At 68.9% G+C, this 55807-nt stretch carries 54 protein-coding genes and 4 pseudogenes (1 of these 58 cut by a window edge); 32 read left to right on the top strand and 26 right to left on the bottom strand.

Annotated elements, in window-relative coordinates; translation table 11 throughout:
- Window positions 1-27: 27 nt before the first annotated feature.
- Window positions 28-564: a zinc-binding dehydrogenase gene (locus AB0I77_RS46250; protein WP_363289031.1), complete on the bottom strand. Its 537-nt coding sequence runs from the start codon at window positions 562-564 to the stop codon at window positions 28-30.
- 143 nt (window positions 565-707) lie between these two features.
- Here AB0I77_RS46250 and AB0I77_RS46255 point away from each other — a divergent pair.
- Window positions 708-797: pseudogene (locus tag AB0I77_RS46255) on the top strand (TetR family transcriptional regulator); the annotation flags it as partial.
- A gap of 100 nt (window positions 798-897) precedes the next feature.
- Here AB0I77_RS46255 and AB0I77_RS46260 read toward each other — a convergent pair.
- The 4 genes from AB0I77_RS46260 to AB0I77_RS46275 all read right to left on the bottom strand — a co-directional run bounded on the left by AB0I77_RS46260 (window position 898) and on the right by AB0I77_RS46275 (window position 4048).
- Window positions 898-2175 carry a cytochrome P450 gene (locus AB0I77_RS46260; protein WP_363288947.1) on the bottom strand — a complete coding sequence of 426 codons (1278 nt, stop codon included), beginning with the start codon at window positions 2173-2175 and terminating at the stop codon, window positions 898-900.
- A 249-nt stretch (window positions 2176-2424) separates the two neighbouring features.
- A complete protein-coding gene (locus AB0I77_RS46265; RefSeq protein ID WP_363288948.1) occupies window positions 2425-3183 on the bottom strand; it encodes an aldolase/citrate lyase family protein in 759 nt (252 codons plus the stop codon).
- Window positions 3180-3587: a dioxygenase gene (locus AB0I77_RS46270; protein WP_363288949.1), complete on the bottom strand. Its 408-nt coding sequence runs from the start codon at window positions 3585-3587 to the stop codon at window positions 3180-3182. Before AB0I77_RS46270 ends, AB0I77_RS46265 begins: the two co-directional genes overlap by 4 nt.
- Window positions 3588-3706: 119 nt before the next feature.
- Window positions 3707-4048: an IclR family transcriptional regulator C-terminal domain-containing protein gene (locus AB0I77_RS46275; protein ID WP_363288950.1), complete on the bottom strand. Its 342-nt coding sequence runs from the start codon at window positions 4046-4048 to the stop codon at window positions 3707-3709.
- Between the two features lie 13 nt (window positions 4049-4061).
- Here AB0I77_RS46275 and AB0I77_RS46280 point away from each other — a divergent pair, with 13 nt between their 5' ends.
- Complete coding sequence (locus tag AB0I77_RS46280; RefSeq protein WP_363288951.1) at window positions 4062-4244, top strand: hypothetical protein; 183 nt, start codon at window positions 4062-4064, stop codon at window positions 4242-4244.
- Window positions 4245-4367: 123 nt separating this feature from the next.
- Here the strand turns inward: AB0I77_RS46280 and AB0I77_RS46285 are convergent.
- A pseudogene (locus AB0I77_RS46285) lies at window positions 4368-4604 on the bottom strand (hypothetical protein); the annotation flags it as partial.
- On the opposite strand from AB0I77_RS46285, the gene AB0I77_RS46290 reads away from it, so the two are divergent.
- The 7 genes and pseudogenes from AB0I77_RS46290 to AB0I77_RS46320 all read left to right on the top strand — a co-directional run bounded on the left by AB0I77_RS46290 (window position 4555) and on the right by AB0I77_RS46320 (window position 9510).
- On the top strand, window positions 4555-5748 hold the full coding sequence (locus AB0I77_RS46290; RefSeq protein ID WP_363288952.1) for an FAD-dependent monooxygenase: 1194 nt from the start codon (window positions 4555-4557) through the stop codon (window positions 5746-5748). The pseudogene AB0I77_RS46285 and the gene AB0I77_RS46290 overlap by 50 nt on opposite strands.
- A gap of 70 nt (window positions 5749-5818) precedes the next feature.
- Window positions 5819-5965 (top strand): annotated as a pseudogene (locus AB0I77_RS46295) (helix-turn-helix transcriptional regulator); the annotation flags it as partial.
- A gap of 37 nt (window positions 5966-6002) precedes the next feature.
- Entirely contained in the window at window positions 6003-6152 is a 150-nt protein-coding gene (locus AB0I77_RS46300; protein ID WP_363288953.1) for a hypothetical protein, read from the top strand.
- A 324-nt stretch (window positions 6153-6476) separates the two neighbouring features.
- Window positions 6477-7004 carry a DUF2255 family protein gene (locus AB0I77_RS46305; RefSeq protein ID WP_363288954.1) on the top strand — a complete coding sequence of 176 codons (528 nt, stop codon included), beginning with the start codon at window positions 6477-6479 and terminating at the stop codon, window positions 7002-7004.
- A gap of 54 nt (window positions 7005-7058) precedes the next feature.
- The gene (locus AB0I77_RS46310) at window positions 7059-8285 is read left to right on the top strand and encodes an FAD-dependent monooxygenase (RefSeq protein ID WP_363288955.1); all 1227 of its coding nucleotides are present in this window, start codon (window positions 7059-7061) and stop codon (window positions 8283-8285) included.
- A 49-nt stretch (window positions 8286-8334) separates the two neighbouring features.
- A complete protein-coding gene (locus AB0I77_RS46315) occupies window positions 8335-9036 on the top strand; it encodes a helix-turn-helix domain-containing protein (RefSeq protein ID WP_363288956.1) in 702 nt (233 codons plus the stop codon).
- 69 nt (window positions 9037-9105) lie between these two features.
- Window positions 9106-9510: a nuclear transport factor 2 family protein gene (locus tag AB0I77_RS46320; protein ID WP_363288957.1), complete on the top strand. Its 405-nt coding sequence runs from the start codon at window positions 9106-9108 to the stop codon at window positions 9508-9510.
- 31 nt (window positions 9511-9541) lie between these two features.
- Here AB0I77_RS46320 and AB0I77_RS46325 read toward each other — a convergent pair.
- Window positions 9542-9735 (bottom strand): annotated as a pseudogene (locus tag AB0I77_RS46325) (transposase); the annotation flags it as partial.
- A 340-nt stretch (window positions 9736-10075) separates the two neighbouring features.
- Between AB0I77_RS46325 and AB0I77_RS46330 the strand changes: the two are divergent.
- The 3 genes from AB0I77_RS46330 (at window position 10076) to AB0I77_RS46340 (ending at window position 14766) form a co-directional block, all read left to right on the top strand.
- Complete coding sequence (locus tag AB0I77_RS46330; protein ID WP_363288958.1) at window positions 10076-11311, top strand: glycosyltransferase family 4 protein; 1236 nt, start codon at window positions 10076-10078, stop codon at window positions 11309-11311.
- A gap of 84 nt (window positions 11312-11395) precedes the next feature.
- A complete protein-coding gene (locus tag AB0I77_RS46335; RefSeq protein ID WP_363288959.1) occupies window positions 11396-13510 on the top strand; it encodes a PIG-L family deacetylase in 2115 nt (704 codons plus the stop codon).
- Complete coding sequence (locus AB0I77_RS46340; RefSeq protein ID WP_363288960.1) at window positions 13429-14766, top strand: MFS transporter; 1338 nt, start codon at window positions 13429-13431, stop codon at window positions 14764-14766. Before AB0I77_RS46335 ends, AB0I77_RS46340 begins: the two co-directional genes overlap by 82 nt.
- A 16-nt stretch (window positions 14767-14782) precedes the next feature.
- Here AB0I77_RS46340 and AB0I77_RS46345 read toward each other — a convergent pair whose 3' ends face one another.
- Both AB0I77_RS46345 and AB0I77_RS46350 read right to left on the bottom strand, forming a co-directional pair.
- Window positions 14783-15997 (bottom strand): ATP-grasp domain-containing protein, encoded by a 1215-nt coding sequence (locus tag AB0I77_RS46345; RefSeq protein ID WP_363288961.1) that lies wholly within the window; start codon window positions 15995-15997, stop codon window positions 14783-14785.
- Window positions 15994-17094, bottom strand: coding sequence for a biotin carboxylase (locus AB0I77_RS46350; RefSeq protein ID WP_363288962.1), 1101 nt, complete (start codon window positions 17092-17094; stop codon window positions 15994-15996). Before AB0I77_RS46350 ends, AB0I77_RS46345 begins: the two co-directional genes overlap by 4 nt.
- 193 nt (window positions 17095-17287) lie before the next feature.
- On the opposite strand from AB0I77_RS46350, the gene AB0I77_RS46355 reads away from it, so the two are divergent.
- Window positions 17288-18403 (top strand): M14 family metallopeptidase, encoded by a 1116-nt coding sequence (locus AB0I77_RS46355; RefSeq protein WP_363289032.1) that lies wholly within the window; start codon window positions 17288-17290, stop codon window positions 18401-18403.
- Window positions 18404-18450: 47 nt separating this feature from the next.
- Here AB0I77_RS46355 and AB0I77_RS46360 read toward each other — a convergent pair whose 3' ends face one another.
- The 4 genes from AB0I77_RS46360 to AB0I77_RS46375 form a co-directional block, all read right to left on the bottom strand.
- Window positions 18451-19197 carry a hypothetical protein gene (locus AB0I77_RS46360; protein ID WP_363288963.1) on the bottom strand — a complete coding sequence of 249 codons (747 nt, stop codon included), beginning with the start codon at window positions 19195-19197 and terminating at the stop codon, window positions 18451-18453.
- Window positions 19194-19949, bottom strand: coding sequence for an iron-containing redox enzyme family protein (locus AB0I77_RS46365; protein ID WP_363288965.1), 756 nt, complete (start codon window positions 19947-19949; stop codon window positions 19194-19196). The genes AB0I77_RS46360 and AB0I77_RS46365 overlap by 4 nt, the downstream gene beginning before the upstream one ends.
- Window positions 19950-19971: 22 nt before the next feature.
- On the bottom strand, window positions 19972-21051 hold the full coding sequence (locus tag AB0I77_RS46370) for a hypothetical protein (RefSeq protein WP_363288966.1): 1080 nt from the start codon (window positions 21049-21051) through the stop codon (window positions 19972-19974).
- Window positions 21052-21313: 262 nt separating this feature from the next.
- Window positions 21314-22369: a hypothetical protein gene (locus tag AB0I77_RS46375; protein WP_363288967.1), complete on the bottom strand. Its 1056-nt coding sequence runs from the start codon at window positions 22367-22369 to the stop codon at window positions 21314-21316.
- Window positions 22370-22586: 217 nt separating this feature from the next.
- Here AB0I77_RS46375 and AB0I77_RS46380 point away from each other — a divergent pair, with 217 nt between their 5' ends.
- Window positions 22587-23906 (top strand): hydroxyacid-oxoacid transhydrogenase, encoded by a 1320-nt coding sequence (locus tag AB0I77_RS46380; RefSeq protein ID WP_363288968.1) that lies wholly within the window; start codon window positions 22587-22589, stop codon window positions 23904-23906.
- 25 nt (window positions 23907-23931) lie between these two features.
- On the top strand, window positions 23932-25386 hold the full coding sequence (locus AB0I77_RS46385; protein WP_363288969.1) for an aldehyde dehydrogenase family protein: 1455 nt from the start codon (window positions 23932-23934) through the stop codon (window positions 25384-25386).
- A 37-nt stretch (window positions 25387-25423) separates the two neighbouring features.
- On the opposite strand, the gene AB0I77_RS46390 is transcribed toward AB0I77_RS46385, so the two are convergent.
- A complete protein-coding gene (locus AB0I77_RS46390; RefSeq protein WP_363288970.1) occupies window positions 25424-25720 on the bottom strand; it encodes a response regulator transcription factor in 297 nt (98 codons plus the stop codon).
- 195 nt (window positions 25721-25915) lie between these two features.
- Here AB0I77_RS46390 and AB0I77_RS46395 point away from each other — a divergent pair, with 195 nt between their 5' ends.
- From AB0I77_RS46395 to AB0I77_RS46410, 4 genes are all read left to right on the top strand, one after another.
- The gene (locus AB0I77_RS46395; RefSeq protein WP_363288971.1) at window positions 25916-26128 is read left to right on the top strand and encodes a hypothetical protein; all 213 of its coding nucleotides are present in this window, start codon (window positions 25916-25918) and stop codon (window positions 26126-26128) included.
- A 77-nt stretch (window positions 26129-26205) separates the two neighbouring features.
- Window positions 26206-27438: a hypothetical protein gene (locus tag AB0I77_RS46400; protein ID WP_363288972.1), complete on the top strand. Its 1233-nt coding sequence runs from the start codon at window positions 26206-26208 to the stop codon at window positions 27436-27438.
- Between the two features lie 7 nt (window positions 27439-27445).
- Window positions 27446-29470: an FAD/NAD(P)-binding protein gene (locus tag AB0I77_RS46405; protein WP_363288973.1), complete on the top strand. Its 2025-nt coding sequence runs from the start codon at window positions 27446-27448 to the stop codon at window positions 29468-29470.
- A gap of 25 nt (window positions 29471-29495) precedes the next feature.
- The gene (locus tag AB0I77_RS46410; RefSeq protein ID WP_363288974.1) at window positions 29496-30737 is read left to right on the top strand and encodes a hypothetical protein; all 1242 of its coding nucleotides are present in this window, start codon (window positions 29496-29498) and stop codon (window positions 30735-30737) included.
- Window positions 30738-30794: 57 nt separating this feature from the next.
- On the opposite strand, the gene AB0I77_RS46415 is transcribed toward AB0I77_RS46410, so the two are convergent.
- A complete protein-coding gene (locus AB0I77_RS46415; protein ID WP_363288976.1) occupies window positions 30795-32552 on the bottom strand; it encodes a M28 family peptidase in 1758 nt (585 codons plus the stop codon).
- Here AB0I77_RS46415 and AB0I77_RS46420 point away from each other — a divergent pair.
- Entirely contained in the window at window positions 32535-33011 is a 477-nt protein-coding gene (locus AB0I77_RS46420; protein ID WP_363288977.1) for a PqqD family protein, read from the top strand. The two genes, AB0I77_RS46415 and AB0I77_RS46420, sit on opposite strands and share 18 nt — an antisense overlap.
- Before the next feature lie 24 nt (window positions 33012-33035).
- Here the strand turns inward: AB0I77_RS46420 and clpX are convergent, their stop codons facing one another.
- Complete coding sequence (gene clpX / locus AB0I77_RS46425; RefSeq protein ID WP_363288978.1) at window positions 33036-34304, bottom strand: ATP-dependent Clp protease ATP-binding subunit ClpX; 1269 nt, start codon at window positions 34302-34304, stop codon at window positions 33036-33038.
- Between the two features lie 38 nt (window positions 34305-34342).
- On the bottom strand, window positions 34343-34858 hold the full coding sequence (locus AB0I77_RS46430; protein WP_363288979.1) for a flavin reductase family protein: 516 nt from the start codon (window positions 34856-34858) through the stop codon (window positions 34343-34345).
- A 422-nt stretch (window positions 34859-35280) separates the two neighbouring features.
- Between AB0I77_RS46430 and AB0I77_RS46435 the strand changes: the two genes are divergently transcribed.
- The 5 genes from AB0I77_RS46435 to AB0I77_RS46455 are packed head-to-tail and all read left to right on the top strand — an operon-like array spanning window position 35281 to window position 40284.
- Window positions 35281-35763: a transposase gene (locus AB0I77_RS46435; RefSeq protein WP_363288980.1), complete on the top strand. Its 483-nt coding sequence runs from the start codon at window positions 35281-35283 to the stop codon at window positions 35761-35763.
- A gap of 51 nt (window positions 35764-35814) precedes the next feature.
- Complete coding sequence (locus AB0I77_RS46440; protein WP_363288981.1) at window positions 35815-36591, top strand: nucleotidyltransferase domain-containing protein; 777 nt, start codon at window positions 35815-35817, stop codon at window positions 36589-36591.
- Window positions 36592-36638: 47 nt separating this feature from the next.
- A complete protein-coding gene (locus AB0I77_RS46445; RefSeq protein WP_363288983.1) occupies window positions 36639-37589 on the top strand; it encodes a TIGR03564 family F420-dependent LLM class oxidoreductase in 951 nt (316 codons plus the stop codon).
- Window positions 37582-38691, top strand: a complete 1110-nt coding sequence (locus AB0I77_RS46450) for an acyl-CoA dehydrogenase family protein (protein ID WP_363289033.1) — start codon at window positions 37582-37584, stop codon at window positions 38689-38691. The genes AB0I77_RS46445 and AB0I77_RS46450 overlap by 8 nt, the downstream gene beginning before the upstream one ends.
- A gap of 12 nt (window positions 38692-38703) precedes the next feature.
- The gene (locus AB0I77_RS46455; protein ID WP_363288985.1) at window positions 38704-40284 is read left to right on the top strand and encodes an amino acid adenylation domain-containing protein; all 1581 of its coding nucleotides are present in this window, start codon (window positions 38704-38706) and stop codon (window positions 40282-40284) included.
- Between the two features lie 31 nt (window positions 40285-40315).
- Here the strand turns inward: AB0I77_RS46455 and AB0I77_RS46460 are convergent, their stop codons facing one another.
- Genes AB0I77_RS46460 through AB0I77_RS46470 form a run of 3 tightly spaced genes read right to left on the bottom strand, consistent with a single transcriptional unit; the run spans window position 40316 to window position 42578 of the window.
- Window positions 40316-41269, bottom strand: a complete 954-nt coding sequence (locus AB0I77_RS46460) for a hypothetical protein (protein WP_363288986.1) — start codon at window positions 41267-41269, stop codon at window positions 40316-40318.
- Window positions 41266-41754 carry a VOC family protein gene (locus tag AB0I77_RS46465; RefSeq protein WP_363288987.1) on the bottom strand — a complete coding sequence of 163 codons (489 nt, stop codon included), beginning with the start codon at window positions 41752-41754 and terminating at the stop codon, window positions 41266-41268. Before AB0I77_RS46465 ends, AB0I77_RS46460 begins: the two co-directional genes overlap by 4 nt.
- On the bottom strand, window positions 41751-42578 hold the full coding sequence (locus AB0I77_RS46470; protein WP_363288988.1) for an aspartyl/asparaginyl beta-hydroxylase domain-containing protein: 828 nt from the start codon (window positions 42576-42578) through the stop codon (window positions 41751-41753). Before AB0I77_RS46470 ends, AB0I77_RS46465 begins: the two co-directional genes overlap by 4 nt.
- Window positions 42579-42808: 230 nt before the next feature.
- Here AB0I77_RS46470 and AB0I77_RS46475 point away from each other — a divergent pair, with 230 nt between their 5' ends.
- Both AB0I77_RS46475 and AB0I77_RS46480 read left to right on the top strand, forming a co-directional pair.
- Complete coding sequence (locus AB0I77_RS46475; protein WP_363288989.1) at window positions 42809-43750, top strand: methyltransferase domain-containing protein; 942 nt, start codon at window positions 42809-42811, stop codon at window positions 43748-43750.
- Entirely contained in the window at window positions 43750-44637 is an 888-nt protein-coding gene (locus tag AB0I77_RS46480; RefSeq protein ID WP_363288990.1) for an LLM class flavin-dependent oxidoreductase, read from the top strand. The genes AB0I77_RS46475 and AB0I77_RS46480 overlap by 1 nt, the downstream gene beginning before the upstream one ends.
- Before the next feature lie 22 nt (window positions 44638-44659).
- Here the strand turns inward: AB0I77_RS46480 and AB0I77_RS46485 are convergent, their stop codons facing one another.
- From AB0I77_RS46485 to AB0I77_RS46500, 4 genes are all read right to left on the bottom strand, one after another.
- Window positions 44660-46465 (bottom strand): gamma-glutamyltransferase, encoded by a 1806-nt coding sequence (locus AB0I77_RS46485; RefSeq protein ID WP_363288991.1) that lies wholly within the window; start codon window positions 46463-46465, stop codon window positions 44660-44662.
- Between the two features lie 23 nt (window positions 46466-46488).
- Window positions 46489-46734: an acyl carrier protein gene (locus tag AB0I77_RS46490; protein WP_363288992.1), complete on the bottom strand. Its 246-nt coding sequence runs from the start codon at window positions 46732-46734 to the stop codon at window positions 46489-46491.
- Between the two features lie 68 nt (window positions 46735-46802).
- A complete protein-coding gene (locus AB0I77_RS46495) occupies window positions 46803-48371 on the bottom strand; it encodes an amino acid adenylation domain-containing protein (RefSeq protein WP_363288993.1) in 1569 nt (522 codons plus the stop codon).
- 205 nt (window positions 48372-48576) lie between these two features.
- Window positions 48577-49740, bottom strand: coding sequence for an acyl-CoA dehydrogenase family protein (locus AB0I77_RS46500; protein ID WP_363288994.1), 1164 nt, complete (start codon window positions 49738-49740; stop codon window positions 48577-48579).
- Window positions 49741-49913: 173 nt separating this feature from the next.
- Here AB0I77_RS46500 and AB0I77_RS46505 point away from each other — a divergent pair, with 173 nt between their 5' ends.
- Genes AB0I77_RS46505 through AB0I77_RS46515 form a run of 3 tightly spaced genes read left to right on the top strand, consistent with a single transcriptional unit; the run spans window position 49914 to window position 52521 of the window.
- Window positions 49914-50678, top strand: a complete 765-nt coding sequence (locus AB0I77_RS46505; RefSeq protein ID WP_363288995.1) for an SDR family NAD(P)-dependent oxidoreductase — start codon at window positions 49914-49916, stop codon at window positions 50676-50678.
- Between the two features lie 31 nt (window positions 50679-50709).
- The gene (locus AB0I77_RS46510) at window positions 50710-51099 is read left to right on the top strand and encodes a RidA family protein (protein WP_363288996.1); all 390 of its coding nucleotides are present in this window, start codon (window positions 50710-50712) and stop codon (window positions 51097-51099) included.
- Window positions 51100-51129: 30 nt separating this feature from the next.
- Window positions 51130-52521, top strand: a complete 1392-nt coding sequence (locus AB0I77_RS46515) for an LLM class flavin-dependent oxidoreductase (protein WP_363288997.1) — start codon at window positions 51130-51132, stop codon at window positions 52519-52521.
- A 32-nt stretch (window positions 52522-52553) separates the two neighbouring features.
- Here AB0I77_RS46515 and AB0I77_RS46520 read toward each other — a convergent pair whose 3' ends face one another.
- Together AB0I77_RS46520 and eno are read right to left on the bottom strand one after the other, a co-directional pair.
- Window positions 52554-53492: a hypothetical protein gene (locus AB0I77_RS46520; RefSeq protein ID WP_363288998.1), complete on the bottom strand. Its 939-nt coding sequence runs from the start codon at window positions 53490-53492 to the stop codon at window positions 52554-52556.
- Between the two features lie 136 nt (window positions 53493-53628).
- Window positions 53629-54924 (bottom strand): phosphopyruvate hydratase, encoded by a 1296-nt coding sequence (gene eno, locus AB0I77_RS46525; protein ID WP_363289000.1) that lies wholly within the window; start codon window positions 54922-54924, stop codon window positions 53629-53631.
- A 310-nt stretch (window positions 54925-55234) separates the two neighbouring features.
- On the opposite strand from eno, the gene AB0I77_RS46530 reads away from it, so the two are divergent.
- Together AB0I77_RS46530 and AB0I77_RS46535 are read left to right on the top strand one after the other, a co-directional pair.
- Window positions 55235-55447 carry a hypothetical protein gene (locus AB0I77_RS46530; protein WP_363289001.1) on the top strand — a complete coding sequence of 71 codons (213 nt, stop codon included), beginning with the start codon at window positions 55235-55237 and terminating at the stop codon, window positions 55445-55447.
- Between the two features lie 7 nt (window positions 55448-55454).
- A protein-coding gene (locus AB0I77_RS46535; RefSeq protein WP_363289002.1) for an amidase crosses the window boundary here: on the top strand, window positions 55455-55807 show its beginning. Its footprint extends 1051 nt past the window's final position; only the first 353 of its 1404 coding nucleotides appear in the window; the start codon lies at window positions 55455-55457; the stop codon falls past the right edge of the window.

Raw genomic sequence — 55807 nt, forward strand, 5'->3', positions numbered from 1 at the left:
CGCGGCATCCCGGCTCCTCTGAAGTGTTCAGCTCGTCTCAACTGAGTGTAGACAGCGAGCTGAACCGGCCTGACGCCGATGAAGGGATCTTGCCGAGAGACTGTGCGAGATGGCTGTATGGCGCAGACATGGCTGTCTCCCCTGCCTGCGATGAGCGGCAGCGGCTTCGCGGAGCGGGTGACTGCCGGCGATCAGAACGCGCAGTCGCCCTGCCTCGACAGCCTCGGTGAGCTGCAGGCGAGCGGCGGCACGGACGTCCGTGCCCGGATCGGCGCCGGGCCCGCCGCCGAGGAGCTTGATGCCGGCCTGGTCCCCGCGCCCGAAGCCCGCGATGGTGGCGATGCGGGAACGGTCCGCCACGAGTTCCACGGAGACGTCCACCGCCTCGTCGGTAACCACCAGGTCGGCCGCCGCGCGGACGCCCGCCGGTGCTGCCGCCCGCACCCGGTCGGCCAGGCCGGACCCGTACGCGATCGGGACAGCTCCCAGCTCGCGCAGCAGGTCGTGCCTGGCCGGGCTTGCCGGTTCCAGGAAGGTGGCGCCGCGCTCGACCGCCGGCTGCACCGCCGTCAAGCCGACTCCTCCGGCCGCGCCGTGGAGCAGTACCGTCTCGCCATGGGTGACATGCACACGGGTATGCCACGCGGCCGTCGGCGGGAGGCGGGAGGCGGGAGGCGGGAGGCGGACCGCAACGAAACGCCCGTCTCATGCAGGCCGCGCGAGAGGTCTTCGCCGAGCTCGGCTGGGACGCCCCCGTCTCGGAGATCGCCCGTCGAGCCGGAATCGGCATGGGCAGTCGGGCGGTCTGCTCCTCCCCCTGGTCGGGAGGCGCAAACCGGGCAGGTGTGCTGCGCGCCGACTTCACCTCTGCCGACATCCCCTTGGTGCTCGAACACCTCAGCGCACGGATCCGCCCGGCACGTCCCAAGCGAGGTCCAGCCGCTCAAGGCCGGTAATGATCACATTGGGCTGCCAGCTCAAGGTGCTCACGTCGGTTCGGCGCAGGTTCGGGAGACGGGCAGCGATCTCTCGCAGTGCGATTTTCACTTCCAGGCGGGCAAGAGGGGCACCGATGCAGAAATGCTCGCCGCGCCCGAATCCCAGGTGTTGCCCGATATCCGGTCGATCGAGCTTGAATTCAAACGGCTCGTCGAAAAAGCGATGGTCATGGTTGGCCGCAGCAAAGCACAACTGAAGCACATCGCCGGCCTGAATCGTGGCCCCGCCGAGCCTCACGTCCTCGGTGGCGACGCGGAACAACCCCCGCGACGGCCCGGCGTAGCGCAACTCCTCCTCGACCACCTTGGCGACGAGTTCCTTGTCGTCAACCAACTGCCTGGCGAGCTGCGGATGCTCGGTGAGCCGCAATGCCAGGGTGGACAGCAGGTGCCGTGTCGTCTCGTTACCGGCGATCACCAGCTGACTTACCACCGACCTGAGCTCGTCGTCGCTCAGCTGTGGGTCCTCGGCATCGCTGGCTTCCATAAGCCTACTGAGCAGATCGTCTCGCGGTTCGCGCCGACGATCGACGATCATCTGCTCCAGGTACTCCGTCCAGTCACCGATCCAGCGCCATGCTTCGTCGCGCGCGGACTCATCAAGCGACGGTAGACGCGCCGCCAGCAGCGCCCAGGACCATTTGAAGACGCGGTCCCACTCATCGAGCGGAATCCCAAGGATGTCGGAGATCACCGTAATCGGCAGCGGTGCGGAGAACGAGGCGACGAAGTCGCCGCTGCCTCGATGAACGAAACCGTCCAGCAGACTGGCTACCCTCTGCTCGATGATCGGCTCCCAGCTCGCGACCGCTCGTGGCGTGAACGCCTGGTTCGCCAGCTTTCGGATCCGGTGATGAGTCGGCGGATCGGTATTGATCAGCGCCGGATGGTCGTCCGGGGCGCCCCTGGGGGCCAACTCGGCAGAGTGAGCGGTAGGGAGCGCCTCGAGGATGACCGCGGCATTGCTGAATCGCTTGGTGTCCCGGAGAACCTCGCGGACCTCGTGATAACCAGCCACGCTCCACCGCCCCGAGTGGGTGTTGAAGAACACCGGGTCCTGATTGGCGACCGAGGCCAAAGTTGAAATCGGATCTGCCGTGGCCTCGGGCGAGAACGGGTTGTAGTCATCTCGGACAGGGCAACGTGTCGCTCCGCGCGATGTACGGGAGACTGACATGCATCCTCCTTGGCTCGGTGCTGATCGACAAGGTCGTGCGCTTTGCCTTTGGTCCTGATCGGGGCGATGGTCCGGCCTTCCCCCGTACTCAGCAGGGTCTGGCGGTTGGACGTCGCGGTGGATTCGCAGCGTCGGCAAACGCTCTCCGCAGCCCTGTTGCCGCCAGGACCGGGACAAGCATGAAGTCCGGGGTATATCACTGCCACCCGCATGTTCATTGAACGAACGACCTCTTGGATTACGGGGGCGTCATCCAACCTGCGAGGATTGGCTCGCGGAGGCGGGCGCGGCAGACGCAGCGGCCTGTTGTGTGAAGGTCCAGGCGAGGGCGAGGGCGAGGGCGTCAGCGCCGCGTGCCAGCAGGCCCGCATCGACACCGACGGCGGTGAACGTGGTCCCGAGATCGATGCACCGTCGCGCGAACGCGGGGTTGGTCGTCAGCACGCCGGCCGGTTTGCCCGCCGCGCGTACGCGGCCGATCGCGTGCTCGACCGCCTCGATGACGGTCGGGGCGTTCGGGGCGTTCGGGTCTCCGGGGTGGCCGAGGCTGGCGGCCAGGTCGCTGGGGCCGATGAAGATCCCGTCCACCCCGTCGACGGACGCGATCTGCTCGATCTGTTCCAGGGCGTGCCGCGATTCGACCTGGACGAGCACGCACAGCTCGGTGTGCGCGAGTTCGGCGTAGTCCTGGACGCGACCGAACCGGGTGGCCCCGGTCAATGCTGCCACGCCGCGGACACCGATGGGGGCGTAACGGGTGGCGTCGACTGCGGCGCGCGCCTCTTCGGCCGACTCGACTTGCGGAATCAGCAGCGACTGCGCGCCGACATCGAGGAGCCGTTTGATCACGGCAGGGTCGTTGACCGGAGGACGTACCACGGGCGCGCAGCGGTACGGGGCGACCGCCTGGAGTTGTGAGAGCACGGTCGCGATGTCGGCGTGCGAGTGTTCGGTGTCGAGAAGCAGCTCGGAGATTCCACTCGGCCTGCTCGGGGTCCTGGTTCTCATAGAGACCGGCCGGTGAAGAACAGCGGCGGTCCCTCGGTCGGGGAGCGGACGATCGACTCGCCGTTGTTCATCCTCGGGCTGCCCTGGCGCCATAACGGCCCGAGCAGGTTCGCCGAGGTCGGCCTGTCCTGGGTGCCGTTGTTCATCAGGGCGACCAGCGTTGACAGGCCCAGCGAACCCGCCATCAGCCTGACCTCGTTGTGGCTGGGCGTGGTGAGCCGGCCGAGCCTGGTCACGATGTCCAGCGCGGTGTCGAACTCCTTCTCGGTCAGCCGCACTTCGCGGGCGAAGTCGTGCAGGTGCCGCACCAGTGCCTGGGTGATCTCCTTGACGCGCGGGGTGTCGGCCCGCTCCGTCTCGGCGAGTACCGCTGCGGTGAGCTGGTCTTCGTCTTGGATGATCACGTCGGCGTCTCCTCGCAACAGTCGGCTGCCGGCCCGCGGCTCGCACTGCCAGGCGAGTATCCGAAGGCCGTCCGGCCCGCACAACGCCGCTGTCCATCCAATGAACAGCGAGAAAATGATCAGCTGTTGCGGACCTTGGTAGGGCGCCAACCGAGGAGGCGGGACATGCCGAGACCGCTCGCGATCACAGACGGAAGCACCGCCTGGTGCTTCACCGAGTCAGTGCGCACGACCACGGACAGCGCCGCTACGACCCGGCCCTCGCCCTTCACGATGCGCGTGGCCACCGAGTCGGTACCGGGAGTCAGTTCTCCTCGCACCGTGGCCGTCCCGGTGCGACGGCAGTCGCCGATCTCCTTGCGCAGCACCTCCGGTGCCACGATGCTTCGCGACGAGTACTCCCGGAGCTCGCCCGACAGCACGGTCTCGATCAGCTCCGTACCGCCGTGGCTGAGCAGCACCTTGCCCACTCCCGTGCAGTGCAGTGCAGTGCAGTGGAAGCCGACCACCGACCTGGGAGACGAGCTCGGGTGCCTCCGGCGCGGACAGTCTCTCGATGATCACCGCTTCCTGGCCTTCCAGGACCGCCAGTTGCACGTGCTGGTGGAGCGCGGTGTAGAGATCCTCGAGGAACGGCTGGGCCAGCGTGCGCAGTGATTCGGTGAGCGGGGCCGGCGTCCCGAGTTGCCACAGACGCAGTCCCACCGTGAATCTGCCGTCCGGCCGACGATCCAGCGCGCCGAAGTCGGTGAGTTCCATGGCCAGTCTCCGCACGGTGGCATGCGGCATGCCCGTCTTGCGCACCAGGTCGGCGAGGCTGAGCGCACTGTGCCCGGGCTGGAACGCGAACAGTACTTCCAGAAAGCGATGTCCATTCAATGAACACAGCCGTTCCCGGCGGCGCAGGGTGTCAGTCAGGATCCGGGGTGCCAGTTCGTTGCCGCCGACGAGCAAGAGGAGTCCATCAGTGCCTGCCACCATGCCGGGTCCGCGCATTGCCATCGTCGGGGGTGGCATCGGTGGTCTTGCCGCCGGTGCCTTCCTGCGCCGCGCGGGGTTGACGGTCACCGTCTACGAGCAGGCGCCCGCACTCACCGAGGTCGGCGCCGGGATCGTGATGGCCCCCAATGCCGTACGGCTGCTGCGGCGCCTCGGCGTCATGGACCGGTTCCTCCGCCGCGCCGTACCGCTGGACTGGGGTTGGGAGTTCCGCCGCTGGGCGGACGGCAGCGTGCTGTCGGTGGAGAAGCTCAGCGGCGTGTGCGAGCGGCTCTACGGCGAGCGCACCTATGGTGTGCACCGGGCCGACCTGCTCGACTCGCTCAGGGCGGCCGTGCCCAGCGAGTGGGTACGCCTGGGCGCACGCTGCACGGCGGTCGACACACACAAGGACGTCGCGCTGCTGCGCTTCGCCGATGGCAGCCAGGCCGAGGCGGACATCGTCATCGGCGCCGACGGCGTGCACTCCGTCGTCCGCAGCGCCGTGACCGAGCCCTCGCCGCCGGCGTATTCCGGTATCTGCGCCTTCCGCACGATCGTGCCCGCCCGAGCCGCCCCCGACTTCGCCCTGCGCCCCGCCCAGACCCTCTGGCTCGGACCCGGACGGCACTTCGTGCACTATCCGGTCGCCGGTGGGCAGGCCGTCAATGTCGTCGCCTTCGCCCCGGCCGGGGATCACACCGACGAGTCCTGGAGTACGACGGCCACGATCGAGGAGTTCCATGCCGAGTTCGCCGACTGGGATCCGCGGGTGACGGACCTGATCACCGCCGGCGGTGTACCCGGGCGCTGGGCGATGCTGGACCGGACGCCACTACGGCGTTGGAGTCGGGGCAGGATCACCTTGCTCGGTGACGCCGCGCATCCCATGTTCCCCTTCTTCGCCCAGGGCGCGGCCCAGTCCATCGAGGACGCCGCGGCTCTGGCGCGCTGCCTGGCCGCGGATGCGAACGACCCCGAGCAGGCGCTGAAGCAGTACGAGGCGGCGCGGATCGAACGCACCACACGCCTGCAGGAGATCAGTCACGCTCGCAGAGAGATCAACCACCTGCCCGACGGGCCCGAGCAGCAGGCGCGCGACGCCGCACTGGCCGAATCCGATCCGCTGGTGCGCAACGGCTGGATCTACGGCTACGACGCCGAGGAGGCACCCACCTCGTGAACGACAACACCGACGACACAGGAGTTCGTGCTTCCCGGCGGACAACCCGCGTCCCGTGACCGCCCACAGTGTGCGACGGCTGTCGTTCACACAGGCACAACCGGGCTCAGCAGGGATCAGCACCTATTCCTACGCGCGGTTGGAGCAGGGGCGTGCCCCTGTGTCGAGGTCGGTGCTCACCGCTCTGGTCCGTGTCCTGCATCTCGATGTCGACCAGCGTGACCACCTGTTCGAGCTGGCCGCGAGTGGCGCTTATGAACCCTCTGGCAGCCGCTCTGCTCGCCGACTTCGAGCGGGTTCCGGAGAAGAAGCGCAACTACGCCCGGCTGCTCTTCACCGCCCCCGGCTTCCGGGAGCTTTACCTCTACTGGCGGCCGCCAAGTGCCCTGGCGACCCTGAGTTGACCGCACTCGTCGGCGAACTGTCCATGGTGTCCCGATGTTCGTGCACCGAGTCGGGCGACCTCCTCCCGGCGCAGCCCCGGCACCCGCCGGGGCGCCCCGGACTCGGGCAGACCCACTGTCCGCGGGCTGAGTTGGGCTCGGCGTTCCTTGAGACGGCACGTGCCGGCTTCCCCACCACTGTCCGAAGTCCTTGTCCTGCATGGAGAGTTCATCGACCAGACTGGACTGGTCAGCCGCAGATCGTCCGGGCATTTGGCGGCCCACATGCACAGATGGGACACGCATCCACGGGCGACCGCACGCCAGTCCGCGTACAGCGTCCGCATGCAGCGCCGCGGTAACGGCACCTTGCGGGGGCCGGTGCCGATCTGGCTTGTCCGCGACGGTGACGAGTTGTACGTCCGCTCCTTCCGAGGTAAGGGCGGCAGCTGGTGGCGCACGGCCGGCGCGAGCCACGAGGGGCACATCCGCTCCGGCGGCGTCGCCAAGAACGTCACGTTCGTCGAGGTGGCGGACTCCGAGACGCAGCGCTTCCACGTCGTGCCGCCCGTCGCGCTGCTCATCGTGGGCGCGCTGCTCGGTCTCGTGCCGACCGCTCCGTCAGACCCAACTCCCCGCCGAAGTAGGGTTGTTGCTCTTCCTCCCTGCGCTGTAGTACTGGGAGAGCCTGACCACTTCCACTTCCATGCGGGAGATCCGTACAAACCTGCGCGGGATCGTCCTGCTCAGCACGGCCCTGGTGATCCTCAACGACGGCACCGCGCTGGTCATCTACGGCCTGGCGGTCGGTATCACCGTCGGCGAGGAGCACCTCACCCTGCCGCACGTCGGAGCGCACAACTCATGGACTGACCAAATGACGAATTTGGTCAGTCCATGTAATCTCAAGCAAGGAGGTATGAACGCATGGAGATACAGAGCGGCAGGGAACGCCGGGCTCTCGTGGTCGGGCTCGGCATCAGCGGAATCTCAACTGCCTTGCGGCTGCGTCAGATCGGATGGACGCCAGTCGTCATCGAACGGGCCCCGGCCCGGCGCACCGGCGGGTACTTCATCGCCCTGTTCGGTGGCGGCCGGCCCCCCGCGCAACGCCTGGGCATCCTCGACAACCTGAGCAACCGAACTCCCGCGGGGACCGCCCAGTACGACTTCGACCGCGCCGGGAGCCGTCAACGCGGTGCCCTCAGCTATACCGACCTGCCCGGTACTCCCTGGATGACGGTGCGCGGCGATGTCGAGGAGGCCGCGTTCGCGGCACTCCCCGACGACGTGGAGATCCGTTACTCGACCGTGCCGACCGATATCGCGCAGGACGCCGACGGCGTGGACGTCACGATGACGGACACCACGGACGGCACCTCCGTCACGGAGCGGTTCGACCTGCTCGTCGGCGCGGACGGGCTGCGCTCGACCGTGCGCTCCCTCGTGTTCGGACCGCCCAGCAAGTACCTGCACCGGATGAACTACATGGCGGTCGCCTACAAGCTCCCCGGCCCGCTCAGCGAACTTCATCCGGACGACGGCGCCACCCTGTTGGAGGCGAACCGGTCGCTGTGGATCTTCCCCTTCAGCGGTGGTCTGCAGACGGTGCTGCTCAGTTACCACACCGACGACGTGGACGCCGAGTTCAAGGAGCCGCCGGCCCAGCGCGTACGCGCGGCGTTCGGTCCCGAGCCCACCGGCCACTTGCTGGGCGAGGTGCTCGACGCGGTGGACACCGCCGAGGACCTGCTGTTCGACTCGGTCGAGCAGGCACGGATGGACACCTGGCATCGCGGCCGGGTCGTACTCGTCGGCGACTCGGCCTGGTGCGTCAGCCTCTACGCCGGCATGGGCGTCTCGATGGGGATCACCGGGGCGGACCTCCTCGGCACCCTGCTGGATCGCCACCCCACCGACGTGCGCGGCGCCCTGGCCGCGTGGGAACAGACCCTGCGCCCCCACGTGGACGTGTTCCAGCAGAACGGTCTCGATCAGCGCGCGTTCTTCGTCCCCGCCAACAACAAGGAACTCGCTGTGCGCAAGGCCATAGGCCTGGGGATGCGGATCCCAGCGGCCTCGCGCCTGCTGAGGCGGATGGTGACCGGCAACAAGGCGGGTCTGCTCAAGGACCATGACCTCGCCCTGGCATGAGGCCCGTCGCCCGCCGACGGTCTTCTCCGCTGACAGGAAGGAAGCGACGATGACAGTACTGGCCGAACACGACTCCGCCACAGCGGCCCGGATTCTCGCCGCGGCCAGGGAACTGGTCCTCAAACGCGGCGTCAAGGGTCTGACCGTAGCCGAGATCGCGGAGAAGGCGCACGTCGGCAAGGGCACGGTGTACCTGTACTGGGGCACCAAGCACGACCTGCTGTTCGGGCTGTTCGCCAGGGACTTCCTGACGTTCCTGGAGGGTGAGATCCAGACGCTGCGCGCCGACCCCACCTCCTGCCGTCCGCGTCGGCTCTTCCCGCAGATCGCCCGCAACGCCGTCAACTACCCGTTCGTACGCGCGTTGCAGACCGGCGACGACGACCTGCTGGGCGTTCTCGCCCAGCATCCGCGCAGCGTGGAACTGCTCGGCCTACTGGGTCCCACCGCGCTGATGTACACGGTGCTGCCGGTGTGGCGCGAGCACCGGCTGGTACGAACCGACTGGCCCCTCGACGAACAGGCCTACGCCGTGCAAGCACTCATGACCGGCTTCCTCAGTGCCGTCACCGGGCCACAGGCCCCGAGCGCCGTCACGGTCGACGACCCCGACAGGGTCATGGCCGCAGCGGTGACGGCCCTGCTCGGCCCCGACGAAGCGAGCCCGGCCGAGACCCGCGCGGCCGCCGAGGAAGGCCTGCGGTTGCTGCGCGAGCGGCGCGACGCTGTGCTCGCCCTGATCGCCACCTGACCCAGGACGCCACACAGGCAAGAACCGGAGCGTTTCCGGTTCGAGTTGAGAAACCACGGAGGCAACACCATGACCCAGACCACCGGGACAACTCCCGTGAACGACACCGTCATCGACCGCTACATCAGCATCTACGACCGTACGGCGTACGAGCCCGAGGCGCTGAAGGAGCTCGAGTCGATCTTCGCACCGGACGCCACCGTCGAACTCGCCGACGGTATGGAACCCGTGACCGGTCTGCCCGCGATCATGGCGGTGTACGGAAAGATGGCCAAGAGCATGGCCGACAGCAAGCACTTGTGGACCGTCACGGAGCTCGACGACGGCAGGCTCGAGTGCCACTGGATCCAGGCCGCCCGTGGGACCGACGGCCGTCTGATCGGCCAGAGCGGCATCGAGCACGCCACCGTCAACGCCGACGGGCAGATCACGCACCTGATCAACCGCTTCGTGCCCGTCGTCGGCTGGTTCTGAGGACTACCGGCCCATCCCGATAGGGAACCATGACCACCCTGCGGACCCGGGCGGCGGGTACTACGGCGACGTCATCGACCGGACTGAGACAGACAGCGTCCAGGCGCCGGCACGGGGCATCCGGCTCGATTGCGGGGCGGCGAAGAACGAGTACGGCCGACCGGGCACGCACTGGTCCAAGGACCGGCCGCTGCGCCCGTAGAGATGACAGAACAGGCGAGTCGACTTCATCCCGCCCACGCAGGTCCTCGATCAGCTCCATGGACAACGCCCGGATCGGCCGTCCTACAGATCTCCCCGTCTCGAGCCACCGCGCCGAGGTCACCACCGCGACTGGGCTCGCCCGGAGGGGGTGGCTCAATGGCCATGCCCACAAGAGGGGGCGAATCACCTCCGCTCCCCGGAAGAGACTGGAGGCATGCGCGACCGGCGGGAGGAGTCCACACAGTGAGTGGCACTGACGCCGACCTGAGCACCACCGTCGGCTCGGCAACGGCCGTCGCGGCAGCATCCATTGCCGGCCACGGCACATGCGGCCCATGTGCCGACATCCCGAAGGTGTCGAATGACTCATTCCACCCCGCTCGGACCCCCCACCGCCCAGTCGCGGCCCAAGGGCATGGACGTGTTGCACGTGTGCTCCGTCTACGAGTCGAGCGGACCGGTGGTGAGTGGCGCCAAGACGGGCTACAGCCCCACGGGCGGGGTGCAGATCCATGTCGGGGCGCTCGTACGCCACTTGGAGCGTCAGGGCGTCGGGCAGACCGTGATCACCTCGTACAAGCCAGGAGCTCCTCGAAGGCAGCGCCAGGGTGAGCGCACGCTGGTGCGCCGCTTCGGCGTTCCGGTGCGTCGATGGCGTCAGATGTGGGCCCTTCCCGCAGCACGTGCGGCCTCGGACAGGAACACGCGTGTGGACCTGGTGCACGTTCATCCCAGCGCCGACCTGGCCGCGCTTCCCATAGCCATGATGGCGTCACGCTTACACCGCGCCCCTCTTGTCGTGACCCTCCACAGCAGCGCGCTCTACACCATGCGCCCTGTCGGTCCTCGCCTGACGATGCTGAAGATCCTCGGTTGTCCGGCCGAGGCGGTCGCTCTGCGGCACGCCGCGGCGATCATCGCGCTCACGGACCGCACCCGCGATCTCGTGGTCGGGTCCGGCGTCGATCCGGCACGCGTGCACGTGCTTCCGCAGCCCTACGACCAGGAATCCTTCGTCGGCCCCTTCGACGATCCGTTTCCCGGCCTACCGCGGCCGCGGATCGTGTTCATCGGCAGGTTCTCGCGGGAGAAAGGCGTGGACGTGCTCCTGGAGGCGTTCTCCCGGATGCGGCGCCCCGCTCAGCTCGTGCTGATCGGTGACGGCCGGGCCAAGGGCCACATCGAGGCCTCCATCCGGCGGCTGGGCATCGGCCGGAACGTCACGGTGACCGGCTTCATGCCGCATCGCACCGCGGTCGCGGCAATGGCCCACGCCCAAGTCGTCGCCCTGCCCTCCCTCTTCGAGGAGGCCGGAACCGTGGTCGTCGAGGCCATGGCCCTCGGCGTCCCGCTCGTGGCCTCGGACGCCGGCGGGGTCCGGCAGACGGCGGGAGGCGGCAAGGCGGCGCTCCTGGTGCCTCCCGGTGATCCCTCGGTGCTGGCCGCCGCTCTCGACGACGTACTGGGCGACCGCGACCTGGCATCCCGGCTCGCCGGGGCCGGTCGGGCCCAGTCGGCCGGCCGGGACTGGGGCACCGCGGGCGAGGAGATGCTGGACATCTATCGAGACGTGCTCGCCCGCCGACCCATCAGATGATGCCGAAGCATCAGGTGATCACGGCCGAGCCAGGGCGCCGGACCGGACCATGTCGCCACCACGGACATCGACGCGGAGGCACTCATGACGCGTACGCCCGAACGGTCTTCCTTCCTGAACATCGTCGCCCACCAGGACGACGACCTCCTGTTCATGAACCCGGACATCGGCGAGGCCCTTCGCGCGGGCGCCAGGAACACGACCGTGTACATCACGGCCGGAGAGGCGCATTACCGTGCGTCGGACACTGCCGTGGGCCCTTTGGCCGACCAACAGGCGTGCAAGAGGGGCGGCGACGACCTCCTGGGACGCACGGCTCCCGGCGCCCTGTCCCGTGGGCAGTACGTCGACTGTCGGCGTCGCGGGATCCTGGCGGCGTATGCGGCGATGCTCGGCGCCGATGTCGCCGATGTCGCCGATGTCGCTGATGCCGCTGACGCGCGGCCACTGTGGGAGGCGCGGCCCCTCGCTGTCGGGGGCGGAAGACTCGCCGAGCGGTTCGTCTCGGCCCTGAGCCCGGCGGTGTCCCTGGTGTTCCTGAATCTGCCGGAGAACGCCGACGGCGGCGTCGAAGGCGGTCCACAGGCGCTGCGCCGGCTCTGGAGCGTGCCGGGCGCCGTCGTGCGTACGGTCGGTGCCGCGGGAAGCCTGCTCGGTGACCGCACGTTCCGCTACGACCGCGACGGGCTCGTGGCAGCACTGCTGTCGATCATGACCTGGGCACGGCCCACGGTCGTCCGTTCCCTCGATGCCTGTCCCGACACTCGGTACCAGGGCACGTGGGAGTACCACGACCACACCGACCATGTCATGACCGGCCTGTTCGCATCCCGCGCGGTGGAAGCCCACGACTCGTCCGGCCGGCGTCGCGGGCCCCTGCTGCTGTCCTACCGCGGGTACAACACAGCCGACAGCCCCGCGAATCTCCGCGCCGGCCCGGTGCTGGACGGGAAGTCGGCGGCCTTCTGGACGTACGCGGCCTATGACACGGAGGTGCACCCGGCCAACCATCATGAGTACCGGGCCTGGCTGTCGCGGATGTACTACCGCTGGCCGTTCGGCAACGCGTGGGCCGAGACCGACGTGGCCGGCGGCATCCACGCCTTCGCCGTCGTCGGGAACGAACTGCGTGTCTGGTGGCGGACGTCCGACAACGACTGGCGCACCCAGGGACTGGGTCGACCGGCAGGGCGGATTCTCACGCCGGGCGTCTCGGCATGCCGCACGAGTGACGGGGCGGTGTCGGTCTTCGTCCTCGGTCACGGTCAACGGCTCGACGGCGCCGGAGCGGCTCCCCAGGTGTTCTGGGTCCGTCTCACCGACGGGGAGAACAGGCGCCCGGTGTGGCGCGATCTGGGCAGTCCCGGCCGGGGCGGCTTCCACGAACGGCACGTCGGGCAGCCGGTGACCTGTGTCGACGGCGACGGGCGAGTCCATGTATACGTCCGCACACCCGATGGCGGACTCTCCGGCCGCAGACAGAGCGACAGGACCGCTGACGCCTTCGACGACTGGACGTTCCTGGGCGGCTCCGGCATCCAGCACGAGCCGGCCGCCGTCAGGAACCGAGAGGGCGGGGTGGATGTCTTCGCGGGGAATGCCGGCGGGGGAATCCTGCACTGGCGCCAGGATCCGGCGGACCCCGTCCCGCGTCGCCGGCCGGCCCTCCCGTCCGCCGACCTGTGCGGCTCACCCACAGCGGTGCTGGGCAACGACGGGCAGGTGGGGGTCCATTACCGCGTCGCGGGATCGGGCGCCGTGTTGTCGCAGCACCATGACGGAGCGACATGGCGGGCGGGGCCGGTACGTCGCTGCCCTGACGGAATCGGTCCCTTGGCGGCGACGGCCCCGCCCGGCGATCCTCGTGCCGGCGCTGTCCTGCTCGTGAGCCGTGACGTACGGGGCGGCGTCAGCGCGTTGCGCGTGCGCCGCGACGACGAGGGCGAGGACGGCGACGGCGACCGCGGTGCGTGGACCCCTCTCGGATCCACCGCGGCAGGAGAACCCACGGCGTTACTGGACCGGCGCGGCCGTGTGCACGTCCTCGTTCTCGGGACCGACGGCGCGCTGCACACCATCGAACAGACGCATCCCGCCGCGGAGTTCGGGTTCGGGCCATGGCGGTCGGTCCCCGCACACCCGGAGAACGAATCGCACAGATCGTCGAGCATCGGCATACGGTTCAATGCTCCGTCATGAAAGTACGTCAGAGCCGCGGCGAGCGGAAGCCCGTTCAGAATTCAGCGCGCGTAGTGCTTCTGGGCCGCTTCACGACCAACGTCGGCCTCTTCATGGTGATGCCCTTCCTGGCCGTCAATGCCACGCAGCAGGCCGGGCTCACCAGCATGCAGACGGGTGCACTGTTGGCGGCGTTGCAGTTCACCCGGCGCGGTCTGGGCATACCCGCGGGGTGGGCGAGTGACCGTTTCGGAGCGGCCAGAACTCTCACGGTCGGGCTGCTGATCGAGGCGGCGGCGTATCTCGCGTTCGCCGCGGCCGGCAGCGGCTTCTGGGCTTGGCTGGTCGCCGCGTCGTTGCTCGGCGCCGGGGGCGCGCTGAACAACAACGGTTCGCGGACCATCGTGGCGGCCGGTGCGTCCGGCGGGGTGGCGAGCGCGCTCAGCCGGTACTACGTCTCCATCAACGCCGCCGCGCTGATCGGTCCTTTGATCGGCGCCGCGTTGCAGGCCGGCGGATTCGCGCGCGTGGGCTTCACCGTGGCCGCGGCTTTGCACGTGGTGTTCGCCGCGGCCACTGCCGCGCTGTTGCGCGGCATGCCCAGGCCCGCGGCCGCCTCGGTGCGGGCGTCCGACATGGCGGTGGCCCTGCGCGACCGCCCTTTGATGCTGTACTGCGGTCTGATCGTCGGCTGCTGGTTTCTGGTTTCCCAGTACCGGGTGGCCCTGCCTTTGACGATCGTGCACCAAGGGCTTTCCTCGGCGGTGCTGGGTCCCCTTACGATACTGAACGCGGTCGTGGCGATGGTCGCCGTCTCCCTGATCGCGCGCCGGATCGACCGGTACGGCACATCGGGCAGTCTGAACGCGCTGAGTCTGTCGGGGATCGTGCTGGGCGGCGGGTGGCTGCTCTGCGTGCTTCCGGGGGCGGGTCCCATCGTGGCCGCGGTGATCGTGACGTCCGTGGGCGAGTCGCTGTTCTGCGGGGTGGTCGACGCGATCGTCGCCGGATTGGCGCCGCCCGGCAGGCTGAGTCTGTATCTGGGGTACTCCACCATGGCCTGGGGGGTGGGCGCCGTGCTCGCGGGCCTCGTCGGCGGCGGTTTCGACGCGGCGGCCAGGCACGGTGTGCTGCCGGTGTTCTGGTGCGTGATGGCAGCCGTGGGGATCGTCACGGCCGTTGGCGTACGGCTCGCCCGGCGGCAGCTCGCTGACGCCGTGTCACGGCGCCAGGATCACCGCAGCGCGTCTGCCCATGAGACCGCCCGGACCGGCTGAAGTGACCGGTCCCGATTCAGGTCGGCGGGACGGTCGTGACCCGAACGTCCCGCAGCGCCCGTTCGCAGCGTGCCGCCGCCTCCACGGCGTCCGCCCCCGTGGCGACGATCTGGCCCGCGACCCGGTCGTATCCGGAGCGCAGCGGCGGCACCAGGTCCCCGACCCGGATCTCCATCCGCAGGTCGACGTGGGGATCCGCCATGAGCTCCGGGGCGACGTCGATCGCGACCACCCGGCCGGGGGCGGGCAGTACGTGCCGCATGGCCGCGCCGCCCCGGGCCTCGGGCACGGACGGCAGGCCCTCGATGCCCAGGGGGATCGTGACCGCGTGGCGTGTCATGTCGACGCCGGTGGCGGCACGCACCAGCTCGCTCAGCCGACTGCCGCCGATGCGGTTCTGCGACTCGATGATCCGAGGGCCGTGCGCGGTGAGCATCAACTCCGTGTGCGCGGGGCCTTCCCACAGTTCCATCGCGTCCAGGAAGGCCACGGTCAGCCCGGCGGCCTCCGCGCGCAGCTCGGCGGACAGGCGTGCCGGGAGCATGAGGCCGACCTCGACGACGTCGTTCACCAGAACCTTCTCCGTCATGGCGAGCACCACGTGCCGCCCCCGCGCCGAGAGGGTCTCGACGCTGATCTCCGTTCCCTCCAGCCGTTCCTCCACCAGCACCGGCCCCGGGCACTCGGCGCGAAACGCCGGCCACTGCGCGGCGACCTCCCCCGGGTCGTCCAGCACCCGCACCCCCTGACTGCCGGCTCCGTCCGCGGGCTTGAGCACGGCGGGGCCGCCGCTCTCCTCCGCGAAACGCACGGCCTCCCGTACGTCGGACACCTCCCGGTGGCGAACCGGGCTCAGGCCGCACTCGTCCAGACGCTCCCGCATGAGCCGCTTGTCCTTGAACCGGGAGACGGCGAGCAGACTGTTGCCGCCCAGCCTCAGCCGATCGTTCAGCCGAGCGGCGGGAAGCAGTCCGTCCTCCGTCAGGGAGAGCACCCGGCACACCGGGCGCCGCTTCACCGTCTCTTCCACGATCCGTTCCAGGGCCGGATCGTCCGCCAGGTCGGCGTGCGCCACCCGTTCGCACAGTGCGGGCACCCAGGAGGGGTAGCCGTTCTCGCGGTGCACGAGCACCACGGGCACGCCCAGTTCGCCGGCCCGCGCCACCACGTCCGGGCGGCCGCCGAGGACGACGACGGCCGGGTGGGCGGGCGGCCCCGCGTACCCGTTCACGACCGCGATGCCTTCGCCGCGGTGCGGGGCAGCGGGCGGGCGTCGAGGCGGAAGCGGGACGCCGTGCCGGTCACTGCTGCCTCCACCTCGGCGCTGTCGCCGCCGCGGAAGCGGAAGCGGCCGGCGACGTGCTCGTAGTACGCGTCGGCAGCCGGGATCACCTGGCCCACCGGCGGAACGCGTTCCGCGTAGAGGCACGGGTCGGTCCCGATCAGCGAGGTGGCGGCGGTGATCAGGCACGGGCGCGGGAGTTCGACGGGCATCAGCAGCCATCCGCCGACCTCGGCGCTGTCCGGCTGCGCAGGCAGAACGGGCGGCTCCCCCGTCTGCAGGGCCCATTCCACGGTCATGAGGTCGATGCCGTGCACCTCACGCCACAGGAACGGTATCTCGGCCCCGCCGACCCGGCAGCCCACCTCCAGGAACCGCAGCCGCGGTGCGGCCGAGTCCTCGTCGGCGACGAACAGTTCGAGGTGGAAGACGTAGGGGTCCTCGGAAAGGGCCCGCAGCGCACGCTCGGTGAACTGACGCAGGTGCTCCAGCAGGCGAGGGTCGTCCACCTCGACCGAGCCGAGCGGGGAGCCCGTGGTGAAGGCGAGGCAGCTGTTGACGTACCGGGAGGCCCGCCAGGCACGCAGGTGCCGGCCGTCGAAGACGCCGTCGACGTGGAACGTCGGGTCCGGTACATACACCTGGACCAGGGAGGGCACCTTCAGCTCCAGGTCGGTGACGCCGTCCGGGCCGTCCAGTCGCACGACGCCCTGACTGGCGCTGCCGCGCCGGGGCTTGACGATCAGCGGCCAGCCATGGGCGCTGCCGAACGCCAGTACGTCCTGTGGGGAGTCGACGGCGGCGAACGCGGGAGCCGGCACGCCCGCTTCCGTGACGCGCCGGATCATGTGGTACTTGTCCAGGAAGTGCCGCAGTTCCTCCACGCCCCGTCCGGGGCACGCGTACTGCCGGCGCAGCGCGGTGACGGCGGGCAGGTCGCCCTCCTTGAACGCCACAACGGCCTGCGGCGCGCCGAACCGTTCGGCGAGCGCGGCCGTCGCGCCCCGCAATGAGTCCACGTCGTCCGTGCGCGCGACTTCCACCACCGCGGCCGCTTTCTCCGGAATCGAGCGCCGTCCCACATCGGTGGTGATGTAAGAAACCGCGTTTTCGTCGTGGTCTACATACTCCGAATATCGGGCGTACCGGTCACTCCACCGGTGAACCACGACGATGTGCCGGGAATAAGATTTCACCGCACGCCCTCTCGGTCTTGACTTCAATCCATGGGTCGTGTTCATGATTGTATCGACGAAGGAGGTCACGGAAATGGCCTATGAGTTTGCGCACGACTATGCGGAAGCACGTCGAAAATTTCTGGAGGCGGCAACCGCCGCGGGCGGCAGACTGCGCGCCTTCCACCATCCTGACCAGGCCGGACCAGACGGCGGACCCCTCTGTGTCGACGTCGCGGAAATTGGTCCCGACAAGCCCGACGAGGTGCTCCTGGTGGTCTCGGGAACTCATGGGATAGAGGGTTTCTGCGGCTCCGCCTGCCAGATATCGCTATTGGCGGACGACGGACCCGTGATTTCCGCAGGACCGGCGACGGGTTTCGTGTTCGTGCATGCGCTGAATCCCTTTGGTTTCGCGTACCAGCGGAGAGTCGACGACGGGAACGTGGACGTCAACCGGAATTTCGTCGAGCACGGCGGTCCGGCATCGAATCCCGACTACGACATGTTGCACGAGTTTCTCCTGACGGACGAATGGAACCGGACCACACCGCGGCGACTGCTCGGCTCCTGGCAGGACCTGGTCGGCCAGGTCGGCAGGAGGGCGGTGCAGCAGGCGGTCACCGGTGGGCAGTACCGGCACCCCGACGGGCTGTTCTACGGGGGGACACGGCCCGTCTGGTCGAACGACACCCTGCGCCGAATCGCCCGGGAATCGCTGGCGGGCGCGTCACGCGTCGGCTACATCGATCTGCACACCGGCCTCGGGGAATGGGGACAAGGGGAACCGATCTTCCGCGGCGGCCGCGATCCGTTGGCGCTTCAGCGGGCGCGGACGTGGTACGGCGAGGCACTGACCGTCTCCGAGCAGGGCACGTCCTCCTCCACGCTGATCTACGGCAACACCGCCCAGGCCGTGGCCGACGCCGTCGACCACAACGGCGGTCAACTGACCGCCATCACCCTGGAGTTCGGCACCCTGTCCGCCGAGGAGGTGCTGTTGGCCCTGTGTGCGGACAACTGGCTGCACAACAGATTCGACGCCCGTCAGGCGCTGGCGTCCGACCTCAAGGGCCTGGTCCGAGAGGCGTTCTCCCCCTCCGACCCGGCCTGGCGCACCGCCGTGACGGTCCGGGCCCGCGAGGTGGTGGACCAGGCACTGCGCGGACTCACCGGCTGACCGGGCGGCGCTCCCGCGTGGGCAGCGCCGGCCGCTGCCCACGCCGTTCACACCCGTTCCGCGCCGAGGCCGGCGAGGATCCGTTCGCCGGTCTCGGCCGAGTCCACGCGTACCAGGCACAGCACGCGGTCGCCGGGATCGGTGTGCGCGGCGAAGTACGCGTTGACGGCCGGGTCCTCGCTGGTCGGTCGGGACCGGTACAGGTCGACCGGAACGCCGGAACCGCGGACGACGCCCACCTCCGGTTCGAAGGGACAGGACGGCGCGGCCCCTTCGGCCACCTCGTCGGCCCAGGCCGTCATTCGCGGGTCCTGTGGTCCCGTCAGCGCCGGGTAGATGTCCCCGGTACGGCCCAGCGCGCGCATCGCGCAGTAGGCCACCGGGTTGTACGTCTTGAGCGCGATGACGTCCGGGAATCCGCGATCCGCCACGCAGGTCCGCAGCAGCCGTAGCCAGTTCTCGCGCAGCACGGTGCCTCGGCGATGCGCGCCGCCGACGAACTGCACCATCGCCTGGAGGCAGTGCGAGCCGTCGGACAGCGTGAACGACCGCGCGGTGAGCAGGCCCACGGCGCGGCCGGTCGTCCGGTCGAAGGTGATGAGCAGGTAGTCCGGGCCGGTGAGGATGTCCGGGCGCAGCTCGAAGAGCCGGGAGATCCGCAACTCCGGCAGGGCCTCGGCAAGCCCCTCCACCAGATGGCGGCGATTCTCCTCGCTGATGACCTGGCCGGAGCGCAGGGAGAGGATCTCCACGTCGCTCCGGGCCGCGGTGCCCTGCCGGCTGGGAGCGATCACAGGGCGCCGCTCGCGACAGGCCGGGGCGACTGTTCCGGGCCCGGGAGGTCGATCAGGTCGTCGGGCCTGCCCTGCACGGTCTTCTGGTGCAGCTCCACGAAGTAGAGCTTCCACAGCCAGAACACGTGACGCAGGTGCTCCCACAGCTTCGCCTCGTCGTCCGGCGTCTTCACGAGGGTCGCCAGGACCTCCCAGACGAAGTCGTCGTGGTCGTCCTCCAGGTCCGTTCCGACGTGCGCCCGCTGGCCCTTGACGTGGTCGTCGCCCAGCGTCTTGCCGAGGTTGTCGAGCCAGTCGGGCTGGGTCCTGGTCGTGGTGTACTCCACGAAGTACACGCTGGCCACCAGGGCGAGCGGGCTGTTCTCGTATTCGATGCCGTACTGGAGGTAGCCGGTGAGCAGCTTCGTCGACAAGAAGGGTTCGGTGCTGTAGATCTCGTCCTTGGACACGCCGACCTTCGCCAGATCCGCGGCGAACATGCGATCGTGCAGCATCTCGTCGTCGGTGTAGTGCGCCCACGCCTTGGCCCGTACCGGGTCGTACTTGGTGAAGTGGATCAACGCCAGGGCGTCGATCGTGCGCTTGCGCCGCAGCCGCAGGATGGTCTCGATGTTGTGGCGCTTGTAGTAGTCGAGGTTGATGTCCTTGGCGTTGAGCTGGTGCTGCGCGTAGGGGACGGTCTTGTAGAAGTCCACGATCGCGTCGTCGAGGAACGCGTCGACGTGTTCCCTCAGTTCCGGCAGAGTGCTCATCCGCGCTTCCTTTCTCCTGGTTTCAGTGGCAGCCGCAGCTGGACGACCTGAGGCGCCGGAGTTTGCGGCCCGCTGTGGACGGGCGGCCGAGGACGGTGTGGCCGTTCGCCCCCACCACCGCGCTGTTCAGACAGGCGAAGGTCAGCGCGAACCGGGTGAAGGGGGTGAGACCGACCCCGAGGTGGACCGCGCCGTGGCGTCCGCCGTACACCTCGTTGGGCCCGCAGTTCGCGGGCAGGACCTCGAAGTCGGGATTGATACCGAAGCCCAGCTCCCACAGCACCCGGTAGCGGGGGTCGGACGAGAACAGCCCATCGAGCGCGTCGGCCGCCGCGGCGGCCCCGGGGGCCAGCGCGTGATGGGCCTCGATGACCCCGTCGACGACGTCCAGGCCCAGCGGGGCCAAGGCCAGGCCGCTGAGCGCGGTGAAGAGGCCGGCCTGCTCGGCGGCGGTCGACGCGTCGGCGGACCGGTGCACGATGGGCCAGCCCAGCACGATCAACCGGCCGCTGACCGGCAGGCGCAGCGTGGGGTCGAAGTCCGTGATGTCCGCGGGGAGCATGCTCAGTTCGCCGGCGGGGACGATCTGCTGTTCCCCCGGTTCCAGCACGCCCGCCTGCTGGTTCCAGACCGCCGACTCGTGCCCGGCGTCCACGGTCGCGACGGCGGTGTGCTCGGCGTTCACGATGGTGACGCGTTCCGCTTCCTCCAGGGCCTGGAAGAACTCGTCGGCCACCTTGCCCTGGGCCTCCGCGTCGCCCGCGGCGGCGGCTTCCACGAAGTAGCCGACGTGCGCGGGCTCCAGCGGGGTGGAGCCGGCGGGCAGGACCAGGAGCTTGCGCCGGCCGAGGCTTTCGGACGACGGGGAGGCGAGGAACCGACCGGGACAGACGGCGACGACGTCGGCTCCGTCGGGGACCCGCGCGTCGATGAGGCCGGCGAGGTCCGCCCCCGCGGGGAGGGTGAGCAGGGTGCCCTTCCTGTCCTGCTCGGGCCGGAGCCGGAACATGGCCGCCGACGCCTCTTCGGTGATCAGGAAGAATTCTTCCGCCGGGGTGCCGAATTGGCTGAATTCACTGGGCGATACCGTGATCGGTCGCATCTCGTGGCGTCCGTTCGTCGCTGCGCGGAAATCTTCTTCGCTCTTGACCGGAAACTGACAGAGGAATCGAGATGCCCGCGGCGAGGACGGTCCCCTTTCCTGCGGGACCGACTCGCCGCGGGTACTCTCAGCAGTTCCGGATTCAGCCCAGGAGGGTGCCCAGGTACTTGCTGTTCTTCTTCACCTTGATCTTCTTCTCCATGGCTGCTCACCTCCCATCGCGTTGATCTCCGGCAAGGCGACCGACAACCTCACCAAGCTCTCAGGTGGTGACCGCTGCGGGATTTCCCAGCAGCGTCTGGCTGGTTCCGCCCCCCGTCACCACGGTTTCCGGGGAGATGATGTCGAGGTGGTACTGGGTGAACGGGGTGAGCCCCAGGCCCCAGTGCACGCAGCCTTTCGGGCCGCCGTACACCTCGTTCATCGCGTGGTTTCCAGGCAGGATTTCGAGGTTGCTGTTCAGCGCGTGACCGATCTCCCACACCGTCCGATACCGGGAGTCCACGGCGAACATCTGCTCCAGCATGTCCACCGCCGGTGCCGCGCCGGGTTCCACGGCGGTGAGCTCGGTGATCTGCCCGGCCGTCACCCGCGCCGTGATGGGGTGATGCTCCATGGCGGACAGCGCCTTGTGGATCCTGGCCTGGTCGCCGCGGGAGAACGACGGGGTACCGGAGTGCAGGATGGGGTAGCCCCGCAGGGTGATCTCGCCTTCCAGCGGCAGGTGCAGGGTCTCGTCGAACTCCGTGATTTCCAGCGGCAGTACGCTGACCTCGCCGGAGGGCACGATCTGCTGCTCACCCCACTCCAGGTGACCGGCCTGCTGGTTCCACACCAGCCCGTCCCGCAGATGGTCCAGCGTCGCCCTCGTCCCGGTGACCGGGTTGGTGTACTCCAGGTGCTCGGCGTCCTCGGCGACGGTGAAGAACCGGTCGCAGAACGCGTCCTGTTCCACCGCCGAGGTGCGCTCCATGATCCCGAGGAAGTGCCGGACCGAGTCGAGGGACGTCGGCGTCGAATTGCACGCCATGGCCATGAGCTTGCGCCGCTCGCCGAGTACTTCCGGATCCGGCGACTGAAAGAACCGGTAGGGAGATGCGACAAGAATGTGCGCGGGGTCGGAAATCTCCGTGTCGAGCAGCTTGGCGAAGTCGTCCTCGGGGCCGAGAACCACCGTTTCTACCTTCTCGTAGTCGCCGTCGTGAACGAGTCGGAAGGAATCGACGAGTTCCGGGTTGGTGACAAAATAGAACGCGCTACCGGCAGTCGGGCCGAACTGGCTGAACCGGCTCGGGTCGATGAGGATTTGCTCAGCCATCAGAAACTCCCTGAAGTGCCAGGAATAGGATTCGGGGTCGGTCAAATCCTCAACCATGCTGTTCGGCCCGGTGGAGCGTGTCAAGGCCTCGAGCCGGGCTCGCCACTGAATTGGGTCCAAGGACCCATTCGGAATTGGCGTGAGACAAAGGGCCTATGGGAGGTGGCGGGAGACTTCCCTAGAGTGGTGAGCAGCATTGGCGAACGGAAGGCACACCGTGACCGCTGTCTCTGAAACGCCGTCCGTCCGGCCGCCCACGACCGAGCACGAATCCGTGATCACCTGGCAGGCCCCGCCGATCAGGTTCGGACCCGGCGCGCTCGGTGAACTCGGATACGAGCTGCGCCGTCTGGGTGCCAAGTCCACGCTCATCGTGACCGACGCACGGCTCGCCGGCCTCGGACTGCCCGCTCGGGCAGCCGAGATCATCGCCGCGGCCGGGATCAAGGTCCATGTGTTCGCCCACGCGCGGATCGAGCCGACCGACGAGAGCTGCGTCGCGGCGGCCCGGGAGACAGCCTCGCTGGGCGTGGACAGCTATGTGGGGCTCGGCGGCGGCAGCTCCATCGACACCGCCAAGATCGTCAATCTGTTGCACACCTTCCCCGACCTCGCCCTCCGCCGCTTCCTCAACCGTCCGGTGGGGGAAGGGCTGCGAGTCCCCGGCCCGCTCAGGCCGCTGGTCGCGGTTCCCACGACGGCGGGCAGCGGCAGCGAGTGCACCGCGATGGTCGCCCTCGGCCTGGAAGACCTGCGGATCAAGACCGGTATCAGCGATCTCGCGCTGCGCCCCTCGGCCGCGGTGGTGGACCCGCTCACCACCGTCACCCTGCCGCCGGGGGTCACCGCCTCTTCGGGCTACGACGTCCTCACCCATGCCTGCGAGTCCTACACCGCCCGCGCCTACGACCGCAGGCCGCCGTACGCCGACCCCGCGCAGCGCCCGCTGTACATCGGCGCCAATCCGGTCAGCGACGTCTGGGCGGAGCAAGCGCTCATCCTCATCGGCCGCTACTTCCGGCGTGCCGTCCTCAACCCCTGGGACCTCGAGGCACGTACGGCCATGAGCCAGGCGGCGAGCTTCGCCGCGATGGGCTTCGGCAACGCCGGCACGCACATCCCCCACGCCTGCGCGTATCCCGTGGCCGGGCGCGTACACGAGTACCAGGCCGCCGACTATCCCACCGACCACCCGATGGTCCCGCACGGCGAAGCCGTGGTCTCCACGGCACCGGCGGCCTTCGCGTTCACCTACCCTGCCGCGCCGGAACGGCACGTGCGTGCGGCCGAGTTGCTCGGCGCGGAGGTGCACGGAGTGTCCCGGGCCAGGCGTCCCGGGCTGCTCCCCGACACCCTGCGGGAACTGGTGGCCGACACCGGCGGTCCCTCGGGGGTAGCAGCGTTCGGCTACCGGAGCCAGGACATCGCCGGGCTCACCGAAGGCGCGCTCCAGCAGCAGCGACTTCTGTCGTGCTGCCCACGGGAGGTCGGCGCGGACGATCTGCGCCGCATCCTCGAGATGTCCCTTGCGAACTGACCGGCCGGCCGAGAGGGACGGACACGTGGCCCTGCCGATTCCCCCTCGGCGCCCGGCACTGATCGACGGACGGCCGGTGGAGGCCGGCAGTACGCTGCCGGTCCGTGATCCGGCCACCGGCACCGTCATCGCCGAGGTCGCGGCCTGCGGACCCGAGGAGATCGACGCCGCCGTGGCCGCGGCCCGGCGCTGCCACCGCGACGAGTGGCGCGACACCCCGGCGCAGCGCCGTGCGGCCCTGAGCCGGCGGCTCGCCGACCTCCTGCGCGAGCGGGCCCCCCTGCTGGCCGCCGCGGAGACGCTGGACACCGGCAAGCCGATCTCGCAGGCACGCGCCGATGTGGCGGCGGCGGCCCGCTACTTCGACTACTACGCGAACACCGTCGAGGCGCTGTTCGGTGAGACGGTTCTCTCCCGCCCCGACCTGCTGGCCTACACCGTGCCCGAACCGCACGGAGTGTGCGGCCACATCATCCCGTGGAACTACCCGCTCCAGGTCGCCGCCCGGACCGTCTCGGCGGCTCTGGCCGCGGGGAACTGCTGCGTCCTCAAGCCGGCGGAGGACGCGCCGCTCACCCCCCTCCTGCTGGGCGAACTCGCCCTGGAGGCGGGCTTCCCCCCGGGCGCGCTCAACGTCGTCCCCGGACACGGGACCGTCGCCGGCGCGGCGCTGGCCTCGCACCCCGGCATCGACCACATGTCGTTCACCGGCTCGCGGGAGACCGGCCGCTCGGTCATGGCTGCGGCGGCGGCGAACATCGTGCCGGTCACGCTGGAGCTGGGCGGGAAGTCACCCCATGTGGTGCTCGCCGACAGCGACATGGAACGCGCCGTCCCCCAGATCCTCGGCGCGATCATCGAACACGCGGGCCAGAACTGCACCGCCGGTTCACGGGTGATCGCGCACGAGAGCATACGGCCACAGCTCGTGGAACGGCTGGCACAGTCCTTTCGATCGCTGCGCATCGGGCCGGGCCTCGAGGATCCCGACCTCGGCCCGCTCATCTCCGAGCGGCAGCGCCAAAGGGTCCTCGGTTTTCTCCGACGGGCCGATCGGCGGGCGGACTTGGTGACCGGCGGTGGCATACCCGACAGGCCCGGCACAGGCGGCGGCTTCTTCGTCGAGCCCACCCTGTACGACTGCGTGCCACCGGGTGCCGAACTGGCCCAGGAGGAGATCTTCGGTCCCGTTCTGTGCGTCACCGGATTCCATGAGCTGGAGGAGGCCGTCGAGATCGCCAACGGTACGGCGTACGGGCTGGGCGCGGCGGTCTGGTCGGGTGACGCGTCCACCGCCCAGTGGCTCGCCCGGGAGATCCGCTCCGGACAGGTCTTCATCAACACCTACGCCATAGCGGGAGGGGTCGAGCTCCCCTTCGGGGGGATGAAGGCGTCGGGTTTCGGGGTCGAGAAGGGCTTCTCGGCGCTGCGGCAGTACACACGGTTCAAGACGGTCGCGGTGCACACCGGCGCGGCATGAGGGCCCGCCGGCGCCGGCGGGCCCCGCCGCGAAGGAGCTATATCAGATCCATTCGAATGGCCAGCAGCACGGCCTGGGTGCGGCCCTGCGCGCCGAGCTTCACGAAGATCGACGCGAGATGATTCTTCACGGTTTTCTCTGCGATACCGAGCCGTCGAGCGATACCGCGGTTCGGCAATCCCTCACCAAGGATACGCAGCACTTCGCGTTCGCGACGGGTCAGGTTTGCCCCCAACGGCTCGGCGGCTCCTTCGCGGGGTGGATCGTCGACTTTCACCGGATCACCTCCGATTTTCCGTGCACGGAGAACGGAACTCTCGTCGTTGCCATCCAAGCACATTCCTTCCACCCACCGGAGGCCCGCAATCACCTGAGACGCTTCTTTGTCATCTCTTGAAAGTCATTGCGACGGCAAAGCATTGCACCAATACCACGAGAGACAAATAGCTTCTTGACAGTCACGCACAGCATATGAATATTCTCATTTTCCGGCGGGAAGTAGTCCCGCCCGAGAAAGGAGAGTGGTCGCATGCCGCAGGCAGTTTCCACCGCCGTTCAGAGCAGCAACTTCAACCTGAAGAACGAGCTCGTCGAGCTCATTCCTTCCGGTGACGTCGCGGAGCACGCAACCCTCAGCGTTCGCGCGCTGGAGGAGTTCCGTACCGCGGGTGCCTTCGTACCGGCCTCGAAGCACGGCCTCGAGGTCATCACCGGCGCCAGCTGCGAGACCGGCGCTCAGTAGTAAGTCTCCTGGGTGGGCCGCCGCTTCAGGCGGTCCACCCGCTCTTCGCCCGGACCGGGCCACCCGAAGGGATGATCATGCACACGGACTCCGCCTCCCGCGCCCTTCCCACCGTCTCCGTCGTCACCGCTCACGGGCGGCAGCCGCTGTCCGGCGCACGCGACGAGCGCCTGATCGACATCCTGCGCCGGAACCAGGTCCCGTGGTCCGCCGTGGCGGCCTATGTGCTGCCGGAAGCAGGAGACACCCCCCGGCTCTGCCCGTCGCTCGACATGCGGCTCGGGGATTTCGAGGACACCGCCGAGATTCTTCTGTACTTCAATCGAAACGTGAACCCGTTCAACTTCTCCGTCGAGAATTTCAAGACGATCGAAAGCGATCAGCCGGGTTCCGAGGCGACCGAGTACATCTACCAGCGGCTCGACAACGAACAGGGCGTGGCCGAGTCCTTCCTGAAGAAACTCAGCCCCGAGGAGTGCCGCCAGATCATCGCGGACCGGGTCGGCGACACCGTACGCGCTCACGTCCCGAAGGGCGCCCGGCTGGTGGTCGGGGTCAGCGGGGGCGGCGACAGCAACGCGCTGCTGTACGGACTCAGCCAGCTGGCCGACCACGACATCGTCGTCCACCCGGTCATCCTCAAGGGCATCCCCGACTGGGACGCCGGCGTCCCGCGCGCCGAGGCCCTGTGCGAGAAGTACGGGCTCGATCTGACCGTCGTCGAGGCCGACGAGGTGAAGCAGCTCCTCGGGATCCCGGGCGACTCGCTGGACCTGATCGACCGTTTCGAGCAGGAGTTCCAGGGCGACGACTTCGAGTTCCTCGGCACCCTCCTCATCCGGCTCGCGCTGTCGAAGGCCGCCCGGGATCTCGGCACCTCGTACATCTCCACCGGGGTGAACCTGGAGGACATCGTGTGCGAGAACCTCTATCGCGTCACGAGCGGCATGGATCCGGCCGGCTTCCCGGCCCGGAAGATCGGCGAGACCACGCTCGTCTACCCGCTGTGGCTGTGCCCGAAGCGCATCATCGACGGCTGCTTCCCCAAGTTCTCCCTGGAGAACTACGACGCCCGCTACCCGTGCTTCTCCCTCGGGCGGAACCTCTACTACAGCGTGGTGTACGCCATGCAGTCGCAGTTCCCGGGCTACCTGGAACAGGTGGCGCGCGGCCTGTCGCAACTGAGCGCGAAGCACCCCGTGGAGTACACGTTCAACGAGCAGCTGGGCTTCCACGTGGAGCGGTCGGTGCCCTTCCCGCTGCTGCGGAGGTTCCAGAAGATGCTGAGTGGCGCCGTCCCGACGAGCTGAGGGGCCGATGTCGACCAAGCGTCCCGGACACCACATCGCCGTGGTCGGCGGCGGGCCGATGTGCACCTACGCCCTCGCGCACCTGGCCTCGACGCTGCGCGGGCGGTCCCTGACCTCCTCGGTCCGCATCACCGTCTTCGAGCGGGGCGGGGCGCCAGGGGCCGGCGAGGTGCACGACGACCGGCAGGCGACGACCAGCTATCTCAACCGGGTGGCGGGCCAGATCGCCTTCGCCCCGGACGAGTCGAACATGCCTCCCGTGCGGCTGCTGCCCAAGCCGTCGCGGCCGACGTTCCTGGAATGGTGCCGGGAGAAGTACGCCTCCACCGGGCATCCGGACTACGACCTGCGGCCGTACGACGTGCCGCGACGGCATGTGCACGGGCAGGCGCTGCGGGAGATGTTCGAGCGGTATGTGGAGCGACTGCGCTCAGTGCCTCAGGTGACGGTGGAGGTGCGGCGGGCGGAGGTCACCGATGTCGCGCCCTCGCCGGACGGCCGGTTCACCGTCAGCGGCGCCACCGCGGCCGGGTCGGCGCCGGCGCACACGGTGGCCGACCAGGTGCTGTTCGTCACCGGTCATGCGTGGAACCGCCCCGCGCCGGGATCCACCGAGGCGGTGCTGGCCGAGCACGCCCGGCTCCACCCGGGCGCCCGGCATGTGTCGTGTCCGTATCCGCTGCGGGACCGGCTCGACGAGCGGGTGGTCCCGGTGGGCGGGCGCGTGGTGGTGCGCGGCCTCGGACTGACCTCGATCGATGTCGTCCTGCACCTGACCGAAGGCCGCGGCGGAGTGTTCGTACCGGACTCCAGCGTCGTACCGCACGGTCTGCGGTACGTCCCGAGCGGCCGGGAGCCCGCCCTGATGGTCGGGGTGAGTCCGAGTGGTGTACCGGTGCGGACGAGGCCGCTGAACGAGAAGATCGCCGATCCGGCGACCCTGGAACACCGGCCTGTCTTCTTCACCCAGTCGGCGGTCGACGACCTGCGCCGGAGCGTCGGGCAGGCCCCGCACGGCGGGGGCAGGCCGCAACTCGACTTCGACCGGCAGCTGTTTCCGCTCGTCGTTCTGGAGATGGCGTTCGTTCATCGGATGACGCTGCTCGGCCCAGGCAGCGGGCCACAGCTGAGGGAACGCGCTGAACCGCGGTACCGGCGCTTCCTCGCGGGCGACGGCCCGCGCGGGGAGGACGCCGCCGACTGGCTCATCGAGCCCCTGATCGCGGAGCACGCGACGGACGGTCGCGAAGCGGCCTTCGACTGGCGGCGGATCCTGGACCCGCTGCCCGCCGAGGCCGCCGTACCGGGCGCCGACTGGCACGCGCTGGTCGCCGAGCATCTTCGGCAGGATCTGGCGCGGGCTCTGCTCGGCAACCTGCGGGATCCGGTCAAGGCCGCGTGCGACGGCGTCTGGCGGGACCTTCGCTCCGTCTTCGGTGCGGCGATCGACCACGGCGGGCTCACCGCACACTCCCATCGGCGATTCACCAGCCACGGGCTCCGGCACTACAACCGGCTCTCGAACGGCCCCGGCCTGGAGCCGGCGCGCAAGCTCGTCGCGCTGGTCGACAGCGGCCTGCTGGACCTTTCGACCGGCCCCGACCCCGAGGTGACACCGGGTGCGGGGCCGGTGTTCCAGGTACGGGGCCGCCGCACCGGGGTGACGCACACCGTCGACACGGTCGTCGAGGCGCGGGTGCACCCCTTCACGCCGGAACTCGACACGTCACCGCTGTACCGCAACGTCATCCGGCACGGCCTGGCCCGGCCGTGGCGCCTGCCCGGTGACGGCGTGGAGCCGGACCACGTGCCGGGTGCCCTCGACCTCACCCGGGACTTCCACCCGGTGACCCGGGACGGCACGGTCGAGCCGAGACTCACCTTCCTCGGCGGGCCGGTGGAGGGCCTGCGCGTCTTCCAGCTCAGCGCGGCCAGGCCGCACTCGAACAGCTACGTCCTGAACATCGCCGCGCGCTGGGCCGAGGAGGCCGCGTCCCGCGTCCAGGTCGCCGAGCTGAGGCACCTGCCGTGACACCGACGGCCCTAGGGGGCTTCTGATGGATCTCCGCGGCGTCGCGACGCCCGGCACGCCCTCTCGCCGCACCGGGCACAGACCCAAGTACATCCAGTACGAGGGCCTGCACCCGGCACGCCGAGAGCACGCACCGAACGCCGCTCCTTCCCCACGGAGATCCATCAGTAGCCCCCTAGCCCTGCCGGCCACGGCCTTCCGCGGCCGGGTCACCGAACTCGTCGAGCGGGAGGCGCGGACCGGCAGCCGACGCCACGTGGTCGTCCTGGCCGTGGACGGACTGACGTACGAGACAGCCGCGGGTACGTGGACGAAGGCACGGACGGAACGGGTCGAGTCGGTGCTGCCCACCACGTCCTCGGCCGGCTGGCTCAGCAGCCTCACCGGCGCTCCGGTGAGCGCGCACGCCGTGCCCGGGGTGGTCTTCACGCCCCGGCCCGCGCCCGTGCGATCGGCCTCTGACCTGATCAACGTCTTCGACTACCGCGGGCCGGACCTGACGACCGTCCGCGAGAACGTGTTCAGCGACGCCCGGCTCCACGGCTATCTGCCGCTGGCCGTGCTCGGCGACCTGGAGGCGTACGACTGTGCCTGGCGGGACGTGCTGCTGCGGGACGCGGTCCCGGTGACCGGACACCGCTTCTACACGGGCTCTCCGGCCGGCTTCGCCATGGACGGCGGCGACGCGTACCGGGCGCCCTCGCCGGCGGCGGTCGGCAGCGAGGTCCGCACCGCGATCGACGCGGCGCTGGCCCGGCACGGGGACTCGGGTCCGTGTCTCGTGTGGTGCTACATCGAACTGGACCGGCACGTTCACCACCACGGCTACGACGCGCATGTGCGGGAGTGCCTGCGCGGGCTCGAACAGGTCGCCCTCGAACTCACCGCTCGCGACCTCCTCGTCCTCGCCCACTCGGACCACGGCCTGACGCCCACCCGCCACGATCCCGGCCTGGCGGAGCTGCTTGATACGGCGAGCCGCCGCCACGGGTTCGTGATGGGAGGAGCCGGCCGGATCCGCTGGATCTATCCGGCGCCCGGCTCCGAGGACCGGCTCACGGCGGAGCTGAGGCGCCGGCTGCCGGCGTCGGTGCGCCTGGTCGACTCCGACACGCTGCTGCCGCCCGGCTCCCCGGGTCGGGCGCGCATCGGCCCGATCAGCCTGGTGGCGCTCGCGGAGGACTTCGTCACCGACCCGGCGTACACCCACGACCACGGATCGGCTCTCGACGCCGAGCTGTACACGCCTCTGTCGACATGGCGATGACCCGGCCGCGCCGGCCCATGCCGGCCGAGCCGTCCGGGAGCGTGGTGCTGCCCGGCCTCAGACCTCGGCCAGCCAGCCGGATGCGAGCAGCGCGTCGAACAGCCGGTCCGTGGCCTCCCGCGGCAGCGGGCGGCGGAAGCCGAACGACGTCAGCCCGGTGATCGTCTCCCGGTCGCGCCGGCCGTCCGCCCGGATGGCCAGGTTGAACAGCACGGACAGGTGCCGTTTGTCGTCGGCGATCATCCCGTCGAGAACGGCACGAGTCGCGGCGGGCAGTGCGCTCAGCATGGCCCGCACATTCAGCGGGCCGTCCCAGCAAGCCCGTACGGGTCGCCCGAGGTCGCGGTCGGCGGGGCCGAGGCGGTCCTGTGGAGCCGCACCGGTCAGCGCCAGCGCCAGCAGTGTCGCGTTCCACCTTTGAACGTGGTCGTACAACCCGCGACTCCACTCGTCGTCCCGCTCCCGGAGGAGACCTCGCGCGACCTCCTGCTCGCGCCGGCACCAACGCCGCACGACGCCGGCCAGCGCGGCGGGGTCAGGGCCGCCCGACGCGAGGGTGTACGCCAGCACCGTCGCGGCGGCGGTGGAGCGGAGCATCTCCACCGGTGACACCTTGTCCGGCGAGTCGGCCGCGGAGTGGTTGAACCGGTCGGCCGGATGACAGAACTGGACGGCGGGCCGGTCCACCGAGGGGTCGGCATAGAGCGCGTGATCGGAGAAGCCCAGGAAGGGGGACGCGGTCCACCTGCCGGGACGGTCCGCGGTGGCCCTGAACACCCGTTCGACAACATGCTCGGCGAGTGGCCCGAGGAGGGTGGGTGTGGTCTCCGGTGGCCGCTCGACCACGAACGGTGAACGGCACCGCTCCTGGTCCTCCCCCACCATGTCGAGATTGATCAACGCCTCCGGCAGCGGCCGTCCGGGACCCGAAGACGAACCCGAACGGCTGTGCAGCACCGCCGCGTTGCCCAGGTACTCGGGGCCCCAGAAGAAGCGGATCGGGCGTCGGGTGCCGTACCGCGCGTCCGCCCGCCGGAGCCGCGCCAGGGTGCGCGCGACGCCCAGCAGCGCGGCGACGCCGGACGCGTTGTCGTTGGCGCCGGGGCGCGGATGGCACAGGTGCCCTGTCAGCCAGATCTCCGGTCCGCTCTCGTCGCCGGGCAGTACCCCACTGACCACGGGCATCCCGGCCGTCCGGTCGACGGCGATCTCCGCACGGGCGCACCAGCCGCGGTCGGCGGCGGCCGCGGTACGGCGCAACGCCTGTGGGGTGAGACTGAAGGCGAACAGCACGGCATCCGGGGCGAGTTCGATGCGGCCCGGGTGCGCCTGACCGCTCTCCCCCTTCGAGGGGGCGTCCGTCACCAGCCCCAGCGCCCCGGCCGCGGCCAGCTCGGCCACCAGACCGCCGCGTCCGTAGGCGGGCCGTTCCACGACGGCGATGGCCCCGGCGAACTCGGGACCGATCGGCTCGTCGCCGCAAACCCGTACCAGCGGGGCGACCACGCCTCCCGGGGGTGTGGACGCCGAGTAGGTCGCCACCGCGAAAGGCTGCTCGGCGTGATCGGTGCTGAGCAGTTCGGCGCAGTCCGGGCCCGGCCCCGCGTACAGGGTGAGACGGGCCGTCACCGGCGTCCAGGAGACCGGCGCGCGGAAGGTCCACCACTGAGGCCGCCCGTCCGCCACGAAGCGCTCGACCACCACCTCGTCCAGCCCGGCCCTGTCAGCCGCCTCCGCCACGGTGTCGGCCGCCCGTTCGAGGCCGAGCGATGCCTGGTAGCGATCGAACGCGCCGACATGGCCGACATCGGCCATCAGCTCCTCGACGCCGACCTCGCGCAACACGTGTCGTATCAGTGCGTCATCCAAGAAAGCCAAGCCTCCTCAAGGTGGCAGAGTTTCACTACGGTTTCATCCGGTGGCGGATATTCCCGCGCCGACAGCGGTTCGCAGAATATCCGGAATCTGTCGATTGAGGTGGAGATACCCATGGGGGAAACCGGGCTGACGGCCGGTAGCATTCTGCGTCGTCGAATGGATATCCGGGTACGGAACTACCGAGGTCGGCTCTACATCGCCGTGCAGTACCAGACGTTGGAACTGGACAAAGTCGCAGAGGATATTTTCCGGCGGCTCGACGGCACTTCCACGGTGCGGAAGATCGCGGTGGATCTTGCCGAGGATTACGGCGTCTCGGTGGAGCAGGCGATCGACGATGTCACCGCCTTCTTGGCGCAGCTCATCGGTTACGGCGTCGCCGAAGTCGTCGCATGACCGCCTCGCTGCTCCGACAGGCCGCTACCGGAAGGCGAGCAGCGGCTCCCTGCCGTCGAGGATCGTCTGTTCGGTCACCGTCACCCGCACCGTTCCCTCCAGCGAAGGCACCTCGTACATCACGGAGATCAGGGCGTCCTCCAGGATCGCCCGCAGCCCGCGGGCTCCGGTGCCGCGACTCAGCGCCTGGTCGGCCACCGCCTCGAGCGCCGCCTCCTCGAACTCCAGCTCCACACCGTCGAGTTCGAACAACCTGCGGTACTGGCGCACCAGGGCGTTCCTGGGCTCGGTGAGGATACGCAACAGGGCATCGCGGTCCAGCTGCGCGACCGAGGTGATCACCGGCAGCCGGCCGATCAGCTCGGGAACCATCCCGAACTTCACCAGGTCCTCGGGAATCACCCCGTCGAAGAGGTTCTCCGCCACCCGCTCCTGGCGGGACCGGACGCTGCCGCCGAAGCCGATGCCCTTCGTGCCCGTGCGCGCCTCGATGATCTCTTCCAGCCCAGGGAAAGCTCCGCCGACGATGAACAGGATGCTGGTGGTGTCCAGTTGAAGACCGTCCTGAGCCGCGCGGCTGCGGCTGCCCTGGACCGGGCCGGCACCTCGGCTGTGCGGCCGCACGGTCACGACTGATCCTTCGAGCACCTTCAGCAGCGACTGCTGCACGCCCTCTCCGGAGACGTCCCGCGAGACTGCCGGGCCCTCCCCCCTGCGGGCGATCTTGTCGATCTCGTCGATGTAGATGATGCCCGTCTCGGCCTTTCGGGGATCGTTGTCCGCGGCCTGGAGCAGTTTCAGCAACATGGCGTCGACGTCCTCGCCGACATACCCGGCCTCGGTGAGTCCGGTGGCGTCCGCGACGGCGAAAGGCACGTCCAGGATCCGGGCGAGGGTCTGCGTGAGCAAGGTCTTCCCGGAACCCGTCGGCCCAAGGAGCAGAATGTTGGACTTCGCCAGTTCGACGTCGTCGTCGGCGGAGCGACCGGCGGCGTCGTCCGAGCGTATGCGTTTGTAATGGTTGTAGACGGCCACGGAGAGGAATTTCTTGGCGCGTTCCTGGCCGACGACGTAGGTGTCGAGAAACGCGCTGATCTCGCGCGGTCTGGGAAGCTCGCGCGCTCGAGTCGTCAGTTTGCCCTTCTTCGCCTCGGCCACCGCCTCGACGCACAGCTCCACACAGCCGTCACAAATATGGACGCCCGGTCCGGAGACGATGTTCAGGACTTCGTCTCTTCTCTTCTGGCAGAACGAGCAGTTGGGCTGAGATTCATCAGGGCTGAGCACGGTCATGCGGAGAACTCCCTCCGAGGTCGATCGTCGTCCGCCGATCAGTCGCGCAGGCCGTTGAAGCGACCCTGGTGATAAAGGAGCGGGCGGCCGGGGCCGGTGGGGTCACCGAGCACGATCTCGGCCAGCACGATGTGGTGGTCGCCGGCGGGCACGCGCCGCACGACCCGGCACACCAGCCAGGCGAGGACGTCGTCGAGCACCGGGACGCCTTCCGGACCCTCGTGCCAGGCGGTGGGCGCGCCGAAGCGGTCGGCGCCGCTCCTGGCGAAGGTGGCGGCCAGCCTCCGCTGGTGGTCGCCGAGTACGTGGACGCCTATGTGGTCCGTCTCCGCTATCGCCGGCCAGCTGGAGGCGCCGGTGCTGATACCGAAGGAGAGCAGCGGGGGTTCGACGGAGACGGAGGTGAGGGAGTTGGCGGTGAAGCCGACCGGACCCGTGTCACAGCGGGCGGTGATCACCGCGACTCCCGCGGCGTGCCGCCGGAAGGCGGAGCGCAGCAGGTCGGGAGAGGCGAGCTGAGGGGTACGGGCGCCGAGGTCGGGTGTGGCCGTCATGGAGTTGTCCTCCCGCGCGGGGGACGAGCGGGGTCCGTGGCTGCTCAACAGCCCGGACAGCGCGGGCTCGCCGTATGAGCCATATCGACGGGGACCCGCTCGAGGAGAAGGAGTTCCGGTGGCATACGGTCAGGCTGACGATGGGTGGTGTGCCAGTCAAGTAGTCGTCCTGGCAGACGCCGGCGTCTCCGTCGGCAATTCTTGACGCCTTGTGGCGGCTGCACGTAATTTCAATGAATCGTCCCCTCATGCAGACAACGTTCCACGGCGTGATGCCTGGAACCGGAAGACCGGGGGAACTGTTGGCTCCTGAGTTAACGCCTGCTCCATTTTCTTCCGAACTCCCCACCGCCGATGGCTCTGTTCCACTGGTGCAATCCCTGACGGGGCCCGGCGCCGGTCGGTTCGCCTGGCTTTCCCCGATGATCCTTTGGCCGCTTGCCCGTCGTTATCTGCCCAGCCCGGTCGTGCGTCCGCAAGGCGGCGGCACCCAACGCGTCGACGAGGAAGCCGTATTCGCGGCGATTCTCTACGTACTGGTGAGCAGGGAACCCTGGCGGGCGCTGCCCAGGACTTTCTCTGTGTCATGGCAGAACGCCCACCGCCGTTTCGCCCAGTGGAGCGAGGCGGGCCTGTGGGACCGCATCCGGGAGTCGTGCGGCGGCCCGCACACTCCCGGCGCCGTACAGCAGTGGGCCGACGCCGTCGCGGCCCTCGCCGAGGAACGCCTGCGTCGGGGCGGACTTCCCCCGGCCGTCGTTCCCGTTCCACCGCCGCCCGGCAGGGGCAAGCGCCTCAACCCCGTGATCCGGGTGCACGACGGGGGTGACTTCACCGCCCGGCTGTTCGGGTCCGCGCCCGCCCTGCGGCGGATCGAGACCAAGCCGGACATCGGTCGACCGTGAGCCCGTGGGGACGACGACGGCCGGAAAGAAGGCGGAAGAAGAGGAACCCGTATGCGTCTGACCGGGTGTCTGGAAGAGATGGAGCGCCGGAGTCTGCTGCCGACCGATCACGTCGCCGTCTGCTGTGTGGGCTCCGTCGCCCGCGGCTGGGCCAACGAGAGCAGTGACTACGACTTCAACGTCATCACCCGCACGCCCTGGGTACGTGATGCCTCGCGCGTCATCGCCGTACCCCTGCAGCCGTCCGTGGTGCCGGCGGTCGTCCTGCACGTGAGCGGCCGTCGCTGGGAGATCAAGTACTGGGCCGAGACACAGGTCGACCAGATGATCAGCAAGGTCACCTGGGAGCGGTTCGAAGAGGCGTCCGCCCCCGCCAAGGCCCTGGTGGAGACGGAAGAGCTCTTCCTGGAACGCCTGAGCACCTGCCTGGCGCTGGGCGGCTCGGCCCGGCTGGCGCAGTACAAGCGGGCGGTCAGCGAGTCGGCGTTCCGCGCCTTGGTGACCACCCGTTCGCTGGCCGAGGCCGACTCCTCGATCGAGGACGCGGCCGGCCAACTGGCGGCCGGGGACTGGGACAGCGCCGTGCTGTCCGCCCGCAAGGCTCTGGGCCACACGGTGGACGCCCTGCTGGAGAGCGAGGGGAGTTTCGGTTCCCGCATTCAGAAATGGCGCGCGAGACGATTCCGGGAGACCCAGCCCAAGGCACTGTCTTTCGAGGACTACTGGGCCATGGAAACCATGCGGTCCTTCTCCCCCGAGGCGCCGCATATCTGGGTGAACCACGTCATTCAGCGTTGCAAGGATCTCGCTCTCGAAGTCGAGATCTGACGTGACCGTGCTCGCCATCGACGCCACGCGAACGCTAATATCGCCCAATGCGGTTCGGAGTGATTCTGGACAACTCGGCTTCCCTATCCAGTGTTACCGACCAACTACGAGATTTGCGCGCTCACAGCCTTGATGCCGCCTGGTGTTCGCAGACCGTCGGCTATGACACGCTCACCCTGCTTACCGCGCTGGGCGGGCGGGTGCCCGACATCGAGTTGATGGCGGCGGTGGTTCCCACCTATCCACGGCATCCCATCGCCCTCGCCTCTCAGGCGCTCACGGCGCAGGCCTGTGTCGGCCATCGGCTGACCCTCGGGGTCGGCGTCTCCCATCGCAGCATCGTCGAAGGCCGCTACGGGTTGTCCTACGACAGGCCCGTCCGGCACCTGCGCGAGTACGTGACCGCGCTCGCCCCCCTGCTCGAAGGGCGCAGAGTGTCCTTCCGCGGGGAGACGCTGTTCGCCGCGACGGTCGGCCCGGTGGGCACCCCCGCGCCGGCTCCGCGACTGCTCGTCGCCGCGCTCGGAGCACGCATGCTCGACGTGGCCGGTTCGCTTTCCGACGGCGCGATCACATGGCTGGCGGGTCCACGCACCCTCGCGTCGCACATCGCGCCGCGGCTCGTCGCGGCAGCACAGGAGGCTGACCGGCCGGCGCCGAGCCTCGCTGTCGGCCTGCCGCTGTGCGTGACGGACGAGCCGGCCGCTGCCCGCCGCGAGGCGGACCGGCGTTACGCCGCCTACGCGCGCATGCCCGCCTATCGGGCCGTGCTCGATCGTGAGGACGTGGCCGGGCCTTCGGACGTCACCATCGTGGGCACGGAGGACGACGTGGAAGAACAGCTGGCCGCCCTCGCCACGCTGGGAGTGACGGATTTCGGCGCCGAGTTGATCGGGAACGAGGAGGAGCGGCACCGCGGCCTCACGCTGCTGGCCCGGCTGGCCCGGCCGGCCCGAAAGGAACACGGTGACCGTGTCACGGGTGGCGCCCATGGTTGAGGAGGCGTCGTTCGGCGCGCGCGTGGCCGCCGCCGCGGATCCGGCCCGTGACGCGCGCGGTGTGTGGGAAGACCTCGGCGCCGCCGGGCTCATTCGCGAGCTGTTCGCGCGGGAACCGTCGGCACCGGCCGACGACGCTCGCAGGCTGGACTCGCTCATCACCGCCCTCGATTCCGTCCTGCCGACCGGAACGACCATGTCGGTCGGCGTTCAGGTGGGCGCCACGATCCCCCTGCTGCGCTCGATCGCCCCGAACCATCCGCGGGTCGCCCGCATTCTGGCCGACATCCTCGGCGGCCGGACGATGGTGTGCGTGGCGACCACCGAGCCGGACGTCTCCGGGTCGGACCTGCTGGCGACCCGCGGCACGGTCCGCCGAACCGATGACGGCATCGTGCTGGCCGGGACCAAGTCGTGGGTCTCCAACGGCCTGCACGCCGACTACGCCATGGTCCTCCTGCACGATCTGCCCGGCCGCGGCCTGCTCGGCATGAGCTGGGTGCTCGTCCCTCTCGACGCGTCGGGCGTCGTGCGAACGCCGTCGACCACCGAGTGGTTCGCCGGTGGGGGGCTCGCCGACATCCGCCTCGACGGGGTGGCGCTCGCCGAGGACCACCTCATGAGTCCCCGGGGACGGGCGCTGTCCCAAATGGCCCTCGCCTCGTCGAACGAGCGATTGATGATGACGTTCTGGGCCAGGTCGCTGAGCCGACGCGCGCTGCGCGGAGCGCGGGACCACCTGCGCGGCAGGGCGAGCGCCGGCGGAGTTCTGTGGGACAACCCGGTCGTACGGGCCAGGTTCGCCGCGTTGATGGCGCAATGGCGCGGCCTGGACGCGATGTGCGCCGGGGAACGGCGGGCACCGACCGGGCCGCGGGAGCGCATGGCGCTCAAGGCGTCCTCGGCCAGGGCGGTGACCTCGATCGTCGCCGGATGCGTGGACCTGGTGGGCGGTGAGGCGTTCCGTGACGGCGGCATGGGCAGGCTCGCCGCCGAGGTCGGCATGTTCAACCTGCTCGGCGGTGCCACCGGTGCGCTGGAGGCGTTGCTCGCCTCCCATGAGGCTCAGCTGCTCAAAGGTGCCGACAACGATCCGATGTAGGAAGGGCGGGCCATGGACAGTCTGCACACGCTGATGTCGCGGTGGGTACGGGAGACCCCGGACGCTGCCGCGGTCGTCGACGAGTCGAGAACTCTGACCTATGGGGCACTCGACGCCGAGAGCAACCGGATCGGCCGCGCTCTGCGCACGCTGGGGCTGCGCCCGGACGACCGGGTGTGTCTGCTCGTTCCGAAGTCGGCCCTGGCGGTGTCGGCCATCCTCGGCGTGCTCAAGGCCGGCGGGGTGTACGTCCCCTTGGACGGGGCGGGCCCCGCGGCCCGAACCGCCAAGGTCATCCGCGACAGCATGCCGCAGTGGATCATCGTCCATCCGGCGTTCGACGCCCTCGTCGAGGAGTGCCGGTCCGAGCTCGGGGACGATCTCCCGGGACAGGTCTTCTCCTTGCGTCAGGATGAGCTGGTCACCCTGGACAGCGCGCCGCTGCCGGCTTCGCAGCCGCCCAGCGGGCTGGCGTACATCATTTTCACCTCGGGATCCACCGGCGTCCCCAAGGGGGTGCAGATCACTCACGCCGGCGCCGTTCACTTCATCCGGTGGCTGGTCGACCACTTCGGCATCGGCCCCGAGGAGAGGCTGTCGGGGCACCCTCCCTTCCATTTCGACCTGTCCGTTCTCGACGTCTTCGGCGCCCTGGCCGCCGGCGCCGAACTGCGTCTCGTCCCCGAGGCGGCGAACTTCCTGCCCCACCGCACCGCGAGTTTCATCCGTGACCACCGGCTGACCCAGTGGACGTCCGTGCCGTCGGTCCTCACCTGGATGGAACGCCGCGACGCGGTACGCCCCGGCGACTTCCCCGACCTGCGCCGGATCATCTGCTCCGGAGACGTGCTGCCGACCTCGGTGGTGGCGTACTGGCTGCGGCGCCTGCCGCACATCACCATCGTCAATACGTGGGGTGCCACCGAGACCTCGGTCCTCAGCAGCTTCCACGAACTGCGCGAGGCGCCCGCCGATCCGCAGGTGCCGATCCCCATCGGAAAGGCCGTTCCGGGCGAGGAACTGGCCGTCCTGCGGCCCGACGGCAGCCGGGCCGCCGTCGGGGAGGACGGGGATCTGTGCATCGCCGGCCCCGGCCTCAGCCCGGGATACTGGCGGGATCCGGAGAAGACGGCCAGGGCGTTCAGATACTTCCCCACCGCGAACGGTCAGCGGCGTTGGTACATCACCGGTGACCACGGGCACGTCGACGAGTCGGGGACCTTCCACTTCCACGGACGTGCGGACCGCCAGGTCAAGTCACGCGGCTTCCGGATAGAACTCGACGAGGTCGCGGTCGCCGTCAACGCCCTGCCCGACGTGGCGGAGGCCGCCGTCGTCGCCCTGCCCGTGGCGGGCATGGAAGGCAGTCAGCTGCACGCGGCCTGCACCCTGCGCACGGGCGTCGCGAAGGAACCGGCCGGGCTGCGCGACGCCCTGCTCAAACGGCTTCCCGAGTACATGGTGCCGGTCCGGTGGCACTTCGTCGACGAAGTCCCGAAGAGCCCCAATGGGAAGATCGACAACCGGGCCGTCGAGACGATCATCCGATCCCAGATGGGGCTTCCGGAGCCGGGCGCCCCGGCCGTTCCATGAGGAATCACCCGCGTCACCGGGCCGAGGGACATCAGCCGAGTTCCGACGTGCCGACGGAAGCCGGATCGCTGGGGAGAGCCGCCATGGGGGCGTAGTGAGCGACGGCGACCGAGACGGCACGGCGCAGTGCCCCCTGGATGTCCTGGGCCCGCGTCGCCATGTCGGGGGGCAACCCCGGATGGCGAGTTCGGCCGCTGTCCATCACCTCGCCGAGGCGGAGCCCGTGCACGGAGAGGTCCCGCGTGATCGCGACCGCGCGGCGAAGCAGCTGCCCGAGGAATTCCCCCCGGGTGAGCGGGCCGCGCACGGTCAGGAAAAACGTGTCGAACAGGTGGCCGCGTACGTCCGCGTTCCAGGGCGACACGCCGGAGTCCTGTAGGAGCGAACCCCCCTCAGGCACCAGGAGCGAGGCGACGAACTTGTGGATCGCCCCATGCTGCCTGACCGCGGCGTCGAGTTCGGTGCCGGCGCCCGACGCGCTCGGGGGCCGGCGCGAACGGAACGTCCGCATGACGGCGCCGCGGAATTCCGGAGCCCAGCCACCGCTGAAGGCCGGATGGTGCAGACGCATCGCCGACCGGATGAGGTCGTTGTAGAGCTTGCTCGGACACGAGGCGCAGTACAGCAGCATCGCGTTGTAGGCGTGCACGCAGCCGGCCAACTGGGCGTGGTTGTCGGCCTGGCCGGCGTCTTCCTGCTCGCAGAGATCCTCGACCAGCCGCCACAGCAGGAAGCAGACCTGATGTCCCGTGATCCAGCGCGACCAGAACAGCTCCTGGTCGTCACGGCCGGGCCAGGTGCCGGCCGGCCTGTGCGCGGACGGCCGCAGCAGCAGCGCCGCGGATCTGATCGCCTCGTGCGCGAGGGGGCCGGAGGCGTCCAGAGCCTCGCCCGGTCGGGGGAGAGTCAGCGGCTCGGTGCCGTGCGGACGCTCGCCGAAAACCCACGACGCGTCGGTGGGCGGCTGCGCCAGGATCCCCGTCATCGCGCCGCGTGAAGCGAAGGGTCATAGGTCAGTTCGAGCTCCAGGCCGTTCACGTCGTACGCGTAGAAGGACACGACGCCATCGCTGTCCGTCACGAGCGGAGAGGGCTCCTCGCCCTTGGCGAAGCTGAACCGCCCCGACTCGAAGAGTTCGAGCCAGCGCGAGCGGGCCGTTTCCAGCAGGGCCACGGCGGGGAAACTCAGGCACAGGTGCTGCACCGGTGCACGAGCCGGCGTCGGTTCGGCATGTACGCCATCACGCTCGAAGAGGTGCAGCCGTGCCCCACCGCACGTCACCTCGGTCAGCCGGCTGATTCCAGGGAGCCGGGAAAGGGTGAGTTCGGAGAATTCGGTCAGCGTCCAGGCCGGCTGAAAGTTCAGGAATTCCCGGTACCACTTCTCACAGTTGTCCAGGTCCGTGGTCTCTATCGCCACATGATGCAGGAGGGTCGGGGCTATCGGGCCGGAATGTTTCTCGCTACTCATCCGTTGTCCTCCAGCGTGCACTGCGCCTTCAACCGCCGAACGTAGGACTCGACCTCCGGGTTTCGGCTTTTCTCGGCAACGGCGGAGAGCGCCTCCCAGGCGAACTCCGCACCGCCGTCGCGGCGGAACTGCTTCCGAATCAGGATGGCGAAGACATCGGTGATGTTGTCGCTGTCTATCAGTCTCGCCAGATCGAGGGCGGCCCGACGCTCGCTTTCCGACATCTCGGGTCGGGGCACGGTCCGGTCGGCCAGCGAGGCCTCGGCGCCGCCCGGTGAAGCGATGAAATCCTCGACCGGGGCATCGCCGGGGAAGTCGAGCAGCAGGTGGACACGGTCGGTGCGATCCATTACCGCGGCGCTGTGCATCTGGGTCAGGTCGAGCGACCAGACCTCGCCGGGAAGCATCCGAAACACCGTGTTCTCCTGCAGAAACAGGCACTGTTCCGACGTCCGCAGCGGTACGTGCAGCCGGTGCGCGACCACGTGCAGGTCCCGATGGGGCACGAGCACGCTCTCGGTCATCGAGACAAGTCGCGCGAAGAGCAGATGCTTTTTCGGGAAATTGGCCTCGATCACGTCTTTCAGATGGGGCAGCTGCTCGCCGTGGACGGTCGGCCGGACCGGAAGGCTCGAATCGTAGTGTGACAGAACACCGTCGCCGACTTCGCCACCAGGCGCGTACAGCATGCGACTTCGCCATGGTCGGCGTCCGCACTGGAACTCGTCGTAGGGCTCGGCGTACGTAAGACTTTCGCTCATCTTGAGTTCATGCGCCAAGGTTGTGGCGTCCAACTCCACATGCCCAAGTATCTGCGTCTGCATGACACCCCTTAAATACGTGCCTCACATTCAGTCGCAAATCATATCTTTCACTTGACATTAGCACACGGCAAGCAGCTAGCGTCAGTGATATCTGGTGCGACGACAAAGGGAGTTGGACATTGAACGGCGAGCCGAACCTCGTTGAAGTGTGGAACGCCGATCAGGTGGAAGCGTGGCAGACTTATCACACCTCCGGCATGCCCGAACTCATCAGCTCAATGCATCTGTGCATGGCAATCCGGGCCTTCGCCGAGTCCGGTGGCCTCGATCGGTTGCGCGCCAAGGGATGGGCATCGGCCGAGGAGCTCCTCGACGGCGCGTCCGCCGAAGTCGGGCGAGGATTCCTGACCTATCTGCGCGTGAGCGGCGTCCTCGACGAGTGGGACGGCCGTTTTCGGCTCACTCCCCGCGGAACGCTCCTCACCAGCGAAATCTCACTGGCGAGGGTGGGCTTCTACGTCGAGGCATACGGTCCGGTGACGCGTCGTATGGGAGACCTGCTGACCGGTCGGGCGACCTACGGGCAGGACGTGGTCAGGGCGGGCGGTCCGCTCAGCCGGCACTCCGGCGCGGTCACCGCCGTGTCGTACGTCGGGCTCGTCGCCGAGGCGCTGGCGGGGCGTCAGCCGCGCTCCGTGCTCGATCTGGGCTGCGGCGACGGGTCGTTGCTCATACGACTGTGCGCCCTGCACCCCGAACTGTCGGTCGTGGGCATCGACATATCCCCTGACGCGGTCGAGGCGGCCCGGTCCAACAGCCGTCAGGCCGGTCTCGAGGGACGAGCGGTGTTCGAGGTCGCCGACGCGTTCTCGCCCGACACCTGGCCGCGGTCGGCCTCGGACGCCGATGCCGTCATCGGCGTCGGTGTCCTGCACGAACTCTTCCGCGACGGCGAGGACGCCGTGATCGCCATCCTGGACCGCCTGGCCGAGACCCTGACCGACGGGCAGGTGTTCCTGCTCGGCGAGCCCGAACTGCGCTACGACAACCGCGCCAACGACTCCGACTTCTTCCTCGTCCACGTCCTGACCAACCAGGGAACCCCACGCGACCGGACGGCCTGGCTGAACGTCTTCCGGAAGTCGCGGCTGACCTGCGAGCGCGTCTTCACCAACGCCGTCGCCGGCCCCAGGACGTGTTTCTACGAGCTGTCCGCTCGCGGGGCGGCCTGATGCGCCTGGGCGTCGTGATCCTTCCGGAACGCGTCTGGCCGCACGACCGGCGCTGGCAGCTGGCCGAAGAGCTCGGGTTCGACTCCGCCTGGACGTACGACCACCTCTGGTGGCGGGCGATGAGCGACGAGCCGTGGTTCGGCACCGTTCCCGTACTCACCGCCGCCGCCCTGTCGACGGGGCGGATCCAGCTCGGCACCCTCGTCGCCACGCCCAACTTCCGCCATCCCTGCGTCCTCGCCAAGGACGCGATGACCCTCGACCACATGTCGAACGGCCGGTTCCTGCTGGGCCTCGGCGCCGGTTCAGCGGGCACCGGCGACGCCACCGTCCTCGACCGTGTCCCCTTGGCCGCGGACGAACGGGCGGACCGATTCGAGGAGTTCGTCACGCTGACCGACCGGCTGCTGCGCACTCCGGTGACGCGTTTCGAAGGCCGTCACTACTGGGCGCACGAGGCGCGGATGCTCCCGGGATGCCTCCAGAAACCGAGGCTGCCCCTCGTGATCGCGGGCCCGGGGCCACGGGGAGCGAGCCTGGCCGCACGCTTCGGACAGGCGTGGGTCACGCTCGGGCCCGCCTACCGCGACGGCGTACCCGACCCGGAGAGGTGCTTTCGCGCCGTACGCCGTCAACTCGCGAGGCTGCGTGCCGCCTGCGAGGCGGCCGACCGGGCCGTGACGGACCTCGACACGATCTTCGTCGTCACCGACCCGGCGGCGCTGGCGAGCCCTGCCGCCTGCCTCGACCATGCCGCCCGCTACGCCGCGGCCGGCATCACGCACATCGTCTTCCACTGGCCGCGCGCGAGCGGTGTGTACTCCGGGGACGAGGAGGGCTTCGCCGGCCTCGTCAGCGACGTCCGCGCCGAACTCGCCGATCTGTGACGGACATTGGGTCGACCGGCCGTCACCGGCAGTAGGCATAGGCCTGACGGCCACGAGGTCCGGCACCCGCCCGCACGAATCCGTCGCGGCCGGCGCCGACGATGCAGACCTTGCCACCCATCGACCACTCCGGGACCACGTCGACGTCGTGCCCCCGGCCGCGCAGTCCGGTCACGGTCTGGGCCCCGATGGCCGCCTCGATGGCCAAGAAGCCCGGACGGCTGCCCCGAGGCGTGAATGAGGACGGAAAGTGATCGGTGTGGAAGTGGACGGTTTCGGTGGCCGTCTGGAGATCACGGCCGAACTCGACGACGGAGAGGAAGGTCTCCAGCGTCCACTGGTCCTGCCGGTCTCCCCCGGGTGTGCCGAAGGCCAGGTACGGATCACCGTCCCGGCAGACGAGGGTGGGGCTCAGTGTCGTGCGGGGTCGTTTCCCGGCGGCGACCGAGTTCGGGTGTCCTTCGACCAGCCACATGGTCTGCCCACGGGTACCCAGGGGGAATCCCAGGCCCGGGATGACGGGCGAGCTCTTCAGCCAGCCGCCGCTCGGAACGGCCGCCACGAGGTTCCCCTGCCGATCGGCGACCACCAGCGCGCAGGTGTCGCTCGGTTCGAGCGTGGCCTTGAGGACGATCGTGGGCATCCCGCTCTGCAACTGGTCCATCCAGTCCTCGTCCCACCGCGGCGCGGGGTCGGCACTGACCGCCGGCAAGGCCGCGAGCGCACCCGGCAGTCTGCCCGGCTCAGGGGACGGGTTGGCGTCGTGCCCCATCTCCTGCCTGCGCGCGGCGGTGTACTCGGGTGACAGCAGGGTGCGCAGCGACACGTCGTGGTGGAAGGCCGGGTCGCCGTACCAGGCCTCGCGGTCGGCGAAAGCGAGCTTGGCGGCCTCGGTGACGGTGTGCACGTACTCGGCGCCGCCCGGGTCCAGGGCACGCAGGTCAAAGCCTTCCAGCAGCGCCAGTTGCTGCAGGAACACCGGTCCCTGCGACCAGGCCCCGGGCTTGTGCACGGTGAGCCCGCGGTAGTCGATGCGCGCGGACGGTTCGACGGTGGCTCGCCACGTCGCCAGGTCCTGGCCGGTCAGGAGGCCGCGATGCCGTCGGCCGGTCGAGTCGAGCACCGGGGTGGAGCCGACGAACGCGTCGATCGCCTCGGCGACGAAGCCTTCGTAGAACGCGCGGCGCGCGTTGTCGATCTGGGTCTCCCGATCCGTGGACCCCGCCTTCGCCTCGTCGACGAGCCGGCGCAGCACCGCGGCCAGGTCCGGGTTGGTCAGCCGGTCGCCGGCCGCCGGCGCGACCCCACCGGTCAGATAGGTCTCGCCCGATGTGCGCCATTCGCCGGCGAACAGCGGGGCGAGTGCCTTGATGGCCCGCGACGTGTCGGGCAGCACGGGGTAGCCGCGGGTGGCGTACCCGATCGCGGCTTCGACGACGGTCTCCAGGCGCAGCCGGCCGAACTCGGCCAGCAGCCGCAGCCAGGCGCCGATCGCGCCGGGGACGGTGGCCGGGAGCAGTCCGGAGCCCGGTATCTGACGCAGGCCCAGCTCCGTGAACCCGGAGAGGTCGGCGCTCATCGGCATCGGCCCCTGGCCGCAGATCACCGAGGCGCCGTCGTCGCCGGCGCGCCGGGCGACGATGGCGACGTCGCCCCCCGGTCCGTTGGAGTGCGGCTCCACCACCTGGAGGACGAAGCCTCCGGCCACGGCGGCGTCGAAGGCGTTGCCACCGTTCTCCAGCACGGCCATCGCCGCGCCGGACGCGAGCCACGATGTGCTCGACACCGCTCCGAGGTCGCCGACAAGTTCTGGTCGCGACGCTGCCACGTCAGCCTCCATCCATGGGTGAGTCAGGCTCCGGGTGCGGAGCCCAGGGTGATACGGACCGCCGAGGCGATGGACGTGACGTCCGAGAACACGTCCGGGACCATCAGATGATCCGGCAGCTGCATGGCGAAGTGCTCTTCGAGCCGGGTCACTATCTCGATGATCGACAGCGAGTCGATCAGTCCGAGATCGAGCAGAGGCGTCGCCATGTCGATCTCGGGGTGTCCCGGTATGGCTTCGCGAACGATCTTGAGAACTTCCTCTTCCACGTGCGCCCCTTTTGTACGGGAATTGGTACGGGAATTTGGTACGGGAATCTGGTACGGGAACCAATCCATCACTTGTCGAACGACCGCTGATCGGCTCCGTCCTTCCCCTCCGCCGCGGCTTCGTCGGTGAGGAGTGCGCGATCCAGCTTGCCGTTGGAGAGTCTGGGCAGGGGACGCCGGACGGTGATGCTCCGCGGGAGCATGTAGGCCGGTACCGCGGCACGGCACCACGTCATCAACTCCTGTGCCGTCAGCGGTTTTCCGTCGGTCGGCTCGACGTAGGCGTGGAGCACATGGGTGAACCGCGCGTGCCTCACGGGGACCACGACAGCCGCCTCGACTCGTTCGTGGCCGCGCAGGACGGTCTCCACATCGCCGAGTTCCACCCGAAAACCGCGGGTCTTGATCCGGTGATCGCGCCGCCCCCGAAAGTGCAGGACGCCCTCGTGGTCACGCAGCGCGTAGTCGCCCGTCCGGTAGCACTCGAAGGACTGTCCGTCGGCCACGACGCTCACCCGGGACCCCCGGGTCTTGGCGGGATCGTTCACATAGCCGGGGCTCACGGTGGGCCCGGAGACGACCATCTCGCCCACCTCACCGGCCGACGCCGTTTCGTCGTCCTGATTCAGCAGGAATATGCGCGTCGGCGCCCGCTCGACGCCTATGGGCAGACGTGTCCTTGTCAGGTGATGGTCGCGAATCACCTGGGAGGTGACCGCGTTGGTCTCCACCGGGCCGTACATGTTGATGAAGGTCAGGTCGGGAAGGCGCGCGTACAACTCGCGGACCACGTCCACGGGAAGTTCCTCGCCTCCCGACACGCCGAGGCGCAGCCGCGGCAGTCCCCGGGTGCCCAGCGCGGGTACGGAGAGCAGCCCGGCCCACGCCGCGGGTACGCCCAGCATGAAGGTGACGTCGCTGTGGGCGAGCGTGGCATACAGGGCGCGCGGGAACATCGCGGTCCGGGCGTCGACGAGAACGACGCCGGCTCCGGCCGACATCGCCGCGAACAGGTCGAGGATGTGCATGTCGAAGTGCAGCGGTGACTGGCACAGCACCACGTCATCCGGGCCGAACCGGACGATGTCCCGTGTCCACTCGATGAAGGCCACGACATTGGCCTGGGTGGTCAGTACGCCCTTCGGCTGCCCGGTCGAGCCGGAGGTGTACAGGATGTTGAAGGCGTCCGGGTCCCGCGGCGTGAGGTCGGCCGAGGCGCGGCTCGGCTCAGCTCGCAGTCGGCCGGCTGCCACCACCTCGATGCCGACTGCCCCGCCGATGTCGGGCGGCGCAGCGCCCTCTTCGTCGTGCAGGAGCAGCGCGCATCCGGCGTCTTCGAGGATCAGGCGCCGACGCGGCGCCGGCAGCGCCGGGTCGATCGGGACGTAGGGGAAGCCGGCCAGCAAGCAGGCGAAGAACGAGAGGACGGTCCGCACCGTGGTGGCGGAGGCGACGGCGACCGGGGCACCCGAGGGGTTCTCCCGCCGCAGCGCGAGCGCCATGGATGTCGCCGTGATCTCCAGCTGCTCGTAGGTGACGCTTTCGTCCCCTTGGCGCAGGGCTACTGCCTCAGGGCTGGTCCGCGCGTGTCGCAGGATCAGCGACACGACCCGGTCCGGTGGCGGCTTGGGCACCATGCGTTCTCGCGCCTCCCTCCCTCTAGGGCCTGTCGTTTGGATCACGCCGCAGACGCGGGGTCTGGCACGCGCATCTGCCGCGTTGTCGTCGGTTGCCGACTCCCCCACGCTCGAACAACCTCGCGCGGGGGCACCCCCATCGCCCCCGCTCACCGGCACTGAACAGCGCTGTCGATTTCCTGCGACCTGATCCAAACGACAGGCCCTAGGCTTCGTCATGAGCGGTGAGGGCCAGCAGCCCGTCGGTGATCCGCACCGAGTCGGGACTCACCATCACCTTCGAGGACAGCAGATCGCGCAGATTGCGTCCGAGCGAGAGTCCTGAGCGTTCCTCGTCCAGATAGCCGACCAGACCGGTCACTTCGAGGGCGTCCATGGCCACCTGAACCGCCTCCTGCGAGACGCTCAGGCGCAACTGATTGGCGCGACGGGTGAGATCACCGAAACTCATCGGCCACGGACCGGTGAGCCTGGCGTTCCGGCCGGCGGCGAGTTCGTTCTCGAACCCGCCGCGCAAGGTGGCGATGAGATCCTGCCTGCGGGTGATCTCGCCAAGACGCACCATGCGGACCGCCACCAGATCGCTGTGGCCCTTCGCGCGCAACCGGCGTACCGATGCGCGGGCCAACTGGACCGCTCGGGCCGAGATGCCCTCCCAGCAGGCGACCCAGGCCAACTGTATGTAGGGCATGAGACTGCGGGAAAGATGCTCCCCGAATTTCTGCAGCACCTGGTCCGGTTCGACTCGGCATTCGATGTCCGCGGAGATGGTGGCCGTCCCTCGCATACCGAGCGCGCGCCAGTCGCCGGTACGGCAAATGGTCAGGTCCTGACTTCGAGCGATGAGCAGCACCTGGTCCGACGAAGATGCCTCGGCCTTCGAACGCGCCGAGACGGCGACGAGGTCCGCCTGTTCCAGGAATGAAGCCGCATTTGTTCGCTTGGTGACCGAGAGATATCCGTCGCCGGTGTCCCGGCAGAATGCGATGCTCTCTCGAATACTTGCCGATCCCGCCTCGGAGGTGATACCGGCGAACAACGGTTGCCCATCGGCCTCGGTGACCAGCATCCGCGCGATCCTGCTGCCGCGCGGGGCGGCCTCGTGGAGACCGAGCAGATGGCTGAGGTGCATCGCGAGAATCATCCCGCTCGACCCGCATGCACTGGAGACCCGGCGCACCGCGTACGTCATACGGAACGGACTCGGTTCACCGTCCACGAGATACGGGGTGAGTCCGATCAGGCCGTGTTTGCGCAGGGCCTCCACCGATTCCGCGGGGAAGACCCCGGACAGGTCGACCCGATATGCGTTTGCCGCTGCGACCGAATGTGTCTGAGTGACGCGCTCCTGGAAGTCGTCTTCCTTCACATTTCCGCATCCTACGTTAATCGCCGTGCACAGGGAACGGTGTGAAATTCGCAGGTGTCTGAAAGAATGTCAGGGCGTTCAGGAATGCTGCCGCAAGTACGGTGCGAAGCCATCGGCAGTGTCTGCCCGGCACTGTCTCCACTCTCGACGAAGCGCATACGGGAAGTCGTGTGATGGGACGTCTGGACGATCGTATTGCCGTCGTGACCGGCGCGGCATCCGGCATCGGAGCTGCATCGGCGCTGGCGCTGGCCGCCGAAGGAGCGCGCGTGGCGTGCTTGGACATCGATCACGGGGGTGCCGACAAAGTGGCCCACGCGATACGCGGCCGAGGCGGTGTGGCGCTGGCCCTCGCCGTCGACGTGGCGGATCCGGACGCGAACGCCGCCGCGGCGGCGCGCGTCACCGCGGAGTTCGGGGCACTGCACATCGCCCATCTCAACGCCGGCGTCGGATCGTTGGCGTCGGTGCTGGATACCCCGCTGCACGAGTGGGACCGCGTGATGGCCGTGAATCTGCGGGGCGTCCTGCTCGGCACGCAGGCGTTCGGAGCCGTGATGCGTGACTCGGGCGGCGGCTCCATCGTCATGACGTCGTCCGGTTCGGCGTTGCAGGGCGGGCGAGGGCTCGGCGCCTACGCGGCGTCGAAGGCGGGCCTGTTGGGGCTCATGCGGTGCGCGGCCATCGACCTGGCACCGCTCGGCATCCGGGTGAACGCGGTGTGCCCCGGGGTGATCGACACGCCGATCATCGGCAAGGCCCACGGCCGGGAACCGCTGCTGCGGCTGCTGGGCTCCGGGTACCCGCTCGGCCGGGTCGGCCGGCCGGAGGAGGTGGCGGACCTTGTCGCCTACCTCGCGAGCGACCGGGCGAGCTACATCACCGGTGCCTCGCTCACCGTCGACGGCGGACTCACGGCTGCTCTCGGGCAGCGATAACGTCCAGTTTTTTCGCGAACAAGGGGTGCGGATGGAACGGCTGGCAATCGGGTCGGGAAGCCGAGCGGAAGAGATCTGCGGCTACTCACGAGTGGTCCGCGTAGGCGAATCGGTAGCCGTCGCGGGGACCACCGCGATATCGGAGGGCGACATCCCCGACGACCTCGCGGAGCAGACCCGGATATGTCTGCGCCGGGTGATCGACGCGCTCGACGCGGTCGGATGCCGGGTGGGGGACGTCGTACGGACCCGTTTCTTCGTGACCGACATCACCGACTGGCAGGCGGTTGGTCGCGTCCACCGGGAGGTGTTCGCCGATACGCGCCCGGCCATGACCCTGGTCGAGGTCGCGCGTCTTTTCGACGAGCGCCTTCTGGTGGAGGTCGAGGTCGACGCGATCTCGCCGGGAGACGACCACTAGCGGTATCTGGCGGAGAAAAGGAGCAGGCTCATGAAACGGGACTTCGAGCGGATGGCCATCGGCGCATTCCTCTACCCGACCGGCTATCACGTCGCGGCATGGCGTCATCCCGGGGTCGAACCGGATGCCGGTATCCTCCCGGACCACTACATCGAGATCACCCGGCTGGCGGAACAGGGCAAGTTCGACCTCATATTCCTGCCGGACAGCGCGGGCGTGCGCGGAACGGACATGGACGCCCTGAGCCGAACGGCGATCCGCTACGTCTCCCAGCTCGAACCCCTCACCCTGCTCGCGGTACTGGCCACGGCAACCGAGCGGATCGGTCTCACGGCAAGCGTCTCCACCACGTACAACGAGCCTTACACGGTCGCCCGGTTCATCGCCTCGCTCGACCACCTCAGCAAAGGCCGGGCGGGGTGGAACCTCGTCACGTCGCAGAATCCGCAAGAGGCGCTCAACTTCAACTTCGACAAACAGCCCGATCACGACGACCGCTATGCGCGGGCGACCGAATTCGCCGAGGTCGTACGAGGGCTGTGGGATTCCTGGGACGACGACGCCTTCGTGTACGACAAGGCCGACGGTCTCTTCTTCCGCCCCGACGGTGTCGCACCGATCCACCATCGCGGTGAGCGGTTCTCGGTGCGAGGGCCGCTGAACATGCCCCGCAGCCCGCAGGGACAGCCCGTCATCATCCAGGCGGGCTCGTCTCAGACCGGCAAGGAACTGGCCGCCCGGACCGCGGACGTGGTGTTCTCGGCGCAGCCGAACGTGACGGCGGCGGCCGCTTTCTACCAGGACGTCAAATCGCGCATGGCCGCCTACGGCCGGGCCACCGACACCCTGCACATCCTGCCGGGGGTGTTTCCGTACGTCGGACGCACGCGCGCCGAGGCGCAGGCGAAGTTCGACGAGCTTCAGGAGCTCATCCATCCGGCCGTAGGTCTGTCGCTGCTGGTCAGCGAGTTGGGCGGGTTCGACCTGTCCGGCTTCGACTACGACGGCCCGGTGCCGGACCTGCCGAAGTCGAACGCCGGGCAGGCTCGGCAGCGGCTGTTGATCGACATGGCGCACCGGGAAGGTCTGACCATCCGTCAGCTCGCCCAGCGGGTGGCCGGTTCACGCGGCCACTTCCAGCCGATCGGCAGCGCCGAGGAAGTCGCCGACGAACTCGAGCAGTGGTTCGTCCAGGGCGCTGCGGACGGCTTCATGGTGATGGCACCCGCACTGCCCCAAGGACTGCGCGACTTCGTCGAGCTGGTGGTCCCCGAACTACAGCGACGCGGCCTGTTCCGCGACGACTACACCGGTACGACGCTGCGGGAGCACCTCGGTTACGGCCGTCCGGCGCCACGCCGGCCCGCCGCCGCGCCCCCCGTGACACCGGACGTCCTGACCCCGGCCGAACAGGGGCGGTGACAGGAGCGGCACGGAAAAACAGCGCGACGACGTCAGGCCATGCCCGGGGCGCTGGGCGCGTCCGCCACCGGTACGAACGGCAGCGGGTCGGAGATACCCGTGCGCGCCTCGGGCAGGACGAAGCTCGCGATGGTGATCAGATCCCACTCGTCGATGCCCGACCAGTCGGGGACCGCCAGCGACCGTAGTTCGGACCAGCTCAGCGCGTCGCCGGGATCGTCGATCACGGCGCGCAGGCGGTCCATCGCCCGCCCGTCGAACCGCCCCGACGCGGCGAGCCGCTCCAACGCGTTGGTCAGCGAGAGGTCACGCTCCGGGTAGCGGGATTCCAGGTCGTCGACGACCGCCCTGACCCGCTCCGGCACGGCGTCACCGCCGAGGCCGGCCAGGGCGGAGCGCCGCTCGTCGAAGCTGAGGAAGATGCCGATCTCGCGCAGCAGGTCAGCCGGCTCGTCCGCCACATGGACGAAGTTGATGACCATGTTCGGCGGGCGAAGCACCGTGCGCAGGTGCCGCGGATCGGCCTTGCGCGCACTGACCGACCCCTTGAGCGATGCCAGCCGTACCGATCCCGGCACCCTGCCGTCGTACCGCTCGTCGTGCAACAGCAGAAGCGCCGTGTCGTTCGCGGTGTGCATGGCCGACATGAGCGACAGCCGGTCGACCGGGTAGAGGTGCCAGTTGTATCGCCAGATTTCTCGGATCGAATGCCGGTTGTGGCGGACGGTGCGCACATCCACGACCCGGAACCCCGCGTCGGCGAGGTAGTCGAGGGTGGGCCGCATCCGTCGTCCGATGACGCCGTCACATTTGAAACTGAGCAACGCGGTCGGCAGGAGCGTCGCCACTTCACGCCCTGGAGCGATCTCCGTCAGATCCGCCCAGGTCGCCCGGAGGTAGAGGTCTTCCGCGAACAGTCGGCGCTTGTCCGGCGAGACCGTCAGTCCGGCCCAGTCCTCCGCCGAGGGCACTTGGTACGCAGCTGGTACTTCGCGAATGACGACGCTCCTTCAGTCCAGGTTTCGGTGCGTGCTCTTGCGCCGGGTACGGCCAAGCGGCCCCGGTCGCCGGAGAACTGAGCGTTCTCCGGCGACCGAGACGTCGGGGTCAGCCCGCGGTGCCCGGGTGGGACGTGATCAGCCGAGCCCCGGCGAACTGCGCCGACGCTCCCAGTTCCTCTTCGATGCGCAGCAGTTGGTTGTACTTGGCCGTGCGGTCCGAGCGGGAGAGCGAGCCGGTCTTGAGCTGCCCCGCACGCACGCCGACGACGAGGTCGGAGATGGTGGTGTCCTCCGTCTCGCCGCTGCGGTGCGAAACGACCACACCGTAGGACGACTGCTGTGCCAGGCGGACCGCACGCAGGAACTCGGTGACGGTGCCGATCTGATTCAGCTTGACCAGGATGGAGTTGGCCATCGAGTGGTCGATGCCGTCAGCGAGGAGGGCGGGGTTGGTGCAGAACACGTCGTCACCGACGATCTGGCACCGGGACCCCAGGCGCTCCGTGATCGACTCCCAGCCACGCCGGTCGTTCTCGGCGATGGGGTCCTCGATCGAGATGATGGGGTAGTTGTCCAGAAGCGACTCGAAATAGTCGATCTGCTGATCCGTGCTGCGCACGGTGTTGCCCCCGCCGTAGCGGTACGCGCCGTCGACGTAGAACTCGGAGGCAGCCGGGTCGAGCGCGATCGCGACATCGGTGCCGGGCGTGTAACCGGAGTCGGAGACGGCCTTGAGGACGAAGTCCAGCGCCTGCTCAGCCGTGGCGAAGTTGGGCGCGAACCCGCCTTCGTCGCCCACGTTCGTGGGCTCGCCGGCCGCGGCGAGAGCGCGCTTGAGGGTGTGGAAGATCTCCATGCCCATCCGGACCGCTTCGCCGAACGTCGGAGCGCCGACAGGCATGATCATGAATTCCTGGAAGTCGAGCGGATTGTCCGCGTGCGCCCCACCGTTGACGATGTTCATCATCGGCGTGGGCAGCAGGGTGGCGTCGACCCCTCCGACGTAGCGGTACAACGGCAGCCCGTGCGCGGCGGCGGCCGCCTTGAGCACCGCGAGCGACACTCCCAGCATCCCGTTGGCACCGAGCTTGGACTTCTGCGCCGTGCCGTCCAGCTCGATCATCGTCTCGTCGACGCGCTGCTGGTCCTGTGCGTCGAGTCCGAGCAGTGACTCGGCGATGACGGTATTGACGTTGTGGACCGCTTTCCCTACGCCGCGGGCGTGCCAGCGGGTCGGATCTCCGTCTCGGAGTTCTACCGCTTCCCGCTCACCCGTTGAAGCACCAGAAGGAACGGCTGCCCTGCCAAAGGATCCGTCAGCGAGGTGAACATCGACCTCGACGGTTGGGTTTCCTCGACTGTCGAGGATATGGCGGCCACGAACTGTCTCAATCTTGGTCATGTCGTCCTGTCGACGCCTGGCCCGGCGCTGAGCGCGCCGTCCAGGTCCTGGTCGGCTCTTATCCATTAACACACCGCGCGCAGACCTTAACACGCGTCCAGGAAAGCCCCAGCCCCCCGCTGGCCTGGTCCGATGGGCCTTACTCGGCTCGGCCGTCGGCCGCCGCTCTGCGTCAACCTGCCGTTACCGGACGGTAGTTGTTCCACCGAGCCGCGCCGTCACGGCACCGCGGAACTCCGTCAACCACAAATCAGGCGGCCGATAAACCTTTGGCATTTCACCTCACGCAACCACCTGCCATACTTGCCCGGTGACCGCCGAAAACAATGCGCGGAACGCCTTCCTGGCCGTTCTCGCGCACAATGATCTGACGGTACCCGAAGATCTTACGCAAGGCGTTTTTCACGGATTTCTGGAACTCCGGTCCATGGTGGCCGTTCTCCGTGACGCCCACGAAGCCGAGACAGAGCCGGCGAACGTATTCCGAGTTCCCGTAGCGGCGACGGACAATGAGGCGGAGTGATCGCACAATGGCATTCGCGAGCGAGGAACTTCACTCACTCGACGTGGACACGCTGGGCGTCCGGCTGCGCGGAGGCGAGCTGACCAGCCGTCAGCTGACCGAACACTGTCTGGCCCGCGTCGGCAAGCTCGACAGCCGTGTCCACGCGTTCGTCCTGGTCACGGCCGACCGCGCGCTCGCCGACGCGGAACGCGCCGATCGGGAACTCGCCGCGGGCATCGACCGCGGGCCGCTGCACGGAATTCCGTACGCGGTGAAGGACATCTTCGACACGAAGGGCATTGGCACGACTTCGCACTCCTGGCTGCGTGTCGATCACGTTCCCGCTTCCGACAGCACCGTCGTCCGGCGCATGTCCGA

Origin of the sequence: Streptomyces sp. NPDC050619 (genome assembly GCF_040654815.1) — a bacterium.
GTDB lineage: Bacteria > Actinomycetota > Actinomycetes > Streptomycetales > Streptomycetaceae > Streptomyces.

Excerpts from the sequence above, each read along its gene's own strand:
- AB0I77_RS46260 (WP_363288947.1), bottom strand. The coding sequence starts at position 2,175 with ATGTCAGTCTCCCGTACATCGCGCGGAGCGACACGTTGCCCTGTCCGA.
- AB0I77_RS46265 (WP_363288948.1), bottom strand. The coding sequence starts at position 3,183 with ATGAGAACCAGGACCCCGAGCAGGCCGAGTGGAATCTCCGAGCTGCTT.
- AB0I77_RS46300 (WP_363288953.1), top strand. The coding sequence starts at position 6,003 with ATGAACCCTCTGGCAGCCGCTCTGCTCGCCGACTTCGAGCGGGTTCCG.
- AB0I77_RS46305 (WP_363288954.1), top strand. The coding sequence starts at position 6,477 with ATGCAGCGCCGCGGTAACGGCACCTTGCGGGGGCCGGTGCCGATCTGG.
- AB0I77_RS46310 (WP_363288955.1), top strand. The coding sequence starts at position 7,059 with ATGGAGATACAGAGCGGCAGGGAACGCCGGGCTCTCGTGGTCGGGCTC.
- AB0I77_RS46315 (WP_363288956.1), top strand. The coding sequence starts at position 8,335 with ATGACAGTACTGGCCGAACACGACTCCGCCACAGCGGCCCGGATTCTC.
- AB0I77_RS46320 (WP_363288957.1), top strand. The coding sequence starts at position 9,106 with ATGACCCAGACCACCGGGACAACTCCCGTGAACGACACCGTCATCGAC.
- AB0I77_RS46330 (WP_363288958.1), top strand. The coding sequence starts at position 10,076 with ATGACTCATTCCACCCCGCTCGGACCCCCCACCGCCCAGTCGCGGCCC.
- AB0I77_RS46335 (WP_363288959.1), top strand. The coding sequence starts at position 11,396 with ATGACGCGTACGCCCGAACGGTCTTCCTTCCTGAACATCGTCGCCCAC.
- AB0I77_RS46340 (WP_363288960.1), top strand. The coding sequence starts at position 13,429 with ATGGCGGTCGGTCCCCGCACACCCGGAGAACGAATCGCACAGATCGTC.
- AB0I77_RS46355 (WP_363289032.1), top strand. The coding sequence starts at position 17,288 with ATGATTGTATCGACGAAGGAGGTCACGGAAATGGCCTATGAGTTTGCG.
- AB0I77_RS46365 (WP_363288965.1), bottom strand. The coding sequence starts at position 19,949 with ATGAGCACTCTGCCGGAACTGAGGGAACACGTCGACGCGTTCCTCGAC.
- AB0I77_RS46370 (WP_363288966.1), bottom strand. The coding sequence starts at position 21,051 with ATGCGACCGATCACGGTATCGCCCAGTGAATTCAGCCAATTCGGCACC.
- AB0I77_RS46375 (WP_363288967.1), bottom strand. The coding sequence starts at position 22,369 with ATGGCTGAGCAAATCCTCATCGACCCGAGCCGGTTCAGCCAGTTCGGC.
- AB0I77_RS46395 (WP_363288971.1), top strand. The coding sequence starts at position 25,916 with ATGCCGCAGGCAGTTTCCACCGCCGTTCAGAGCAGCAACTTCAACCTG.
- AB0I77_RS46400 (WP_363288972.1), top strand. The coding sequence starts at position 26,206 with ATGCACACGGACTCCGCCTCCCGCGCCCTTCCCACCGTCTCCGTCGTC.
- AB0I77_RS46405 (WP_363288973.1), top strand. The coding sequence starts at position 27,446 with ATGTCGACCAAGCGTCCCGGACACCACATCGCCGTGGTCGGCGGCGGG.
- AB0I77_RS46410 (WP_363288974.1), top strand. The coding sequence starts at position 29,496 with ATGGATCTCCGCGGCGTCGCGACGCCCGGCACGCCCTCTCGCCGCACC.
- AB0I77_RS46420 (WP_363288977.1), top strand. The coding sequence starts at position 32,535 with ATGGCCGACATCGGCCATCAGCTCCTCGACGCCGACCTCGCGCAACAC.
- AB0I77_RS46415 (WP_363288976.1), bottom strand. The coding sequence starts at position 32,552 with ATGGCCGATGTCGGCCATGTCGGCGCGTTCGATCGCTACCAGGCATCG.
- clpX (WP_363288978.1), bottom strand. The coding sequence starts at position 34,304 with ATGACCGTGCTCAGCCCTGATGAATCTCAGCCCAACTGCTCGTTCTGC.
- AB0I77_RS46430 (WP_363288979.1), bottom strand. The coding sequence starts at position 34,858 with ATGACGGCCACACCCGACCTCGGCGCCCGTACCCCTCAGCTCGCCTCT.
- AB0I77_RS46435 (WP_363288980.1), top strand. The coding sequence starts at position 35,281 with ATGATCCTTTGGCCGCTTGCCCGTCGTTATCTGCCCAGCCCGGTCGTG.
- AB0I77_RS46440 (WP_363288981.1), top strand. The coding sequence starts at position 35,815 with ATGCGTCTGACCGGGTGTCTGGAAGAGATGGAGCGCCGGAGTCTGCTG.
- AB0I77_RS46445 (WP_363288983.1), top strand. The coding sequence starts at position 36,639 with ATGCGGTTCGGAGTGATTCTGGACAACTCGGCTTCCCTATCCAGTGTT.
- AB0I77_RS46450 (WP_363289033.1), top strand. The coding sequence starts at position 37,582 with ATGGTTGAGGAGGCGTCGTTCGGCGCGCGCGTGGCCGCCGCCGCGGAT.
- AB0I77_RS46455 (WP_363288985.1), top strand. The coding sequence starts at position 38,704 with ATGGACAGTCTGCACACGCTGATGTCGCGGTGGGTACGGGAGACCCCG.
- AB0I77_RS46460 (WP_363288986.1), bottom strand. The coding sequence starts at position 41,269 with ATGACGGGGATCCTGGCGCAGCCGCCCACCGACGCGTCGTGGGTTTTC.
- AB0I77_RS46465 (WP_363288987.1), bottom strand. The coding sequence starts at position 41,754 with ATGAGTAGCGAGAAACATTCCGGCCCGATAGCCCCGACCCTCCTGCAT.
- AB0I77_RS46470 (WP_363288988.1), bottom strand. The coding sequence starts at position 42,578 with ATGCAGACGCAGATACTTGGGCATGTGGAGTTGGACGCCACAACCTTG.
- AB0I77_RS46475 (WP_363288989.1), top strand. The coding sequence starts at position 42,809 with ATGGCAATCCGGGCCTTCGCCGAGTCCGGTGGCCTCGATCGGTTGCGC.
- AB0I77_RS46480 (WP_363288990.1), top strand. The coding sequence starts at position 43,750 with ATGCGCCTGGGCGTCGTGATCCTTCCGGAACGCGTCTGGCCGCACGAC.
- AB0I77_RS46495 (WP_363288993.1), bottom strand. The coding sequence starts at position 48,371 with ATGGTGCCCAAGCCGCCACCGGACCGGGTCGTGTCGCTGATCCTGCGA.
- AB0I77_RS46505 (WP_363288995.1), top strand. The coding sequence starts at position 49,914 with ATGGGACGTCTGGACGATCGTATTGCCGTCGTGACCGGCGCGGCATCC.
- AB0I77_RS46510 (WP_363288996.1), top strand. The coding sequence starts at position 50,710 with ATGGAACGGCTGGCAATCGGGTCGGGAAGCCGAGCGGAAGAGATCTGC.
- AB0I77_RS46515 (WP_363288997.1), top strand. The coding sequence starts at position 51,130 with ATGAAACGGGACTTCGAGCGGATGGCCATCGGCGCATTCCTCTACCCG.
- eno (WP_363289000.1), bottom strand. The coding sequence starts at position 54,924 with ATGACCAAGATTGAGACAGTTCGTGGCCGCCATATCCTCGACAGTCGA.